This is a genomic window from Paenibacillus sp. 2TAF8 (assembly GCF_052114825.1).
Taxonomy (GTDB): Bacteria; Bacillota; Bacilli; order Paenibacillales; family Paenibacillaceae; genus Paenibacillus.
In genome coordinates, this window is the sequence record NZ_JBFRFN010000025.1 from 1 (window position 1) to 57671 (window position 57671).

The 57671-nt window shown below is 45.7% G+C and carries 46 protein-coding genes and 1 pseudogene (1 of these 47 running past the window's edge); 28 read left to right on the forward strand and 19 right to left on the reverse strand.

Annotated features, from left to right (window positions below; genetic code table 11):
• Positions 1 to 912 (reverse strand): discoidin domain-containing protein (locus AB4Z30_RS25385; protein ID WP_441930215.1); only part of this gene is annotated, 912 nt, incomplete at its 3' end.
• Between the two features lie 35 nt (positions 913 to 947).
• Between AB4Z30_RS25385 and AB4Z30_RS25390 the strand changes: the two genes are divergently transcribed.
• Together AB4Z30_RS25390 and AB4Z30_RS25395 are read left to right on the forward strand one after the other, a co-directional pair.
• Positions 948 to 1538 carry a site-specific integrase gene (locus tag AB4Z30_RS25390; RefSeq protein ID WP_441930216.1) on the forward strand — a complete coding sequence of 197 codons (591 nt, stop codon included), beginning with the start codon at positions 948 to 950 and terminating at the stop codon, positions 1536 to 1538.
• Between the two features lie 128 nt (positions 1539 to 1666).
• A complete protein-coding gene (locus AB4Z30_RS25395) occupies positions 1667 to 2941 on the forward strand; it encodes an S-layer homology domain-containing protein (protein WP_441930218.1) in 1275 nt (424 codons plus the stop codon).
• Between the two features lie 135 nt (positions 2942 to 3076).
• Here the strand turns inward: AB4Z30_RS25395 and AB4Z30_RS25400 are convergent, their stop codons facing one another.
• From AB4Z30_RS25400 to AB4Z30_RS25415, 4 genes and pseudogenes are all read right to left on the reverse strand, one after another.
• Positions 3077 to 3226, reverse strand: a complete 150-nt coding sequence (locus AB4Z30_RS25400; protein ID WP_441930219.1) for a sigma factor-like helix-turn-helix DNA-binding protein — start codon at positions 3224 to 3226, stop codon at positions 3077 to 3079.
• Positions 3227 to 3324: 98 nt separating this feature from the next.
• On the reverse strand, positions 3325 to 4029 hold the full coding sequence (locus AB4Z30_RS25405) for a hypothetical protein (RefSeq protein WP_441930220.1): 705 nt from the start codon (positions 4027 to 4029) through the stop codon (positions 3325 to 3327).
• Positions 4030 to 4396: 367 nt separating this feature from the next.
• Positions 4397 to 4535, reverse strand: a pseudogene (locus tag AB4Z30_RS25410) (sulfurtransferase); the annotation flags it as partial.
• A gap of 86 nt (positions 4536 to 4621) precedes the next feature.
• The gene (locus AB4Z30_RS25415; RefSeq protein ID WP_441930221.1) at positions 4622 to 6625 is read right to left on the reverse strand and encodes a hypothetical protein; all 2004 of its coding nucleotides are present in this window, start codon (positions 6623 to 6625) and stop codon (positions 4622 to 4624) included.
• Positions 6626 to 7326: 701 nt separating this feature from the next.
• Here AB4Z30_RS25415 and AB4Z30_RS25420 point away from each other — a divergent pair.
• Complete coding sequence (locus AB4Z30_RS25420) at positions 7327 to 9213, forward strand: helix-turn-helix domain-containing protein (RefSeq protein WP_441930222.1); 1887 nt, start codon at positions 7327 to 7329, stop codon at positions 9211 to 9213.
• 85 nt (positions 9214 to 9298) lie between these two features.
• Here AB4Z30_RS25420 and AB4Z30_RS25425 read toward each other — a convergent pair whose 3' ends face one another.
• The 3 genes from AB4Z30_RS25425 to AB4Z30_RS25435 all read right to left on the reverse strand — a co-directional run bounded on the left by AB4Z30_RS25425 (position 9299) and on the right by AB4Z30_RS25435 (position 12421).
• The gene (locus tag AB4Z30_RS25425; RefSeq protein WP_441930223.1) at positions 9299 to 10402 is read right to left on the reverse strand and encodes a hypothetical protein; all 1104 of its coding nucleotides are present in this window, start codon (positions 10400 to 10402) and stop codon (positions 9299 to 9301) included.
• A 95-nt stretch (positions 10403 to 10497) separates the two neighbouring features.
• On the reverse strand, positions 10498 to 11337 hold the full coding sequence (locus tag AB4Z30_RS25430) for a sulfurtransferase (RefSeq protein WP_441930224.1): 840 nt from the start codon (positions 11335 to 11337) through the stop codon (positions 10498 to 10500).
• Positions 11338 to 11476: 139 nt separating this feature from the next.
• The gene (locus tag AB4Z30_RS25435) at positions 11477 to 12421 is read right to left on the reverse strand and encodes a DMT family transporter (protein ID WP_441930225.1); all 945 of its coding nucleotides are present in this window, start codon (positions 12419 to 12421) and stop codon (positions 11477 to 11479) included.
• A gap of 393 nt (positions 12422 to 12814) precedes the next feature.
• On the opposite strand from AB4Z30_RS25435, the gene AB4Z30_RS25440 reads away from it, so the two are divergent.
• The 3 genes from AB4Z30_RS25440 (at position 12815) to AB4Z30_RS25450 (ending at position 15651) form a co-directional block, all read left to right on the forward strand.
• Positions 12815 to 13717, forward strand: a complete 903-nt coding sequence (locus tag AB4Z30_RS25440) for a polysaccharide deacetylase family protein (protein ID WP_441930226.1) — start codon at positions 12815 to 12817, stop codon at positions 13715 to 13717.
• A gap of 85 nt (positions 13718 to 13802) precedes the next feature.
• On the forward strand, positions 13803 to 14501 hold the full coding sequence (locus AB4Z30_RS25445) for a YkyA family protein (protein WP_441930227.1): 699 nt from the start codon (positions 13803 to 13805) through the stop codon (positions 14499 to 14501).
• Between the two features lie 256 nt (positions 14502 to 14757).
• Positions 14758 to 15651 (forward strand): hypothetical protein, encoded by an 894-nt coding sequence (locus AB4Z30_RS25450; protein ID WP_441930228.1) that lies wholly within the window; start codon positions 14758 to 14760, stop codon positions 15649 to 15651.
• A 223-nt stretch (positions 15652 to 15874) separates the two neighbouring features.
• Here AB4Z30_RS25450 and AB4Z30_RS25455 read toward each other — a convergent pair whose 3' ends face one another.
• Both AB4Z30_RS25455 and AB4Z30_RS25460 read right to left on the reverse strand, forming a co-directional pair.
• Positions 15875 to 17047, reverse strand: coding sequence for a mannitol-1-phosphate 5-dehydrogenase (locus AB4Z30_RS25455; protein ID WP_441930229.1), 1173 nt, complete (start codon positions 17045 to 17047; stop codon positions 15875 to 15877).
• A 46-nt stretch (positions 17048 to 17093) separates the two neighbouring features.
• Positions 17094 to 17762 carry an HAD family hydrolase gene (locus AB4Z30_RS25460; RefSeq protein WP_441930230.1) on the reverse strand — a complete coding sequence of 223 codons (669 nt, stop codon included), beginning with the start codon at positions 17760 to 17762 and terminating at the stop codon, positions 17094 to 17096.
• Positions 17763 to 18320: 558 nt separating this feature from the next.
• On the opposite strand from AB4Z30_RS25460, the gene AB4Z30_RS25465 reads away from it, so the two are divergent.
• Entirely contained in the window at positions 18321 to 19292 is a 972-nt protein-coding gene (locus AB4Z30_RS25465) for an ADP-ribosylglycohydrolase family protein (RefSeq protein ID WP_441930231.1), read from the forward strand.
• A 171-nt stretch (positions 19293 to 19463) separates the two neighbouring features.
• On the forward strand, positions 19464 to 20747 hold the full coding sequence (locus tag AB4Z30_RS25470) for an MFS transporter (protein ID WP_441930232.1): 1284 nt from the start codon (positions 19464 to 19466) through the stop codon (positions 20745 to 20747).
• 84 nt (positions 20748 to 20831) lie between these two features.
• Here the strand turns inward: AB4Z30_RS25470 and AB4Z30_RS25475 are convergent, their stop codons facing one another.
• Positions 20832 to 23312: a galactose-binding domain-containing protein gene (locus AB4Z30_RS25475; protein WP_441930233.1), complete on the reverse strand. Its 2481-nt coding sequence runs from the start codon at positions 23310 to 23312 to the stop codon at positions 20832 to 20834.
• A gap of 466 nt (positions 23313 to 23778) precedes the next feature.
• Here AB4Z30_RS25475 and AB4Z30_RS25480 point away from each other — a divergent pair, with 466 nt between their 5' ends.
• The 7 genes from AB4Z30_RS25480 to AB4Z30_RS25510 all read left to right on the forward strand — a co-directional run bounded on the left by AB4Z30_RS25480 (position 23779) and on the right by AB4Z30_RS25510 (position 33896).
• A complete protein-coding gene (locus tag AB4Z30_RS25480; RefSeq protein WP_441930234.1) occupies positions 23779 to 24711 on the forward strand; it encodes an alpha/beta hydrolase in 933 nt (310 codons plus the stop codon).
• Positions 24712 to 24947: 236 nt separating this feature from the next.
• The gene (locus AB4Z30_RS25485; RefSeq protein WP_123062654.1) at positions 24948 to 25127 is read left to right on the forward strand and encodes a hypothetical protein; all 180 of its coding nucleotides are present in this window, start codon (positions 24948 to 24950) and stop codon (positions 25125 to 25127) included.
• Between the two features lie 126 nt (positions 25128 to 25253).
• Complete coding sequence (gene sigK, locus AB4Z30_RS25490) at positions 25254 to 25952, forward strand: RNA polymerase sporulation sigma factor SigK (protein ID WP_090915017.1); 699 nt, start codon at positions 25254 to 25256, stop codon at positions 25950 to 25952.
• Positions 25953 to 26155: 203 nt separating this feature from the next.
• Entirely contained in the window at positions 26156 to 27208 is a 1053-nt protein-coding gene (locus AB4Z30_RS25495) for a Wadjet anti-phage system protein JetD domain-containing protein (RefSeq protein ID WP_441930235.1), read from the forward strand.
• A complete protein-coding gene (locus tag AB4Z30_RS25500) occupies positions 27181 to 28710 on the forward strand; it encodes a replicative DNA helicase (protein ID WP_441930236.1) in 1530 nt (509 codons plus the stop codon). The genes AB4Z30_RS25495 and AB4Z30_RS25500 overlap by 28 nt, the downstream gene beginning before the upstream one ends.
• Positions 28700 to 29470: a DUF6063 family protein gene (locus AB4Z30_RS25505; RefSeq protein ID WP_441930237.1), complete on the forward strand. Its 771-nt coding sequence runs from the start codon at positions 28700 to 28702 to the stop codon at positions 29468 to 29470. Before AB4Z30_RS25500 ends, AB4Z30_RS25505 begins: the two co-directional genes overlap by 11 nt.
• Positions 29454 to 33896, forward strand: coding sequence for a chromosome segregation ATPase (locus AB4Z30_RS25510; RefSeq protein ID WP_441930239.1), 4443 nt, complete (start codon positions 29454 to 29456; stop codon positions 33894 to 33896). Before AB4Z30_RS25505 ends, AB4Z30_RS25510 begins: the two co-directional genes overlap by 17 nt.
• A 239-nt stretch (positions 33897 to 34135) precedes the next feature.
• Here the strand turns inward: AB4Z30_RS25510 and AB4Z30_RS25515 are convergent, their stop codons facing one another.
• Positions 34136 to 34741, reverse strand: coding sequence for a TetR/AcrR family transcriptional regulator (locus AB4Z30_RS25515; RefSeq protein WP_441930240.1), 606 nt, complete (start codon positions 34739 to 34741; stop codon positions 34136 to 34138).
• A 284-nt stretch (positions 34742 to 35025) separates the two neighbouring features.
• On the opposite strand from AB4Z30_RS25515, the gene AB4Z30_RS25520 reads away from it, so the two are divergent.
• The 5 genes from AB4Z30_RS25520 to AB4Z30_RS25540 all read left to right on the forward strand — a co-directional run bounded on the left by AB4Z30_RS25520 (position 35026) and on the right by AB4Z30_RS25540 (position 41841).
• On the forward strand, positions 35026 to 36459 hold the full coding sequence (locus AB4Z30_RS25520) for a 4-hydroxyphenylacetate 3-hydroxylase family protein (RefSeq protein ID WP_441930241.1): 1434 nt from the start codon (positions 35026 to 35028) through the stop codon (positions 36457 to 36459).
• Between the two features lie 38 nt (positions 36460 to 36497).
• Positions 36498 to 37655, forward strand: coding sequence for an FMNH2-dependent alkanesulfonate monooxygenase (gene ssuD / locus AB4Z30_RS25525; RefSeq protein WP_441930242.1), 1158 nt, complete (start codon positions 36498 to 36500; stop codon positions 37653 to 37655).
• 173 nt (positions 37656 to 37828) lie between these two features.
• The gene (sfnG, locus tag AB4Z30_RS25530; protein ID WP_441930243.1) at positions 37829 to 38905 is read left to right on the forward strand and encodes a dimethylsulfone monooxygenase SfnG; all 1077 of its coding nucleotides are present in this window, start codon (positions 37829 to 37831) and stop codon (positions 38903 to 38905) included.
• Between the two features lie 113 nt (positions 38906 to 39018).
• A complete protein-coding gene (locus AB4Z30_RS25535) occupies positions 39019 to 40224 on the forward strand; it encodes an acyl-CoA dehydrogenase family protein (RefSeq protein WP_441930244.1) in 1206 nt (401 codons plus the stop codon).
• Positions 40225 to 40482: 258 nt separating this feature from the next.
• A complete protein-coding gene (locus AB4Z30_RS25540) occupies positions 40483 to 41841 on the forward strand; it encodes an amino acid permease (RefSeq protein WP_441930245.1) in 1359 nt (452 codons plus the stop codon).
• Between the two features lie 63 nt (positions 41842 to 41904).
• On the opposite strand, the gene AB4Z30_RS25545 is transcribed toward AB4Z30_RS25540, so the two are convergent.
• The 5 genes from AB4Z30_RS25545 to AB4Z30_RS25565 all read right to left on the reverse strand — a co-directional run bounded on the left by AB4Z30_RS25545 (position 41905) and on the right by AB4Z30_RS25565 (position 45818).
• Positions 41905 to 42744: a serine hydrolase domain-containing protein gene (locus AB4Z30_RS25545; protein ID WP_441930246.1), complete on the reverse strand. Its 840-nt coding sequence runs from the start codon at positions 42742 to 42744 to the stop codon at positions 41905 to 41907.
• Complete coding sequence (locus tag AB4Z30_RS25550) at positions 42744 to 43088, reverse strand: serine hydrolase domain-containing protein (protein ID WP_441930247.1); 345 nt, start codon at positions 43086 to 43088, stop codon at positions 42744 to 42746. Before AB4Z30_RS25550 ends, AB4Z30_RS25545 begins: the two co-directional genes overlap by 1 nt.
• Positions 43089 to 43311: 223 nt before the next feature.
• Positions 43312 to 44145, reverse strand: a complete 834-nt coding sequence (locus AB4Z30_RS25555; protein ID WP_441930248.1) for an alpha/beta hydrolase — start codon at positions 44143 to 44145, stop codon at positions 43312 to 43314.
• A 53-nt stretch (positions 44146 to 44198) separates the two neighbouring features.
• Positions 44199 to 44621, reverse strand: coding sequence for a MarR family winged helix-turn-helix transcriptional regulator (locus AB4Z30_RS25560; RefSeq protein ID WP_441930250.1), 423 nt, complete (start codon positions 44619 to 44621; stop codon positions 44199 to 44201).
• A 126-nt stretch (positions 44622 to 44747) separates the two neighbouring features.
• Positions 44748 to 45818, reverse strand: a complete 1071-nt coding sequence (locus AB4Z30_RS25565; RefSeq protein WP_441930251.1) for an ABC transporter substrate-binding protein — start codon at positions 45816 to 45818, stop codon at positions 44748 to 44750.
• Positions 45819 to 45947: 129 nt separating this feature from the next.
• Between AB4Z30_RS25565 and AB4Z30_RS25570 the strand changes: the two genes are divergently transcribed.
• Both AB4Z30_RS25570 and AB4Z30_RS25575 read left to right on the forward strand, forming a co-directional pair.
• Positions 45948 to 47057, forward strand: coding sequence for a FecCD family ABC transporter permease (locus AB4Z30_RS25570; protein ID WP_441930252.1), 1110 nt, complete (start codon positions 45948 to 45950; stop codon positions 47055 to 47057).
• Between the two features lies 1 nt (position 47058).
• Positions 47059 to 47826, forward strand: coding sequence for an ABC transporter ATP-binding protein (locus AB4Z30_RS25575; RefSeq protein ID WP_145413820.1), 768 nt, complete (start codon positions 47059 to 47061; stop codon positions 47824 to 47826).
• A gap of 25 nt (positions 47827 to 47851) precedes the next feature.
• On the opposite strand, the gene AB4Z30_RS25580 is transcribed toward AB4Z30_RS25575, so the two are convergent.
• Positions 47852 to 48502, reverse strand: coding sequence for a DUF421 domain-containing protein (locus AB4Z30_RS25580; RefSeq protein ID WP_441930253.1), 651 nt, complete (start codon positions 48500 to 48502; stop codon positions 47852 to 47854).
• A gap of 197 nt (positions 48503 to 48699) precedes the next feature.
• Between AB4Z30_RS25580 and AB4Z30_RS25585 the strand changes: the two genes are divergently transcribed.
• From AB4Z30_RS25585 to AB4Z30_RS25605, 5 genes are all read left to right on the forward strand, one after another.
• Positions 48700 to 49077, forward strand: coding sequence for a hypothetical protein (locus tag AB4Z30_RS25585; RefSeq protein WP_441930254.1), 378 nt, complete (start codon positions 48700 to 48702; stop codon positions 49075 to 49077).
• Between the two features lie 12 nt (positions 49078 to 49089).
• Positions 49090 to 49965, forward strand: coding sequence for a hypothetical protein (locus AB4Z30_RS25590; RefSeq protein WP_441930255.1), 876 nt, complete (start codon positions 49090 to 49092; stop codon positions 49963 to 49965).
• 71 nt (positions 49966 to 50036) lie between these two features.
• Positions 50037 to 50696 carry a ribonuclease H gene (rnhA, locus tag AB4Z30_RS25595; protein ID WP_441930256.1) on the forward strand — a complete coding sequence of 220 codons (660 nt, stop codon included), beginning with the start codon at positions 50037 to 50039 and terminating at the stop codon, positions 50694 to 50696.
• Between the two features lie 215 nt (positions 50697 to 50911).
• Positions 50912 to 51781: an alpha/beta fold hydrolase gene (locus tag AB4Z30_RS25600; protein ID WP_441930257.1), complete on the forward strand. Its 870-nt coding sequence runs from the start codon at positions 50912 to 50914 to the stop codon at positions 51779 to 51781.
• Positions 51782 to 52153: 372 nt separating this feature from the next.
• Positions 52154 to 53143 carry a serine/threonine protein kinase gene (locus tag AB4Z30_RS25605; RefSeq protein WP_441930258.1) on the forward strand — a complete coding sequence of 330 codons (990 nt, stop codon included), beginning with the start codon at positions 52154 to 52156 and terminating at the stop codon, positions 53141 to 53143.
• A 180-nt stretch (positions 53144 to 53323) separates the two neighbouring features.
• Here the strand turns inward: AB4Z30_RS25605 and AB4Z30_RS25610 are convergent, their stop codons facing one another.
• Positions 53324 to 55246, reverse strand: a complete 1923-nt coding sequence (locus tag AB4Z30_RS25610; RefSeq protein WP_441930259.1) for a vWA domain-containing protein — start codon at positions 55244 to 55246, stop codon at positions 53324 to 53326.
• Between the two features lie 701 nt (positions 55247 to 55947).
• On the opposite strand from AB4Z30_RS25610, the gene AB4Z30_RS25615 reads away from it, so the two are divergent.
• Positions 55948 to 57671, forward strand: the 5' portion of a protein-coding gene (locus AB4Z30_RS25615) for a transcriptional regulator (RefSeq protein WP_441930260.1). 445 nt of this gene lie beyond the right edge of the window; 1724 of the gene's 2169 nt are visible here — the first part of the coding sequence; it begins with the start codon at positions 55948 to 55950; its stop codon lies off the right edge, out of view.

The window sequence follows — 57671 nt, forward strand, 5'->3', positions numbered from 1 at the left end:
CCATGGTGTCTGATCGGCAGTATAAACTGCGATTTCAGCTACAGACCACCAGTGAGAATCCGTTCCGGTCTGGACGATTTTGATATAGCGGGCCTCATGAGCAGGGAATGAAATGAAGAGCAAGGCATTTTTCCCTTCACCCGTAGCCACAGCTTTACCCCAATCCATGCCATCCAGAGAGGTGTATACTTCATAACCGCGAGCATAATCCTCACTGTTGTGTGCACTATCCAATACAATCCGGTTCACTGTCTCTGAATTGCCCAGATCCAGTTGAAGCCACTCACCGCCTGTTTGTGCCTGACCGGAAGTCCAGCGTGTTTGGTTCGAGTCATCCAGTATCGCCGTTGCAGCTTCCTCATYGGAAGACGCTGTGACGGACCATGCATCTGAAAGCAGACGTTTTTGTTTTCCTGTTCCATAGTGATTAACATATAGCTCGGAGACCGACCACCATTGATCGGATTCACCCATCTGCATGATCTTCACATAACGAGCCTGCTGCTCAGGAAAGGTGATGGAGAGACGTCCTGACACGCCTTCGCCTCCGGCAATAGATGTTCCCCAGTTTTGCCCGTCATCGGAAACGAAAATGCGATATTGCCGGGGATAGTCATCCTTGGCGTTCCCAGGGTCCAGCTCTACTGCGTCAAAAGCACTCGTTTCCCCAAGATCAATCGTAATCCACTGTCCGCTCGTTTGCTTTCGTCCATTCGTCCATAATGTGTCTTGTTTTCCATCAAGCATGTGAGCCGTGACATCCGTTCCTTGCGTGGAGGAAGCGGTCACGATCCAAGTCGACCGATCGGGCAGCGGGGCTGGCTTTGGATGTTCAGGTGCTTGGGCCAATTTTCCAAAACGGGCGAGCTTGAGTTCCGAGATGGACCACCAGCTGTCTGCGGGAGCATTCAATACAATTTTAATATAACGTACAGCTTACGCAGTTTTTGCAATACACCGAGCCGTATCGTTATCATATGATTATTTTGCTTGCTTCCACTTGCGGATTACGTCGTGGAGAGGCTATCGCTCTGAGATGGGAAGGTGTTGAATTGAAAGCCAGAACACTCACCGTAAAGCAATCCTACACCAGGGGAGAAAAGGGGCATATATTTCAGGAACCAAAGACTGCGGCCGGAATTCGAACCATGGCTATACCTGATGTAACTATGACTGCCTTGAAAAAGCAAAAAGTATTGCAGGCAGAGGACAAGCTGGCTTCTGGTCCTAAATACAATGATCATGGGCTCATTTCTCAGACCAAACATGGTTTGCCAATCAGTCCTTATTATTTTGAAGCACGTTGGCTTGATTTGCTTAGGAGGTCAGGACTTCCCAAAATCAGGTTCCACGATCTGCGTCACACCCATGCTTCATTATTATTGAAGCAAAACGTACATCCGAAGATTGTATCGGAGCGAATGGGGCATTCGTCGGTGGGAATTACTTTGGATCGTTACTCGCATACGTATGGTGTAGATTACGGAGCAGCAGAGCGCTTAGATGACTTATTAGCATATGAAAAGAAATCGTTGTGATGCGAAAGGCTTGTTCGAACGAATGTTTGTGATCAATGCTACACATTAGATGTTGTGGTGGTTACTGCTTGGTGAGGAAATGTAACTCATAATGATCTATGTATAGACGATCAAACGGGGGTGAAGAGGTGAGCAAGCGAAATTACGGTGCTGGAAAACTCTTGTTGGCGCTGTTTACAGCGACTACACTATCGAGTGTATCCTATCCAGCAGTGCCTGTTGTGGCAGAAGTGGCACAGGCAAGCACCAACTTTACGGATATTAAAGGCCATTGGGCAGAAACTTCTATTAAAAAAGCGGCTGAGCTTGGACTTGTTGAAGGATACACTGATGGCACATATAAGCCAAGTGCGAATGTTACACGGGCCGAGTTTGCGGCAATGCTTAGTAGAGCTACGAAATACAAACCAAACAAGGTGAGCCAAGCATTTAACGATGTACCGGCATCCAATTGGGCGGCAGAAGCAGTGAACAAAGTAACTGCGCTTGGATTTGTAAATCGTGTAGATTATCCAAACGGATTTGTAGGCAACAAAGCTATGACGCGGATTGAACTTGCTAAGTGGATGGCTAACGGACTGGCGGCGGCAGATTCTGAGTACAACAAAGCTCAGGGTGATGCTAAGGGTGATAAAGCCTTAATCCCAGTAGCTGAGTTCTTCAAGGGTACACTGAAAAAGTCTGACTACCCATTCGTCACGATTGCAATGGGCACGGGGATCATGACGGGGGATGCGGCAGGAAAGTTCAACGTAGACGCTCCGACTACACGGGCTGAGGTAGCCACGATTTTGCTTCGTTACATGGAAGCAGAAGGCAAGAAAGCCACAGACTTTTACGGGCTGAACGAACTCCGTGAAGTAGCCAAAACCGGCACTAACTTCAATACATTTGGGAAAATGAAACTGTTGCATCCAATGAGCAACAAATATCAGAACGTGTACGACRCATTTGGTAAGGCACTGAAACTTAGAAGTGATGTAGCTACAGTTACAATGTCGAAGATGATCTTCGTGGACCCATACCCAGCCGATGGTAAAAAGAGCGTGTACGCTCCGATGTTCCATTCGGATGCTGATCCAATAGCAAAAACTATCTACCCAGACCGATATCGTGTATTTACAGAATACTCGTTCACGTCAAAAGCAGATAAGCTAGTACGTCTCGGGGTATTATCCGACCAAGGGTTGCCGATCCAGATTGGTAGACCCATCTTTGATACAAACATCGATAAATACGGTGCCAACTATTACAAACGTGATGGTACATCAGCTTCATCCTACAAAAAGGGACAAGGTGAAATAGACATGTGGGCAGAAGCTTACGCCACAAAGGTATCTGGGAATGATATGGTGCCTATGGAAACAGAAGATGGGCGTAGACTGCTGGTACAAGTTAACTGACATGAGAGAAGCCCCTACAGAGATGTGGGGGCCTTTTGCTATATACATATGTATTCTCTGATGTTACCTGTGATGCTGTGAAAGTAGAGAAGAACCACGTGGTTAGACGTAGTCTTTTAGAACAACAGCATGGAGTTATGGTTTATATTTTTTAGCCATTGCAGAGTTTCTAAGCTGTCTGATTCTAGTTTCACTTAGGTTTAGTTGTCTAGCGACTTGAGCCATAGTACAACCTTGAAGTACAACTCTGTTCCATACTTGTTGCTCTCTGTGTGTTAAAGTCATTATAATTCCTCCATAAGAAGATTATTTACACTCCTTAACACAAATGCATCATAACACATAACAACCATTAAGATCCATATAGAATAAGTTTGAAGTTTTTATTGGCTTGAATTAGTTACAGATAAGTCCAATAGATAATTGTTGATGTCTGCATCATTATCTAACTTACTTATCAAATACAAGAGACTTTCCTCAAGAAGAAGAATCTGTATTGATTCCTGAGCATCATATTGCTCGTCAAATCTAGTACAAACCACATTATCAAGCTTTAAATTATTCTTTGCAAGTCTATCTTTACATGAAGACACAGTCTGATATTTAAAATCAATTACATTATAATAATAACCGTTATCATAGCCCCAATACCAGTTGTGAGAATTGTGCTGAAGCATTCGATTGAAAAAGAATCTTAAAATATCGTTGCTAATCGCATTGTCCGCACTAATCACAACTTGATCAATTGATTTTTTTAACATTGAGTATAAAGTTACAGAGACACAATTGTAAGAGTACTCCATTGGTGACCCTCGACGAAGGGAATAACCCTTTGCAACTGATTCGAAGTCCACAAATTTTTTGTACTTCTGTGGTTCTATCGTGACACGTCCTACAGTAGAATCAAGTAATTTTTTAGTGTACATTGCGTTGAAAATTTCTATTTCACTATTGCGTAGTTGTTCTGCCACTTCTTTTTGGGCAACTTGGTAAGAACTAATTGTCTTAATGCAATTTCCAAAAATGCGTACACAAGCAGGTACATAAAATTTGTAATAATTAGATTCCTTAGCTTTAGGTAAATCCAAATAATTCAAACTACACACAGAGTATATCATATCAATTTACTTTGTAGGTATAAAAAATAAAAACTTACATTTTTCTCCTTGTAAAATCACATTTGTTTTTTATCATTAATATTATGCGTTTTAAGTTGGTTTTTAGTTGACTCTTATGAAGTTGTTGACTGAAGACCCACTACTGGTTCACAGTTCCTATCCCATTCTACGCGTCCCGCGTCTGGGGCGCGTATTCATCATTCTGCGCAGAGAATGCTTTCTACGTCTTCTGGTTGACTTTCTGTTGACTTCGTCAGATCCTTGCTCAACGCAAAAGAGTACATCGCCCAGGTAGGGATGTACTCCAAAATACATACTGTATATGCGCTTAAACCTTTTATTCTTCCCCCGTCGCCACTGGGTTCTCCTCATAACTAATCCAGTCGCCCCAGCTTTCGGAGTACAGCTTCACATTCGAGAAACCCCGCTTCCTCCAGCGCAATCACATTCAGGCAGGCGGAGACACCCGAGCCGCAGGACTCGGGTGTCTTTCAGCCTGAATAAAAAAAAGCCCGTGTCCTTATTTGGAAACGGGCTTGAAGCACAGAAAATCACCTCGTGTTTATCGTGAAATATAATAAGCACCCTTCAAATCAGAGCTACCTTCGAATACCAGCACGTTACCTTCCACCTCGTACCAGCGTACCATTTGTCCTCCGGTCATGGTTGCATTCGGCGTTCCATAGACGGCAATGACATGCTTCAGTTTATTGATATCGAAGAGAATATTTCGCAACGTACGGCCACCCGCATTGTAAATAGAAGCTACATTTACGAGTAATCCATCTTTGAAGATGAGATTAGTTCCATCATAATAATACCTGTTGGCTTCCGACAAAGGCCTTGCGGCAGGTTTGCCATTTTCCATTGAATAATAATTCCCTGAATCATTTTTGATGGCCTCGTACAGATCAGGGCGAGCGATCACATCTGCTTCTTTCAGATCCTTGGAAAAAACATGGAGCACTTTGTATTCGTAGCCATTTCCTAAAAGGGAATTCAAGAAACCTCCAGCCATGCCCAATTTTTCGTTCAGTGTCTCCAACGGTACGAAGGTCTGCCCAGCCCAGGTTAATACTGTTTTATCGGTTTTGGAGACGGTCATTTTATAATTACCACGATTGATCGTCAATCCACTGGAAGTTTTGGACACTGTAGCATCCGCTGCCTTTGCAAAATCATTCACTTCAACGTACCAGCGGTTATCCTTGGTCAGGAAGGGGCCTTGGCCGGCATAACGTATCGGTTTGCCGTTTACGAGCATTTGTGGTGGAGCCTGCATGGAGATCAGTTTCGATTGGTCGCCCGTGTATCCACCTGTATCGGCTTGTACCAATTGAGAATTCTCCATATTACGGGTAATAATTCCTGTTGGCAAGTGCAGGTAGTAATCTTTCTTTTCGACTTGGAATAAAACAATTGAATCGCCAACTTCCTTATATACTCCACCGCCGATATCCAGAATTTCGGATACAACTTTTGCCGTTTTTGTATCAACTATTCTTATTGTTTTTTCTTTGGCAGTTTGCTGACGAATCAGAACGTAACGCTTGTACTCAGTGAACCACATCGAACTTGAAGCATCTACGCGGGATAGTGGCTTGATTGCTGCACTTGCAGAAGTTCGATAACCTACCATGCGATTTTCGCTTTTTGGATTTTTATAGGATACATAAGTTATTGAACCAATTTTATCTTCATAAAAAATATGGTTTGGTAGTGCGGCGGGAATCTTGCTTTTGGTTCGGGTTCCGTCTGAATTCAAAATGATTGTTTCTCCTATGTAATTATTATTCCTATGTGTTACATAATTTCCAATTTTAGCGAGAACTTTTGGGTCATTGGATATTTTTGTGTACTCGGAGTATCTTAAGGTTTTGTCAATTACCTGTGGATATTCAGCAATACGCGCCAGCAATTTGTTACTGAGCAGTGAATAGACTCGGATATTTCGTTCTTCATAATTTATTTCTCCGTTACCTTTCTGCAAGGTATAGCCTCCAAAGTCATAATAGATTCGGAACGGAGGCCGGCTTTCCCCGAATGTTTGTACTTGATTCAACACGCTTAGAAGATTGCGTTCGAGATCATATTTATAGATAACATGATTGCTTACGGACTTCTTTTCACCTTTTGCATCTGGTTGTTTGTCTGTCGTTGAATCACAATAAATCGTAAAAGCTAGCGGACCTTTCTCTGTATTCATCACATGTGTGCCAAAGCCCCAACCGCAGCCTGGATAAAATGTTTGCTTCAGCGCTGGATCATCTTTTTTGCGAGCGCTCTCCGAATATTGAGCGTCTTTCGATACAGCCCGTGCCTGCTTTGGAAATTCATGAAGGTCAGTCTCTACACGACCGTCATCAAAATAAAACTTCGTTACACGAACCTGAGGTATAACTCTGGATGCTTCTTCCTCATATTTGAATTCAAATTTGAATTCGGATTTGTACCGCTCTTGTGCTGCTTCTGCTTTTCCACCTGTAATCGGTAGCAACCCACTACATAAAATCATAGCTACTACGATCAGAAACTTTGTGGCAAAGCGTACCTTACTCTCTTTCATACTCCATCTCCTTAAAATTGTATATTGGTCGCTAAATTATTCATTATAAGAGAATAAGGGGATAATACCAAGAAGGAAAAGTTAGGACGGTCTCTTTCTCAGATTGGTGCTCAACGTGGGACCTGGTCGTAACAAGCATTATCGCCTCAATATCGTGCGCGAAAAATTCTACTATTCGTTTATAGTAATGCCGATGGTCTTCTGCAGAAACAGATCAGACCCATGACGCTATCAAAGCAATCTTTCATTAACGTTTCTCAAAATCGACAGCTTTCCCTCACTTTTTAATCCCTACCAAAACCGTGCTCCTCGTATTAAATAGGAAAAAAACACGATAAAAATGAAAATGCCGACACGAGTCCTTAGACCCAGGCGGCATTTTCGCTTAGTTATTTCAAATCATCTACAATGTATCGGAAACCTAAACTTCTTCCCCCGTCGCCACGGCATTCCCCTCATAACTGATCCAGTCGCTCCACTTATTTGCCAATCTCATGCTGTGTAAGTTGAGAGTTATAGTTATAATAAGGAGAAGCGCAAATAGAAAAAACGGGTTGATATGAAAGACGTATGAATTATTGTACATATTGCATACCTTCACTTCACTAGATTATATATGACCAATGATTTTAAGGAGCTGGGAAGCCATCTTACATTTCAATGAACATCTTTTACTATGGAACAAGGCGTCTATTAAAATAATGGATATTCGCCATATAACGATGCAGATGAAGGAGGGACTTCACTCCTATCGATTCCCTGCGAGCTGTTTCTTATACACGGTGCGTGGCAATGCTGTTATGCAGATGGATGGAAAAGACCATCAGATATCACGATTCCATATTTTGCACGGTGGGAAGGGCTGTTGCCTGAACATTTTGCCTGTTGAAGAGGTCCTTGAATATTATATGATTTATTACAAAGCCATACTTTCGCTACCTGAACGTCAGGATATTCTGGTCTTAATGGAGCAACGTAATCCCTTCATGCTTCAATATGGCTTTGCACCTGAACATCCTGTTTCCTTGTTAGGCAAAGTAAAATATATGATGACAGCTTGGGAAGAGCAAGAGGCACTGGAACAGTTCCATGTGAAGTCATTATTTTATCAATTTGTTTACGAGTTGTTATGGCAAATTCACAATCGACGCTTGCCTACAACAAAGCCAGACCTGGTTGCACAAATGAAATACTATATGCAGGAACACTATGCTGAACCCATTACAATGGACCTGTTAGCAGAGCTTATGGACAGCAGTCCACGACACTTATCAAGATTATTCAAAAGCCAGACTGGTCATAGTCCAATTGATTTTGTCATTCAAATCCGCATGAACAAAGCGAAGGAACTGCTACTTGCTACAGATGCTACTTTACAGGAAATTGCCAGGGCAGTTGGTTATCCGGATGGTTATTATCTTGCAAAAATATTTAAAAAATATATGGGTATTGCACCCATTCGTTATCGAAAGCAACATGAAAGTCCTAATGTACCATCGACTTTGGCACGATTAGGCATTGTACAGGATCTAACTTCCTTATATATTGATAATGATTATCATAATCAACATATGTTTAAGGAGGAATTATTGATGTACAGAAGTAAAAAGACACCCTTGGCTATCACATTATTACTTTGTTTAACCCTATTGCTCAGCGCTTGTTCAACTGGTGGTACAGGAAGTCCTTCAGCCAATGAAAGTTCTCAGAAGCCAACGAATCAGGTAGCGGCCAATAACGCTAACAATACAGATACACGATCTCAAATGAAGACCGTAACCACCATAAAAGGGAATATTGAAGTACCGGTTAATCCAAAACGAGTAGTTGTCCTGTATTTAATGGGTGATTTGCTTGCTTTAGGCGTAAATCCTGTAGGGATCTCTTCTATAGAAGAGGGAGCGGCTTTTGCGAGTGAGTTGGAAGGTGCGACTTCATTAGGGGCATTTAAACCGGACCCTGAAGCAGTAACTGCCCTTAATCCCGATCTAATCATTGTTACAAACGAAGAAATATATGAAGGACTTAAAATGATTGCCCCTACAGTATATATTCCTTATGACCTTCCAGTAGAAGAACGTATGAATCTGCTAGGAGAAATTCTGGGTAAAGAGGGAGAAGCTCAGGAAATGTTAGATAACCTTCACAAAAAGGTTGAGAAAAGTAAGGAAAAACTTGAAAAATCAGGTGTTTTGGATAAAACCGTCACAATTATGGAAAGCAACAAAGGTTCTATGGCTGTAATGACAGGCTTGGGTTATGGCCGAGGTTCTCAGATTATTTATCAATATTTGGGAATGAAAGCACCTGAAGTCTTGCAGCGTGAAATTGAAAACGCAAGTAATGATGCGACAAGCAAGGACGTTTCTTATGAAGTATTACCTGAATATGTGGGGGATTATATACTCCGTTCTTCCTTTGAGGGAATGGTTGATCTGTCAAACAATTCAATTTGGAATAACCTCCCCGCAGTCAAAGAGGGACGTCTGATTGATATGAGTTTTGGTTTATTTTTCTACAATGATATTTATTCGTTAGACAAACAGCTGGATTTTATTATGGATAACTTGCTTAAAACCGCGGAATAATTGGAGGGGCCACAGTGCGGCAGGAATATAGGCAAGCTGAACAGCACGTTTCTTTTTTGTTTGAACAAAGAAACGTGCTGGAGCTCTACAAACAGCGCCACGCTTCAAGTCCTCTCTCACCTATACGCAGGAACAGATTAGCTTGCCTGTGATACAAGTCTGGTTGAACCGGAAATTCATAAATCTGCGTCTGCATATCCGGCAGGTTCCAGCAATGTAGGGGCAGGCCGGTTCCCCAGGCAAACAGTCTCCCAGAATTTGAAGCGGCCAACTGTGCTTGTGCATGTATAAATACCTCACTCGTACCAGAACTCATGACATAAGCTGGCAGGTCTGTAAGGACCATCTCTCTGCTCTTTTTGGCCGCATTGTAGACCAGAATGGCTGGACGAGTTCCTTCTTCTTGCCAGTCTTCTTCATCCACCATTTCCCCATCAATCTGCCCCCATACCGCCAGTCGTTCGTTATCCAGCCATACCATGGGCAGATCCCAATCCGTCAGTGGGGTCCAGATTGCGCTCAACTCTTCGTCTCGCCCCATTGCCGGCTTATTCTGAGCCCCATTCGAGAGATTCCATACTCGGGTGATGCCGGTTGGCGACCATGCCCATCCAGTTTCAGCGATGTAGGTATGATTCGGAGATACATGAAGCTGCCCGTGAAAATAGTCCAAATCGTCTGCCTGCGAAGCAGAGCTTGCTTCAGCATGGATTGTACTGGCAGCAACCGGTCCAGCCTCGGGCAGAAAAACCGTAAGCTCTAGCCTGTTCCAATCTACGCCGTGAATAAGAACCAACTCCTGTTCGCGTTCAGCAAAAGCCAGCGGATAGGTTGATTTGTCAAAATAATAGGTTCCCCGGCTTAGTTCCAGCAGCGTATGACCGGTCTTCAGAGAGACCACGGTGGCATGACGCCCGAAACGGTTGCATACAGCTGCCGCTTGTCCGCACGGGCTAATGACTAGCTGCACCGGATGCTCCGGACGAAAGTCTGGCAGGTGAAAATCCGCCAAAGCAATGGTACAGCCGGATATGAGATCAATTTGCCATAGCTGCAGGTGCTCGTTCAGAGCGATTAACCGGGGCTGTGAGTTCTCCCGGATTCTTGGTGGTTGCGGCAGTTCGCGAATCACAAGTAGCTTGCCGGGATCGGGTTGAAGCGGAGGATAGGTATAGCGCTGAATTTCCATAGTCTAGCTCCTTTACATACCAAAATACACTGCGTAGCCAGAGTCTGCCTCCCAGGTTCAGCATTTCTTGCTGCCAGGGCAGCGGTCTCCAAGCCTTAGATTTCTTCCCCCGTTGCCACGGCATTCCCCTCATAACTGATCCAGTCGCTCCAGCTTCCTGAATACAGCTTCACATTCGAGAATCCAGCTTCTTCTAGTGCAATCACGTTCGGGCAGGCGGAGACACCTGAGCCGCAGTAGACGATTATGGCATCATCTCTCCCCAGCTTCGCGAACCGCCCCTCCAATGCCTCAACGCCAGACCAGCGACCATCCGCACCAAGTACGTCTTTCCAAAAATAGTTCAACGCCCCCGGAATATGTCCGGCCTTCGCATCGATCGGTTCCTCCAGACCCGCATAGCGGCGGGCATCGCGTGAGTCGATCAGCACGGCGCTGCCGCTTGCCGATGCCAGTTGCACATCTTCAACACCAGCCAGCATCTGTGGCTGCAGGTTCACGTCAAATGAAGATGGAATCTGTACCGGAACATCCGCTGTTACCGGGAAATTGGCGTTCTGCCAAGCCGAGAAACTCTCATCCATAACATAAATTTGCTCATGTCCCAAGTAGCGAAGCAGCCACCACAGACGCGATGCATTCATACCGCCTTGGTCATCATAGGCAATGATGCGGCTATTGGAGCCGATGCCTGCTTTGGCAAGGCGGCTTGCGAGTGCAGCGGGATCAGGGAGCGGATGGCGTCCGCCATGCTCGGTGACCGGAGCGGAGAGATCCTTTTCCAGATCAAGGTAGACAGCCCCCGGAATATGTCCGGCTTCGTAAGCTTCACGCCCTGCATCGGGTTGCCCCAGCAGGAAACGGCAATCTACGATGGCAACATCGGGTTCGTACATTCTGGCGAGCAACCAGCGCATGGATACAATATTTTTCATAACAACACACCGCCTTTATATGTAATGGTTCAAGTTATATAGTCGAGGGCTGCGATTGGCAGACCCCGCCCGGTACTTTCATTTTCAACGGTACAAGTTTCATAGGGAACAGGGTTAAGTCATTAAGCCATTAAAACTTCTACACCGTCTTCGGTTCAACCGGAACCGTAGCGGCGATGGGCGCATCAGCCGGAATAGGCTCAGGTTTGGTTTTTCCATACCGAATGAAGATCCATACCCCGAACAGGATCAAGATACCTGCCGACATCTGGAGTGTACTCAATGCTTCACCCAGAAGCACCCAGGCCAGCAAGGATGAGAATACAGGTTCTCCAAGAACACCCATAGATACCGTGGTCGCGTTCATATATTGCAGCAACCAGTTGAAGAGGTAATGTCCAAAGATGGTAGGCACGATGGCCAGCAATAGGAAGATTCCCCACTCTGAAGCCGCATAACCGCCGAACGGATGCCCCATGAACAGATTGTACACCGCAAACGTACAGGCCGCGACAAGAAACACCCAGAAATTATATGAGAATGCACTGAGACCTGTTCGCAAAAATTGACCCAGCAACATATGCACAGCCACTGCCATCGTGCCAAGTAATGATAAAATATCTCCCTGTAGCGCAGTGCCTGCCACCTGAAAATCCCCTGCACCAATAATGATCGACCCAACCAGCGCAATTCCCATACCAATGAGCATCATGCGGTTGATTTTGGCTTTGAACAGCCACACCGAGCCGGCCAGAATTAAAATCGGCTCCAGAGCAAGGATGACGGTGGAACTGGCGACACTGGTTAATCTCAATGATCCCATCCAGAGCAGGAAGTGCAGCGCAAGCATTACACCGGAAGCAAGTAACAAGACCCACTGCCGAGAATTCATGCGTAACATCTCATGCCTGTGCGACCAAACGAAAGGCAACATGAGCAGATTGGTTAAAAACAGACGATACATGGCAATGACCGCAACATCTGCGTCTGACCAGCGTACAAAAATAGAAGAGAAAGAAATGGCAATAATGCCGACAACAAATAACAAATAGATGGATCTGCCGGCACGGCTCATGCTTGTCATAGGTGTAGCTCCTTCTTATAAATAGATAACCTAAATCACCTCATTATACAGGAGAAGATCAGCGCGGGGAAGATCAATAGCAGGTAAAGGTGCTTCACCTCTCCGTAGTTATCTTGTTATGAATAAATTATAAATAAATAATGTATAGACGCTAGAAAAAATGGAAGAAAGCTTCACGGCTATGAAGTACGTTTTACTTTTAACAACGCATGAATTCAGTGGTACATCTGAAGTTAGAGAAACATGGAAAAGAGATAAGCAGATTGTAACCGAGCTTGTAACTATTCTGTCATTCACAGGGTCCAGTTTTCTATTAATCTTCTATATAGAGACATGAATCGATATAATATTCCATTCATCGGGAAAAAATGAAAGTTAGGAAGTGGCCAGGACGTGAGAGTACAACAAGAAACAACGCGAGACTATGGAAATGCGATTCGCAGTGTCAGTCGAAAACAAACTCATAAAAAAAGGAAAATCCGCTACGGCAGATTAAGCGTGGCGATCATGCTCTTGCTTATGTTTGTTGCGGGCTTGACATATGTGTTTATCGGTATGACTCATTGGATGAAAACGGTATTAGCACCAACTCCCATTGCTGTCATTGAGCAACCTGCCAAACTGGGGATGATTCAGGCCACACCGGAGGCGAAAGAGGAGCCGGCACGATTTATGGGTCAGGTTCGAAAAGTGGTGTACATAACATTTGACGATGGGCCAAGTCAATATACAGATCAATTGCTGGATATTTTAAAGCAACATGAAGCGAAGGCGACGTTTTTCATGATTGGACGGCAGTTGAATGAGCATCCGGATGCGGTGAAACGTTTGGTAAAGGAAGGTAGTTATGCAGGGTTACACAGCATGACACATAACTATAACAAGCTCTATAAGAGCGGTAGCTCGGCGAACTTTGTGAATGAGTTCAAAAGGGAACAGAAAATGGTTGAGAAACTGATCGGATACACACCGCATCTCATCCGCGCCCCCTACGGAAGCAGTCCGCAGATTGGCGAAGCATTCAGGGGAGACATTGCAGCGGCAGGTTTCAAAATGTGGGACTGGACGACAGATTCCCTAGACTGGAACCTTCCAGGTCAGCCGGATAAAATCGTAGCCCGAGTGAGCGACAGTGTGCATAGAGATAAGGAAGTTATTTTGATGCACGAACGGGAACAGACTGTGCAGGCGCTGCCGCGCATTATGAAGTTGCTTGAAGAACGGGGCTATGAATTCGAAGTGTATGATCCGAGCGCACACTGGGTCGCCAATTTTAGCGGGGATACCCGTCTGTAAAAGATAAATGGTGCGATTGTAACTGTTGTATGTTACAAGGTGCCGTTGGGTTTAGCATGTATAGCGTGTATATGAGAGCAACATAATGATTGAACCTTTGATGGTTATGGCAAGAAAGGGAGAACGCATGGGGATTATTCGTAAAAAAATTATTTTTGCAGCATGCAGCATAGGACTGGTGCTTCTACTCAGCGGGTGTGGAGAACCGCAGGAGCCTGCGGCTAACCAGATTAATCATTTGGTGCAGGGCGGTCAGGAGATCGACCAAAGTTTGAAGGCTTTAACACGTTATGAAGAAGAGGATATGGATTTATACAAGTCGATTTTAAGTAAAGGGAAGAAAAAAAATAGTGATATTGAAGCACTACTGGATCAAGCTGATGCTCATATTCAGGAACGACGGGCGTTGCTTGAACATACGGGCAAGGTGATGCAAAACACGGGAGAGAAAACAGAAGCGCTGCGCCACTCATTAAAGGAACTTACGATTGAGAAGGAAGAAACCCTTGTTCACGCAGGGAAAGTGCTAGATCAGTATGAGGCAAGAGCCAAAACATTTGAACTCTTTGTTGTCTCTTATGGGCACAGTCTGGATGCTGAGGCTGAACTGTATGGACTTATGAGAGAAAGCGCCAAGCCGAACCTGGTCAAAATAAAACGCGCTATCCGCACACGCAATGAAGAATATGCAAAGCTCGTGAATGTACGGAAACAATTTAACCTGCAGACGCAAGCGTTCAACGCTGCACACGCGCAACTGGTCAAGCTGGATCAGCAAGGCTAAGCTTAGGAGCCGACCGAGGAATACCGTTTTTACGTGATTGAGGTGCCTGACTCCCGTGTAAGTAATATTATAAGGAAGCTATATAGATAGAACGAATAGTCTTTACACAAAAACGAAGAGGACAGAGGAAATCCGGGAATCACAGCGATTCAACAATTCCTCTGCCACTTGGAGTATTCGTGTGAAGCATCGTTGGTTCAATTGATGTAGCAACATGGACAAGCAGCATTGCGTATAAGCTAACGGAGGTGTTCATATGCGAAATGGGAATAGGGCAAGGGTCAGCACCACCGTATTGGTTCTGCTCATGGGATTCTCGCTTGTGGCTTGCGGGAGTAGCGCGCCTACACTTCAACCATCTGTGAACAATACGAAGGAAACGTCACCAGCGCCGGAACAGAAGCCTGAGGAAAGGGATGTCATCGAAGAAGAGGGCATTTTGACGGGGTGGGCGGATCCGCACACAGTTGAGATTCGTGTGAAAGACAAAGCAATGTCCTTCCAGGTGGGCGAGGATATGCAGAAATTACTGGACGATATCGATGATGAGGATTCGGTTCGTTTCAAATATGTAGAAGAAACGGTGGATGCATCAACCAAACAACTGATACTCACCGGGATTACTAAAATTGGATCTGCAGATGGCGATCAAACGGGTAATGGACCGGGAGACATCGTTACATCCGAACGTCCACAATCGTCAGAGCTGGAAGTGACGGTGGAAGGAATTACGGAGAAGCGGCCAGTAACTCTGGCGCAGGCTAAAGGGTATTCGTTGTATATCTTTGAGCCGATGGCTTTTGATGCAGAAGACCATGAGTTAACGATGAAGATTGATCCTGAGTACAAGGTAGAGATCGAAAAGCTTCCTTCGGACTTTAATCTGGATTATTTGAAGATGGACGCGAAGGAAGAATTGTCCGAGGTGGGAGAAGCCAAAGAATTAACGTCCGAGCAGCTCAGCAAGGGGCCAATGAAAGATGCAAGACTGTTTATGATGTCTCAGAATGGAAAGAAAACGCAATATTTCATCGTCAAAGAACTGGACGGCAATGGTTTTATTTTCCACATTGATGCGCCAGTTGGTGAACCTTCCGAAGGTTTCCTGCCTATGGTGTATGCATCGGTGAACTCCATCATGAATGAATAGAGTGGTTTCTGTAAGCAGCGTGTTCCCTGACAAGAGGGAATCCGCTGTTTTTGTTTTGAGGAGACCAAGGGCGACGTAGAGATAAAGCTTCCAAAATATTAGGAAAAGAAACAGGAAAGAGCCGGAAGGATCAGAATGTGCACAGGTTCCTTCCGGCGTCTTCGCCATGGTCGTGATATTACTAGTCTGTTAAGATGGTCGATTCACAGCTTGAACGGTAAATTCAGGTGAGTACGCTCGGTACCTTGTGCCCTTGAAGTTCGCGATAACGGGTAATCACTTGCTGATGAACGGGGTGGCCTTCGGGGATGCCCATGCGTTCGCGGATGAAAGCAGAAGGGCCATCTTCACGAAGCAAACGTTGCAGCTTCATGGCTTCCTCATCGCGTTGGTCATCAAATAGCATCGCAGCCGCCATCGCAGAGGTTAAATGTGGAATAGCCATTCCGAATTCACTGGCCTGCATCGCCGGGCGAACAAGCCGGTCATGAAGCGAAAGCTTGCGAAGCGGGGAACGTGCAACCCGGGTAACCTGATCGGTGAGATTTGGGTTAGCGAACCGTCCTAAGATGGTATCGATGTATTTCTGATGTTTTTCGGCATTAAAACCGTGTTTACGGATCAGCATGGCACCTGTTTCTTCCATGACGTGACGTACCTTGGTGCGAAGAGCCGCGTTGCTCATAACCTGCCGAATCGTCTGGAAGCCTGCGAGATAACCGAAGTACGCGGCGACACAGTGACCTGTGTTGACCGTAAACATTTTGCGCTCAATATATGGTTCCAGTGAATCAACGTAGTGTACGCCTTCGATTTCTTTAAAACCATCCAGTAGTGCTGGGCGATGAACGACCCATTCATAAAAAGGTTCAACGGTGACCTGCAGCGGGTCTTCGTGGTTTTGAGCCGGAACAATCCGGTCTACGGCTGCATTGGGGAATGAAACATAACGTTCGGCTTTGGCCCGGGTGGACTCATCCAGAAAAGGATAAATGCGCTTTTTCAGCCGGGTGCTGCCGCCAATCGCATTTTCACATGCGATAATGTGCAGAGGATTATAATTATTGGCTCTCATACGCAGATAGATGCCTTTTGCAATCGGTTCGGCGATATCCCCAAGAGCAGATACACCTACCGCCGTAGTGATGAGATCAGCGGATGCAATCTCTTCTGCGACAAGGTGCTGCTCGTTTATGTTAATCGCGGTTACATTGTTAACAATGGTTGTATCCTGTTCGTTATTGGCGAGGGTAATCGGGTACTCCTGCCTCTTTTGAAGCATCGATATTTTCTTTGGGTTACGTGCGACAAAGCAGACATCATAGTCTGAAGCGGACAACATATGACCGATAAACCCGCGACCTATATTGCCCGCACCAAAATGTACAGCTTTCATGTGAGAACTCCCCCTTTAAGATTGGATGACGAATTTCGTTCAGACCTTAGGCGGTAGTGACGAGTGGCTTCGAGATCAAATCGTTAAATTGGAGGTCGGTCAGGCAGGATAGCCGCTGGTGAGGCATGTCGAATTCCAACGTTCCAGTGATGGTATTCGAGATGACTACGCAATGCATACCAGCTGCAGCAGCTGCACGCGCGCCGTTAGGTGAATCCTCAATGGCTACGGCTTCGTCTGCAGTCACCCCAAGGGCTTCAAGTGCTTGATTGTATAGTTCCGGATCGGGCTTCACATTGGCAACATCATCTGCTGTACGGATCACTTCGAAATAGTCTTTTAATTTCAGTTGCTCCAGGTGCTGCTCTACCCAGTCACGTTTGGAGCTGGAAGCTACAGCAAGTTTGATACCGGCTGCACGCGCTTGCTCCAAGTATTCCTGAATACCTGGTCGAATTTTTTCTTTGTTCATTAGTGCAGCGTGCTGCAATTGAACCGATTCCCTGAACTCATCCCGATCAATCGGAAGATTCAAATCTGTGATCAGGTACTCGTATGGATTAAAGGTTTTGAGACTGGTGCCGATGCACCCGGAGTACATGTCAAGTGTCAGATCAACACCGTGTTCTTTGTACGCGTCCCGAAATGCAATAAACCACGCTGTCTCTGTGTCAATAATCGTTCCATCGAAGTCAAAAATCAGTGCCTTAATCATAAATCTGTTCCTCCTGTTTTCAGAATTTGTTGTTGGGTTGAAAATGAAACATTTGAATTTTGAAAGTTTTCTGCAAATTAATCCCCATACATTTACTAACCTGCGGTACATTAGTTGACGCGAAAACGGAATGAGGATATTAATCTGGGAAAAAATATGCGTTGAATCTAATAAAACCGTAACACAGGACGAAGAATAGGGTCAAGAGTGTGATGATTGTTAACATTGAAAATTTTCACATATATGACTTGTTTTCAGAAAGTGAGAATTCTCGCAAACCGTTAAGCCCTTTGCATGTAAGCGGTGTACTGGATGAACTGTTTTTTCAATACGAAAAAAATAATAAAAATTGTTGAAAAAAGGATCTTATTTGACCATTCAACAGCTTTCGACACGTTTATAATGGAAGAAATGAATCAGCATACTTTGTTTAATTTGCTTTACGTCAGATCAGCGCATGTGGGAAAATAAAAGAATAAGCTTGTAAAGCTGGTAGGAGAGAATAGGGTTCGTAAATTTAATTGAGGAAGTACAATAAGGCTAGGAGTTGCCTGTTGGATGAGTGACGTGAAGGAGGAAGAGAACATGCTGCAAAGAGATCGTTTTGAGGGCTGTTTGGTCGGGCTTGCAGTGGGTGATGCACTGGGAACAACGGTTGAATTCAGCAGTCCGGGCACATTTGAACCTGTTACGGACATGGTCGGCGGCGGAGTGTTTGGATTAAAAGCGGGAGAGTGGACAGACGATACATCCATGGCCCTTTGTCTGGCGGAGAGTCTGGTACGTCAGCCAGACTTTGATCCGGGTGATCAGATGCGCAGGTATACGAACTGGTACAAAGTAGGATATATGAGCAGTACAGGGAACTGCTTTGATATTGGCGGAGCAACGCGAAGTGCACTGGAACGATTTGCTCGAACTGGGGAGCCTTACAGTGGATCAACTGACCCGATGACAGCAGGCAATGGCTCCATCATGAGACTGGCTCCAGTTGCCATGGCTTACGCATCTCAACCGGAGGAGGCCGTTTATTACGCAGGGCTGAGTTCACGGACAACACATGCCGCAACGGAAAGTGTAGAGGCTTGTGAAGTGCTGGCGGCTCTTCTTGTGGCAGGAATTTATGGAATGGACAAGGCCGCGATGTTATCTCCAAAGACGATGAAGCGCTGGCGTGCGGAGAGTAGGGCATCTTTTTCACCTGCTATTGAAGATGTGGTTATGGGATCATATCAACGCAAAGAACCGCCGGAGATTCAAGGAAGTGGATATGTGGTACGTTCTCTGGAAGCCGCGCTTTGGGCGTTTAACAAGTCATCCAGCTTCGCGGAGGGTGCACTGCTCGCGGTTAATCTGGGAGATGATGCGGATACAACCGGCGCGATCTATGGACAGATTGCAGGTGCGTATTACGGACGTAGTGCGATTCCCTCACATTGGCAGGATAAGCTGGCGATGAGAGATACGTTTGATCAATTAAATGAGGCATTATGGTTAAAAGCGGCAGGAGATACCATGAGAGAGAATTAGGGAGTTCAATAAGAAAAAGCAAGGGAATTTCACGCAGGGGTACCGGGGCACGTTAAGGGAACTTGACGTAGCAGGGGGCGAAAAAGTGTTAAAAGATGCGCTTCAGTAAGTTTCAAGACACGCCTTAGATAAAAATATAGACATATGAAGGATAGGAGCAGAGAACACATCATGAGCAGGACAGAACATTCACGAAACGATTCAACAGATGAACGGAATGAATCCGCGAGTACATCACAGGCACCGGCATCTGGTAAAAGAAAACCATTCCCCTTATCGCTGTTATGTTTGACGATTGGGGCATTTGCTATTGGCATGACTGAATTTATCATTATGGGTTTGCTGCCTAATGTGGCAATGGACCTAAACGTAAGCATTCCGCAGGCGGGACAATTAATTACCGGGTATGCACTAGGCGTAGCCGTGGGTGCACCCATTCTAACGGTATTCACACATAAGATTCCGCAGAAAAAACTGCTGGTGCTGCTGATGTGCATTTTCATAGTAGGTAATGCCCTGTCTGTCATCGCGCCTACGTATGGGCTGCTCATCTCGGCACGTATTCTGACGGCATTTGCACATGGTACGTTCCTCGGTGTAGGTTCAATTATGGCTACCAAGCTTGTCACACCAGATCGACGGGCTGGCGCGGTGTCGGTCGTACTTGCCGGACTAACCATCGCCAATATTATTGGTGTACCCTTTGGTACGTTTATCGGTCAGCAGCTTGGCTGGCGATCTTCTTTTGGCGCGATTACGATTCTGGGTATCGTTTCACTGCTCGGAATTATTCGTTTCATCCCGGTTATTCTGCAAGGTACACCAGCTAACCTGGGACAACAGTTCCGCAATCTGATCCGCCCACAGGTATTGCTTGTGCTGCTTATCGGAGCAATGGGTTGCGGAAGTTTGTTTGCAGTTTTCACCTACATTACGCCGATGCTGGTTGATATTAGTGGCTTTGCGGAGAAGAGCGTAACCTGGATTCTGGTGCTCTTTGGCTTCGGTGTCACACTGGGGAATATGGTTGGTGGTCGTCTGGCGGACTGGAAGCTTATGCCTTCACTGATTGTGAACTTCGGTATTCTTGCTGTGCTACTCGCTGCATTAACGCTGACACTGCACAATCCGGTGTTGGCGGTAATCACGATCTTCTTCTGGGGTGTCGCAGCCTTTGGCATTATGCCGGGACTCCAGCTCCGCATTATGAATATGACGCGTGAAGCTCCGCTGCTGGCGACGACATCCAGTCACTCTGCGTTTAATCTGGGGAATGCGGCCGGGGCTTATCTCGGCGGATTTGCCATTACACATACAGGACTGATATCAGTGCCAATCTATGCCGCAGTAATTGCAGCCCTTGGCTTGCTTGGATTGTTACTCAGCTTGTTTAAGCAGGATAAGGAATCTTCACCGGAAGGTGCAGATGGTATTCATCCCGTATCGGTGCATTAAATTACAAATTATAGACTAATGATAATGAAGAAAACCTCAGCCTCTTGTTATAAACAAGAAAACTGAGGTTTTTTCTACTGTATTTTAATAGATTTCAAGCTCGTTAATTCGAACATAGGTTGACTGATGTGAAGGTCCCCTGTTAGCGACGACACGTACCTTAGAGGTGTTTACTGCTGCAAAAGTATGTGATCGAGTCGTCTCCTGGTTGCCTGTGACTTGAACGAGGTTTACCCAGCTTGAACCATTCCAGTATTGCAGGTCGTAGTTGGCAAGGACATAACCTGTGGTTGTATATAGATCGATCCGCTGAATGGAACTGGATGCAGGCAGATCAAGAGTGACATATTGCGGTAATGATGAATTACGATTATTTGCCCAACTATAACTTTCCCCAAGTGCCGTGTTACGGTCGCCGTCATTGATTCGGGCTGTTGAGTACCCCGGATAGGTGGAGGATGCGGTTATGGTGGCATTTCTCGCAAGGTTCTGCCCGGTTCCCGGATTGGTAGGGTTTTTCACCAATCTTACGAGATTCCAGCGTAGCTCAAAGAGTTTGAAAGATTTATTAAATACAGCGCCTTCCCCTTTCACGAGCGCATCAATGGTAAGGGACATGGTGCTTGGCACACTGTTGCTACTTGTCCACTTTCCTGTGGCCTCAATGCCTGCGAACACACTGACCTCTAATATTTTCTTGCCTGCAATTTTCAAACTCACTTCAGCTTTGGCTCCTGCCCAAGCCGTGACTTGTCCTTCAATTTTATGTGTGACGGTAAGATAACGGCTCACATTGCTATAAGGCTTGATTTGTACAGGAATATAGGCCCGTGTTTTACCTTTTACACCTAGAGTGACGGTATACCCCTGATCCACTTGGAATTCAAATGTGACATTGCCATCGATACCGATGACAAGGAATACCCCAACGGATACGGAGCCCAGACTGCCTGCACCGATATTGAAGCCCATAATCGGCACTTTAACTTCTTTTTTGAATTTGGCATCGCCTTTAATGTAGACGTTCGCTTTCTCGCCTGCAGTGAACTTCAGATCATATTTTCCCCAGAAACCGTATTTTCCCGTTACTTTGGGTGCGATCAATGTAAGTTTGCCGCCTGCTTCAACGTAAACTTTGTTGCCGTTTGAATTTTGTTGATTCACCAGCACTTTTTTGAAGTCGCAGACAAACTCGTTGCCTGACTTTTTGCAAGTTGCAAAATCACCTGCTCCAGCGGTGCGAATAAGCTCATTCATATCGATGGCGTTTGCATCAGTGATGTCTGCGGAATTTGCTTGATTCAAGTCTGTGGTAGCTTCTTCCCCCTCAAGGATCGAAGTTTCGTCGTTTTGATGGATTGAAGCTTCGTCTCCCTGATTATTTAAGGTTTCGTTATTCTCATGAATCGAAGTTTCATCGCTCTGCTCGGATGTAATGTCACCGACTTCTATAGGATCGATAGCTGAGAAGGCATCATCGGCAAGAATATCTGGATTCGAGAGGTTTGTATCTTGTTGAATTGTGTTGTCGATGTTGAAATGTTTGATCTCTTGGTCTACATTGATCTGCTCATCGGACACAGATAAAGCACCAAGCCGCTCATTGCTTTCCAGCACCATGTCCAGGTCAGGCATGACAATATTTCGCTCTTCCAAAGAGACTTCCTGCTCAGGAATATCATAATAATCAAACAGTTCATCTACACCAGGCGTGGTGTAATCTACCAGTAATCCATCTCTACTTTTGCTGGTGCTCGCGACTTTGATTGCCCGGGCAGAGGACTCATCCAGGAAAATCTGACCCGGAGAAAGCTGGCCGCCAAGTTGAGCAACTTCTCGGGAAGTCAGCTCAATAGAGCCCTTATCTTCCACTGTTTCGAAGACAGAATTGACTAGAGGAAGTTTTTTTACGATGGAAGATGGCATAGGTTGCGTTGGCTTTAATTGATAATCTACCTGTTCAAACTGGCCTGAGGATGTAATTGGATTACTGACACCCAGGCCGTCTTCCGAAATGGTAAATGTAATGCGGAAATAAGCTTCCGCAATGGGGGCATCCACATTTGTTTTACCTGCCCAGATCCAACGTGCACTGGTTTCTTCCGGCATACCTTGGATTTGTTTCCAAGGGTCAATTCCATAACGTCCAAAGTCTGAGGCGCGTGCCCAGGATGTATCATCGAATCTTGGTTGTTCCCAGCCCTCAACGTATCGGTCAGATACTTTCCAGTTGAAGTCAGTAACCAGATTTTCATCTTCATAACTGAGATCTGCCAGCAGTCCGGCATACGAACCCCAGTCCTTGGCTTGAACCGCAATAACATTTGTACCCGGTTGGATGGGGACAGGGAACGTATAGGCTTTGGTCCAATCATCCCCTTTACCTGCTTGTTTGCCGTTTACAAAAAGTGAAAATTCATTGTCGGCTGTTATGTATAGTTTTCCCTCGTTGTTAGAAGCAGAATAGGCATTGGTAGGCCAAAGACCGACAAGTAAAGGCAGCAATAACGTGAAAACCAAAAATGAGGCCCATGTTTTTTGAATAGATGAGCGAAGTTTGTTCACAATCATTTCCCTCCCAAGAAATAGTTGATTTGCAGAACGATCAATCATGCCGCCTGACTTGGTGAAATAAATGCCTGTAGAGCAGAAAAAACGAGAAAATATTGTAATTTGGTATAGACACCTCCTTGTTTGAGATTATAATAAGGTAAAATATTCAATTTAACAACAGTATTTTACATTTTTCATAGAGTAGTTTTGTTCGAAATGAGAAGCTGAATTCTTTACTTGATATAAAGATAGATTACGTGTAGATACAATATGTCGAATATAGTTGCAAAAAATGGATAAATAAGTTTAAATATACTATATAAGTAATTATCCGAAACGTAAGTCAAGTCAATTCTACAATGTTCAACGTAATCTAACCTCAGGATTTATGACGGAAGGGAGGTGGTGGATTTATTTGTAAGGGCTTTCATGACAGAGGTATTGCTTGTGATTAACCCAATTGAGAGGAGAAAAGTGAATGAAGAAACGTAGTTCTATCCTTTTAAGTCTTTCTATGGTTGTTGCTATGCTTGCTCCAACGATGGCGTCTGCCACGGAATCTAGCGAAATTTCTGCTCAGAACACTGCATATGAATCCACCAATGCTTCCAACAATGAGGTGAACAATACTCTGAATTCTACGCCGGTTGTACCGGCACCAGCGGGGTATGATAGCTATCGGAATAACATTCCGCACGGGAATATGAACCTCATTACCTATAATTCTACGACGGTTGGCAATGCACGGAAAGCGATGGTGTACACGCCGCCTGGATATTCACCTAATAAAAAGTATAGCGTGCTATACCTTCTGCATGGTATTGGCGGGGACGAGCACGAGTGGGCTAACGCGATGAAACCGAAGAACATTCTGGACAACCTGTATTCGGAAGGAAAACTGTCCCAGATGATCGTCGTTATGCCGAATGGCCGTGCGATGAAGGATGACCGCCCGGTAGGTGATATTTATGCACCGGATAAGGTCGCCGCGTTTGAACGGTTCGAGCAAGATTTGCTCAAGGATCTCATCCCTCACATTGAGAGAAACTATCCCGTGTATAAGGATAAGAACAATCGTGCACTTGCCGGTCTGTCCATGGGTGGCGGACAATCTCTCAACTTTGGATTGAAGAATCTGGATACGTTCGCTTATGTAGGTGCCTTCTCGGCAGCTCCGAATACGAAGCCTGTGAACCAATTGATCACGAATCCTGGACAGGCAGCCAGCAAACTGAAATTGCTCTGGATTTCCTGCGGAGGAAGTGATGGCCTGCTGTGGGTGAGCCAGAACTTTAAAAATGGTCTCAGCAGCATGAACGTTCCACACATTTGGTATCAAGATGTAGGCGGACATGAGCCAAAAGTTTGGAACAGTGGCCTTTATCAGTTCTCGCAACGCATTTTTAAATAGTACACCAGCTTCCATCCAAAAGTAATCATCTGAACGTTCCGTCCACACGATTCTTTAATAAGAGTGTAGCGTTAAGGGGAGCGTTCGGATGAGCGTAAGCCTCAGGCATGTCTTGTACATGGCCTGAGGCTTTATGTATTTTTTGGGTGTAACAGATTCAGATCGGAAGGGTAAATAGTATAGTATTGGATGAGACGTACATAGGTAGTTTCGTGAAAGAGGAGGAGCCGATTACTATGTTTTATTATAAAGGTGCATTTCGGGAAACGGATAACGTTATTTATTTTAAAAGCGAAGTTCCGCTGGTGCAGCATGATGTGATTTTGTTTGGGGAGAGAACATATTTTATTGAAAGTGTGGAGAAAGAGTTTTTGCTACTGGAGAGAGTTGGTTCAGTTGTAACGGTGAGCGTGTAACGTGTTAATTTTGGTGCGGATTTAATGGTACGTGCACTTCTAGGCCTCTGCCCACATACAATAAATCGACCCTGTTCCCTTATGTGCTCAGGCCAGATCGTTGTAAAACTGCAGGAGGTGTCATCTGTGCCCGGATTGTTTACCGCAATAGCCCTGTTCATCAAAGAATTAACGTTACTCGTTTCATATGTCAAAAACAATGCGTTTCCTCAGCCGCTCGCTGAGGATGACGAAGCCAAACATCTGCGCCTCATGGCTGAAGGCAACGCCCACTCGCGTAATTTGCTCATTGAACACAATCTGCGCCTTGTGGCGCATATCGTCAAGAAGTTTGATAATACTGGCGAAGATCAGGAGGACCTGATTTCCATTGGAACGATTGGTTTGATTAAAGCCATTGAAAGTTTTCAGCAAGGAAAAGGCACAAAGCTGGCTACATTTGCGGCGAGATGTATTGAAAACGAAATCCTGATGCATCTGCGTTCCCTGAAAAAGACACGCAAAGACGTATCCCTGCATGACCCTATTGGGACGGATAAAGAAGGAAATGAAATCACACTCATTGATATCCTCGGCACCGAAGCGGATGATGTGGTAGATCGTGTACAATTAAAGATTGAAAAAAGTAAAATTTATCGCAATCTCGACATTTTGGATGATCGGGAGAAAGAAGTGGTCATTGGCCGCTTTGGCCTAGAGGCTGGCGGAGAAGAGCGCACGCAGCGCGAGATTGCCAAGGAGCTTGGCATTTCACGCAGTTATGTTTCCCGGATTGAGAAACGCGCACTGATGAAGCTGTACCATGAGTTCTATAAGCAAAAATAGATGTGAATTGCAGAAGTACAAAATAAATAGAAGGGCGGCCTTTCGTGATGAAGGAGGGCGGTCCTTTTTCGTATTTGCATGCTTTGTAATCGACTAGACAATGGTTCCGGTTTGTTACAATAAGGTTTGAACTCTGGCATGGAGACAAAGGTTTGTTATACTTAAAGGATTATTACAGACTCATCACGTCAGGAGCTTTTCCCATGAATATCAAGCAAGCGATAAAAGAGCATCTTAGCCGTATGAAAAAAGCGACAATCACTCTTGAAGAATTGGAAATGCTGTTTGTCAGCATGAAAGCCGATGCTCACAGATTTGCTGAGGTGGTCGTTGAACTGGAGAAGGAAGAAGTGATGAAATCGGTGAAATCTGCAGGTCGCACCATAAAACAGCCGTCACTCTCCTACCGTTATCGTGTAAATAGACCGGTTATTATGAAGCAGCATAATCGTCAACTGCAACAGTATCGATTGAATATTCATTCGGCGATTCAACTGGATAGTTATTTTGGCTTGCCGGAGCAGCAATTTGAGGCAGATCGACCGTGGATTGATCGTATCGATCAATTTCTCAAAACTGAGGGTTTGCCGTTATCGACAGTTCCAGCGCCAGAACGGAGTTATCAGCTTACAGGAAATGAAAAGTGGATTACAGATCTTGGTGGAGCTGCACTGTTAAAGCGACTTGGTCTGTGGGACTTGCTCTGCATTCATCCGGTATCCGATCCATTAATGCTGGCAGTCAATCCCTCTATGTTAACGGAAGCTCTACCTTTGCGATGCATACATCTGGTTGTGGAAAATAAAACGACATTTCAGGCGTTGCTTCCTCTGTTACCATCCAGTGTATTCAACACATTGATTTACGGCTGCGGCAACAAAATTACTGGCAATCTTGACATGTTCCGGCTGCAATATCCTGTCCCCCATCGTGAGCATCGCTTTTTTTATTTTGGTGATCTTGATTATGAGGGAATCCGCATCTGGTATGAAGCAAACAAGCAACAGGTGATGATTCCGGCACTTCCCTTCTATGAAGCTTGCCTGGAGCAACCCTATGTACTGGGAAAAAACAATCAGCGAAGAGTGGATCAGGCCATAGAGGCATTTGTCTCATTTTTTAACCCGCAAAAGCAGGCTCAGATCAAATACTGCCTTCAAGCAGGAGGATATTATCCGCAGGAAACGTTATCATCGCAACAATTGCAATACATATGGAGGAGTGAAGCATGGAAGCAATGGATCGATTCGAAATAGATGACACGTTGTCTGACTTTCAGGAACGTATGTCGAAGGTGGCTTTGTTTGATCCTTTATTTGAGTTGCAACGAAAGAAACAGTCTGATGAAAATGGACAGCCCATTGAGATGATGGAGCTTGGTTTACTAACCTTGTTATTTTTCTTTGAACATAAGCTGATGAGGAACACGAAGGTGGGCGTGAAGGACTTGGCTCAATATTTAATGCGTGTTTCGGAAGGGCTGCTAAAGGTAGACATTTCGCAATGGGAGTATTTGGCGCGTGATATTATTCAGGTTTTTCGTCCGGCTTCAGGTAAGAAGCGCGAATTCTCGTTTTTTAATTGGGAATCCGGGGAGCGGCAGACAATATACACGTCTATTTTGAGAGCGAATGCTTTTGATTCAAAAAGTAACACCCAATTTTATGCGCTGGATGAGGATGGGTTGGAACTGGTGTTTGCTACAAAGGAGTTCTATTCGGAATTCCAGCTTTCCATTCACCAGCTAGTCCTGCGCAAGCAGCTTGAAAAAGGTGAGTTTCAGGGAGCGTTGCGACAAATTAATGAAATGCGGGTAGACGTTGAGTCTTTGCAGGAGCGGATGGTAAAACTTGAGCATGAAATCAAGCGCAGTATCGTATCAGAAGAGACATTGAAGCGGTACAGCAGGCTTCTGGAGGACATCTATGCGCGTTTGCAACGGGAAAATGAAGAGTTTGATGAGCTGAGACAATTTGTAAAAGAAACACTGACACGTCTTTATGCAGATACAAACCTGGAGAAGCAGGAGCGCGCTTATGAGCTGATTTTGCGCATATCCAATCAGTTGGAACGAGTTCATGCCGAGCACTCAGGCTTGCTGCAGCAGTGCATGAATCTCAAGAATCACGCTCTGTATTCCGCGAAGGAGTCACTGTATTATACGGGACTGAACTCTTTCAATTTTGAACAGGATGTTGCAGGGCTGGTGTTTGGGCTGCCGTTGCCGCTGGAGTCGATGAAAGGGGTGATAGCCCCTTTTATGAAGCTGGGGCGGATGCGAAGCTGGTCGCTGTTGACACTGTTTGCGGAACAAAACATGATCGGTGGTATGGGGGAGCAGACGCCGCGGGAAGATAGCTTCCTTGAGGCTGCCGATGAAGAAAGCGATCTCCAGTTCGCATTGCGTCGAGGAGCCTTTTTTATGGAAATTATGAACTTGCTTATTCAGGAGCTCCATGAAAAAACGGAAATCGAACTGCAGCAGTTTATCGCACGGATGGGTGAGTATGGACGAGGACATTGGCTGGATCGGCGCAGTTTTTATGATTTTTGGTTGATTTTGCATCAGCGAAGTCCTGTTCGGGTGTTGTCGATGGAGCAAAAGCAAGATAACAATACCGGGTTGGAGGACGTCTTTGGTTTACTTGGCCATAGAGTGCTGGTTGTTTGTGAGTGCTCAGGTATAGTTGAGACGGGGACACGCTACCAAATCCAGAATATGAAGCTGAAATGGGGGGACGAGCAAGGTGAACTATAGCTACAAGAATGAAACGGTAATGCAGGCGTTCCGACTGTATTCACAGTTGGCACTGAATGGGTCCGTAGATAAGGAGCGTTTGCAGGATTATATAGCGGATGATGAAGTCCGGGGACTTGTCGATCAGTTTGCCGCAGAGGTTGATTGCGCTGTGATTGTAACGAGTGATGAGTTATTTCTGATTCCGCTCGTTCGTTTGTCGCCGTTTCATATGAGCAATGATTACATGAAGAAAACCTACCTGCGTTCCTCTGCGGTTAATGCAGACCTGTATCTAATGTACATGGCCATCATTGTATTTATCGGGGCTTTCTATGACAGTTATCAAAGTTTGGAGCCTACGAGGAACTTTATACCTCTGGATGAGTGGTCTGTGCTGATGCAGGAAAGAATTGAATTGCTCAAGGAGTTTGAAGAGGAGCAGCTTAAAAGCTACGAGGTTGAGTTTTCTTATCATTGGTCCGCTGTCATTGAAAAATGGGATACGATGGATGATATTAAAGAAACGGTTAAACGCCAAACGGGAAATACGATCAGTCGTCTCAGCTTTCTTGATACGGTAAAGCGTTTTCTGCTGGAGCAGCAGCTGGCTGAAGAGGTTGGTGCAGGCGAACTGGCCTTGACTGAAAAAACCAAGATGATTGTGCAGCGGTATTTCATGGAACTGGAATATAATCGGGGGATTTTGAATTTTCTTTACAATCTGGATGAACGGAAAAAAGCTGAGGGGGAGGATGAGGGGCATGCCGTCGATCGCTAAAATCAGGTTTACTCATGTGCTCTATGAAGGTGGAAACAAAAGATATAATGATGAGATATTTTGGTTTGACGGTCATAATGGTGCTATTCTGCTGGAGAATGGCGGCGGCAAAACGGTGTTTATTCAGACAGCACTGCAAGCGATGCTGCCGCATACGGAACTGGCAGGGCGCAAGCTCAAGGATACGCTTCTTCTGGAAAATGGCCCGGCTCATGTCGCCATCGAGTGGATTCTGAATGACAAGCCGCGCCGCAGATATGCGATTACGTGCGTCAGCCTGTTCCTCAACGCGAACGGGGTTGACTCTTATCGTTACGCCTACGAATACGGTGAGCATGATGCGCACGGGCTGGAGCATGTTCCGTTCGTCAGGGAGTACATGGGTAAGACCAGGCCAGCGGACAAAGGGGAAATGCAGGAGTATTATTCCTCGATGGCACAGCGATTTCCGCTGACGGCTCAAACCTTTGGCACGCTCAAGGAGTATAAAGCCTATCTTGAGGAGAATTTCCATATCATTGCCTCAGAGTGGGAGGCTGTTGCCAAAATTAATAGCACGGAGGGCGGGATTGAGAACTTTTTCGATGATTGCAAATCGACCTCTCAGCTGTTTGACAGATTACTGATTCCAACGGTTGAAGAAGCGATGGAAGGTTTCGAGCAGGGCAGCTACGTAGACATTTTCAATTCACATCGTGAAGGCTTCAAGCGCTACAAGGAATTAAAAGAACAAATCGAGGAAAATAAGCTGATTTTACAGGAGTTAAGCCAGTATGTGCGGTTATATGAGGGGCTGCATCAGGCTGAGGAAGAATATGATGAAGCCCGCGCAGAGGCAAAGGCGTATCAGAGCTTGGCATGGCAGCAGCGAGAGGAGAAGCATAAAGAGCAAACCGGGCTTGCCGAGCGTTTGCAGCTTTGGACGATACAGCAGGAGGAGCTGCAGATGCAGCTAAAATCTTTTGATCTTGCGGAAGCCGAACAGGAGCAGTTTGAACTGGTGAGCAGTTTGGCTCAGCTTCAGGAAGAGACGGATATGCTGAACAAGCGGCTCCAGCAGGCTGCGAGAACTTTTTATTCACTGAAATATGCAGAACATCGCGTGAGCCAGGAAAGGGCGGAGGCGCGTCTGCAACAGGTGGAGCAGCAGCTTGCAAGGCTGGAACAAAGTGAGGACGAGCAGCAGCTTCAAGAAAGGTGGGAACATACTGGAGGAGAACTACGGACAGCTTTTGCCCGGGAGGACGAGGACATATCTGCGTTTTTGAAGGAGCACGATTCTATGCTCAACAGTCTGCAGAGTGAAGAGGAGGAAACAAAGAAGACCATGGAGCGGCTTAGTGCTGAAACCCGGAAATGGGAGCTGAAGCTGCTTGAGAAGCAGACCCAATTGGATGAAAAAAAAGAACAACAGCAAAAAATTGCTCGCGCGATCCTGGCCAACCCTTCACTGGAGAAGGTGGAAGAGCAAATACCAATCTGGTCTGCACGTCAGCAGCAACTGGAGACCAAGCGGATCGAGCATATACAGCAGATCAAGCAGATCACTGAAGAACAGGGAATCATTCGGGATAAACGTCAGGTACTGGAAGGGAGACTCCGCGAGACGGAGCGCGAGAAAGCCAGACTTGAGCAGCAACAGGAGCAGCGGAATGAGGAACATAATGCTGTTGTTCGTGAACTGGGTGTACTGCGTCCGAATTGGGAAATGCTGAACTCTGTATACGATAAGGAAGCCTCGATCACGGAGCGGCTTCAAGAAGGGATACGAAAGCGTCAGGAACAGAAGACGGTTTCGCTTCACAAAGAAAGACTTGCGTACCGTTATGTAGATGATTACAACGAGCAGGACGTATTTTTCGCAGATCCTGTCATTGAACGATTTGTGAAGGCCTGGAGCAGACAGCTAAGCTTGCTGCAAACGGGCACGGAATATGTGCGTGGGCTGAACGTTGGAGATGGGATTTGGGAACAGGTGGGGGATCGTCTGTGGTCGGTAACCCTGGTGACAACTCAAGGGGAGAAGCTGCAGCTTATGCAGAAGCTTGTGGCTGCAAAAGATGAATTTGCTTATCCGATTCGTGTGCTCAGCACGGGTGAAGCGGCGGCATTGATGCAAGGAAGTGGGGGGCAACGCTCCGAAGAGCAGTGGGTTGTTCCTACTCATTGGCAGGACAATGAAGAGGAGGCCGCCTTCCAGCAGTGGAAGACAAGTCTGTTGGAACGGGCTGAGCAAACAAGACAGGAACGGGAGAACAGGGAAGAGGAACTGATGAAATGGCAGCATGTTGAGCAGCATTTCAAGCAGTTTCTACGTAAGTACCCGCTCTCAGAATCCCAGGCTCTGGAGCAGCAGCTTCATGCGAGCCGCCAACAATTGATTCGTTATTCACAAGAACTCCAGCAGTGTGAACAGCGATCCAGGCACTTGGAAGAGTCAATAGACAAATACCGTACAGAGCTTAGTGAAATGCAGGATGTGATTCATCAGCTGGGAGTTTGGCTGAAGGAGGGGCACAGTTATATCATTCTTGGTGTGGATAGAAACAAGCTGGAGAAGGAGCTTGAGCCAATCAGGCAGCAGCTGTACAGCCTGCAAAAACAGCTTAGGACGAAAAAATATGGATTGACCCGAATCCACGAGGAACAGACGGCTGTGCAGCATGCATACCATGATGCCAATACGCGGCTGCAATTGTTGCGCAATGATCATTTATACCGGAAAGCGCAGGAATTCGCTTATGCTGATTCAAGCCGCTCAATGACAGAGCTGAAGGAAGAGTATAGCGTGTTGGAGCTGCAGCGCTCCGGTATCATGAAGGAACGCAATCATTTGGAAATGGAGCAGAGCCATGAGCGAGAAAAGCGGTCCTTGGCGCAAAAGGGCATGCTTGATTTGCTCCGTGAGCATTCGGATCTGGAATTGGATACGGCGTTATCTCTGCCTGTTGAACTGGAGAAACATAAGCAGGCTGCCTGGCTGCAAATCGAACGATATCGCGATGAATCTGTACATCTTATAGAACAACTGCAAAAGATGAAGCACGAGATACAAAATATTGAAGGGCGTATAACGATTTTAAGGCAGCAATTCAGCATACAATTTCCCGAGAAGCAACCCGTCCGGTTTGACAATGACTTGAAGACAGTTCAGTCGCGTCTGCAACAGGAAAATGAGAAGCTGAAGCAGGAGAAGAAGGAATGGCAGCAGCGAAGGGACGCCGTGGAACGTCAGATTCATGAATTGGATCGTGTGCTGCAGCTATGGGATAAGCATACCCTTGTGCACCGACTTCATGATGAACGTATACCTTCTGCTCATTTGGAAGAGCGTCGTGTGCTGGACTTTACCTATGCTCGATTGGAGCTTAGTGAACGTGCTGTTACGGGGCTTCAATCCTGCTTGCAAAGGATGGAGCGAGAGCAAGGCATCGTTCACAAAGGCAAGGACAGTTTTAAAAATTTTTGTATTTCCCGGATCAAGGATGTAAAGCTGCGGCAAATGGCCATCCAGGGGATTGAACTGAAGCTGTTGTATAGTGAGGTTACTGAATTCAGAGAGACGATGGAGACGAGAATCCAGAAGGCGATTCACATCATGGAAGAAACGATCCAGACCTATGACCGTGATCTGCAAGAGTTTATTCAGCGGATTCACACCCATATGAAGCGAATTGTACAGGAATTGAAGGAATTGCCCAAGAAAACTCGGATCAAGTCTGCTGATGGGTGGAGGGAGATTTTCAGCTTTTCCATCCCGGAATGGGAGGAGCAGGATGGCAAGGATCGCATCCGCAGCTATATGGAATGGATTCTTTCTCAGTTGGAGAGTAGTCCATTTAACGCGGAGTCCGTGCATTCACAGGATGGTGATGTACGCAAAAGATTGGAAAAATGGCTCGATTCAAGACAGCTGCTTCAGGTTGTATTGAAGGGTGAGGCGATGAAGGTCAGCTGCCGCAAAGTGACAAATGACCATCAGATCACGAAAGCGTCATACTCATGGGAACAATCCAACCGGTGGTCAGGCGGAGAAAAGTGGAGTAAAAATATGACGTTATTCCTCGGGCTATTGAACTACGTTGCTGAGCGTCGTCAATATATCAAGGCTAACATGAAGCTGCACCGCACAGTCATTCTGGACAACCCATTTGGCAAGGCGTCCAGCGATCATGTGCTCAGTCCTGTATTCTTTATTGCCGAGCAGCTGGGATTTCAGATTATTGCCTTGACCGCACATGCAGAGGGAAAGTTTTTGCAGGACTATTTTCCCATTGTATACAGCTGCCGTCTTCGAAGCACGATGGATGCCTCCAAACAAATTATTGAACCAACCAAGCGGGTTCAGCATGCCTATTTCCGGGACCAAGCCCCTGAGACGCTGGAGCGGATTGATGCACAGGTAAATCAGATGGAGCTGTTTTGATATATCGGGTCATGGATCTGCTTTAAAAAGAACGAAGATGTAACAGGAATATGCACGTACGTTTACGCGATATAACGCAAGGAGGAAAAAGTCCAATCTCTGAATCTCTGATACACTCTCATTATAGTAGACAGTAGAAAAAACACTACGTTTACTCATGATGGGGGTTTTTCCCATGTCCAAAAGAAGTCCATTTTTTGTTTGTAGTCAGGCAGGGTCAGGAATGGGGAACGTGTCTCCTAAGCCTGAGCGCCCATGGCCGTGTACACACCTAGTCGGGCAAGACGGGTAAGCTGCAAAGCCATATGATGGGGAGAGTAAATTTTGTTGTTTTCAAGCCATTTATGAATGATTCCGCTGGTGGAGAAGCTGAGATGATCCAGTAAAATGTCAAGCGGTACCTGAACCTTTTGATTTAGTCCGATTCGAGTTATCCGTTGAAAAAAATGGGCTTTAATCATCTCATTCAACCTTGTACTGAAATTGCCAACAGGATTGATCAGCAGCATGACCCGGTAGAACTCATCATGCTCAAAGATGTGTTCAAACAAGACCGCAAAGATCGGGTCAGGCTCGGCAAAGGAGGGAACCACGTCCATGTCAACACAACGTTTGTTGAGCACATCGTCCAGCAACTGGAATTTCTCATTTACAATGGTATCCAGCAAATCTTCCTTGTCTATAAAGTGGGCATAGAACGTTGAACGGTTGATGTTGGCTTGTTCTGCGATGTCTACCACACTGATGTCTGAGTATTTTTGCTTGGCCATAATGGTCAAAAAGGCTTCGGAGATCATGACACGAGTTCTGTGAATTCTTCGGTCCATACTTCGGGATTCATTCACTTATATCACCTCAAATACAACAAAATGGGATGGAGTGTTGGTTAAGCAACATCGTCTAGATCCGTATTTAAAGCATCCATGGGAATGAGCTTACAATTCAGTCACCTCCAGATAAAGCCAAATTGTAGTTTATTTTGACGTTTCCCAACAGATCCAGGATTTATGTTTGGTAACCGTCAAAACTCGGATGATTGATTGTTGCGCTCCAATGGATATTAGCTATGATAAACAATAAAACATAGCAAATCAATCGGAAAAATAAAATTTGATTAAGAGGTGACATTTTGAGGGGAGACACTTTCATATCCAGTCTGGAGGATGGGCGACGTGTCTGGCTCGAAGGGCAGCAGGTCAGGAATATTTCCGAGCATGCGGCTTTTAAAGGCACACTGTCTACCATAAGGCAGCTATTTAACATGCTGGATGATCCTCTTCAACGGGAGCAAGTAGGCTATGCTCCCGATGGACAGGAGCGATATGCACACAGCTCATTTCTCGTTCCGTACACAGCAGCCGAGCTGAACAAGCGCAGTCAGTCCTTTGCAGTTTGGTCTTCCAGTACCAGCGGCATGATGAGCCGGTTATCTGACTATGCCCGTTCCCTAGTCACCGGGTGGTATGCTGCCCGGCATGAATTATCCGAACTGGACCCGCGATTCGTAGACAAAATCAGTACCTATTACCACGAGGCCAGAGACCGCGACCTCTTTCTGACGACAGCCATTATTGATCCCCAGATTGATCGTTCCAGCGGGCTGGATGATCAGCGGATCGCAGAGCGATTTCTCCATGTGGTGAAGGAAACTTCCGAAGGCATTGTGGTCAGGGGAGCCAAGATGATTGCGACAGGTGCACCGTATACGCATGATTTTCTCATCTTTTCGTTCCTGCAATTTCAGACCCGGCATCAGAAACATGCTCATGTCTTGATCGTACCCGCGAATTCACCAGGACTGCATATTGTGTGCAGGGAGTCGTTTGCTGATGCCAGAGAACGTAACCATCCACTCAGTGCACGATACGATGAGATGGATGCCGTCCTTTTTTTCGATGATGTCCTGATTCCGTGGGAAAGGGTGCTTCTCTATGGAGATTCGGACAAAGTCCTGAAACTTCGCGGGAACCGCACAGCCAATGGACTGGCCTTCCACCAAAATGTTGTGCGCTTTGTAGCCAAGCTGGAATTTGTCACAGGGGTGGCGTTTGCAGTAGCCGAGTCCATTGGCGTCACCGGATTTCTGCATATTCAAGAGAAACTGGGGGAGCTGCTGACACAGATTGACGTGATCAAGGCACTGATTATTGCAGCGGAGGCGAAAGCTGTGCCTGATGCGGCAGGTGTGCTCGTTCCTGATCTGACGTATGTGGAGACGGCGCGAAATTTGGGGACCAAATATTATCCACGGGCTGTCGAGATACTTCAACAAGTTGGTGCAGGGGGCTTTGTTCAGACCCCTTCCGGAATTGAGGACTTCTACGGTCCGATTTCCGAACTTATGCATTTGTACTTTGAAGGGGCTGCGGTGAGTGCCGAGAAAAAAGTGGAATTGTTCAAACTGGCCTGGGATCTCATCGGTAGTCCGCTCGGTGCAAGACATCTGTTGTATGAAAAATTTTATGCAGGTGATCCGATCCGTGGGCTTGCATCCCATTACGTTCGGCATGACAAATTGTCGTTAACAGCTCCTGTCTGGAAGCTGATTCAAGAGAAAAGCTAGAGCAGAGTAGCCATCATATGAACAGGAGGAGAGAAAAAATGGAATTGTTTTGGTTTATCCCGACACATGGGGATGGAAGATTTCTGGGCACAAGAGAAGGCGCCAGAGCAGTGACCTATCACTATTGCAAGCAGGTAGCACAAGCCGCCGATGAACTTGGGTTTGCAGGCGTGCTGCTGCCTACGGGAAAATCCTGTGAAGACGCCTGGATCGTTGCTTCCTCGCTGGTATCGGTAACGGACAAGCTGAAATTCCTGGTCGCTGCGCGTCCGGGGCTGATGCTGCCTACCACGGCGGCACGAATGGCAAGTACATTGGATCGCTTTTCCAAAGGAAGACTGCTGATCAATGTTGTAGCCGGAGGTGACCCGATCGAGCTTGAGGGGGACGGGGTATTCTTGGATCATGATGAGCGCTACGCATTGACAGATGAATTTCTAACCATATGGCGCAAGGAACTGGCTGGCGAAGAAGTCGATTTTGACGGCAAATATTTAAAGGTCCACGGCGGAGCGGTTCTGTATCCAACCATTCAGAAGCCTTATCCTCCGCTTTATTTTGGGGGCTCCTCTGATGCTGCCATGGAGGTGGCAGCCGAGCATGTGGATGTATACCTGACTTGGGGTGAACCGCCTGACCAGGTAGAGGCCAAGATCAACCGAATGCGAGAGCTTGCTGCCAAAAAGGGAAGAAGTTTGCGCTTCGGCATCCGGCTTCATGTGATCGTTCGTTCAACCGCAGAAGAGGCCTGGCAGGCCGCGAATGACCTGATCTCTCATCTGGATGAAGAGACCATTGCTTCCGCCCAGAAGATCTATGCTCGCATGGATTCCGTCGGTCAACAGCGGATGGCAAGTCTGCATAACGGGGATCGTTCCAATCTGGAGATCAGCCCGAATCTGTGGGCAGGCATTGGGCTGGTCAGAGGCGGTGCCGGTACAGCGCTTGTAGGCGATCCCGACCAGGTTGCAGAGCGAATGAGGGAGTACGAGGCATTGGGTATTGAAACCTTCATCATGTCTGGGTACCCGCATTTGGAAGAAGCCTACCGTACTGCCGAGCTGTTGTTTCCGAAGCTGAATTATGCACAATACGGGAACAACGGCGAACGGTCATTTATCAGTCCTTTTGGCGAGATGATTGCCAATAATACCCTTCCTGATCATGTGGTAAAAGCGCCTGCGGCTTCCAAATGATGCTGTCTGCTCTTTACGATATCTCTATTTGAAAACATCATATTCTGGCCGATTAGACGAACTAAAGGCACCTCACATGTATAGGTTGAAGGTGTCTTTTTGTTGTATTCCGCTCTGGTAGAGAGGGCCTTGGTCCTTACCTATAATTCATTCCATTGAAGAGGTGATTGAACATGTCTATGCAATTTGCGTATTGGGTTCCTAATGTAAGTGGCGGTCTGGTTATCTCCAGCATCCCGCAAAAAACAGGCTGGTCATTTGAGGATAACGCAAGGTATGCCAGGATCGCAGAAGAAGCGGGCTTTGATTATGCGTTATTGCAAACCAGATTTATGGCCAGCTACGGGGCTGAAAATCAACTGGAAGCCATTGCACTGGCCTCTGCACTCGCTGTGGTTACAGATCGTTTGAAGCTGATAGCAGCTATATTGCCAGGGTTATGGCATCCCGGTCCGGTAGCCAAAGCGATCACGACGATCGATCATATCAGCCAGGGACGGGTTGCTGTAAATATTGTCAGCGGCTGGTTCAAGGGAGAGTTTCATGGATTCGGAGAACCGTGGCTGGACCATAACGAGCGTTATCGTCGCTCCGAAGAGTTCATCCGTGTGCTTAAGGAGCTGTGGACGCAAGACAATGCCAATCACCAGGGTGACTTTTACCGTATTCATGAAGCGCCACACAAACCCAAACCGACTGTAATTCCCCCTGTGTTTCAAGGAGGAAATTCAGCGGCTGCACGCGACATGGCTGCACGAGTCTCGGATTGGTATTTCATGAACGGGAATACCATCGATGGTTTCCGTACCCAGATCGAAGATGTGACTGAGCGGGCTGCGTCTTATAACCGCAAGCTGCGATTCGGAGTCAATGCATTTGCCATCGTGCGGGATACGGAAGAAGAAGCGGTGGAGGTACTGCGTCAAATTATTCGATATGCTGACCCCGAGGCGGTGGAGGGCTTCCGCAGTCAGGTCCAATTTGCAGGCAAAGCATCCCCTGAACAGGAGGGAATGTGGGCGAATTCCAATTTTGACGACCTGGTGCAATATAATGACGGGTTCAAAACAGGTTTGATTGGTACCCCGGAGCAGGTGGCAGACCGCATCATTGCGTTGAAAAAGATTGGAGTAGACCTCGTCCTGATCGGCTTTCTTCATTACGATGAGGATATTCAGGCTTTCGGTGAGAAGGTCATCCCGCTGGTTAAAGAGAAGGAGGCTGCGCTGAGCCGGGTTACGGCTACATGAGCAGACCATCGATTTTTGATAGACGTAATGCAATGAAGTAAATTGAATTGGCACATCTGTATCCGTGTTATTGAGGGATGAATTTTTATTTTAATTAGAGGAGAGATGACGCAATGAGTATTCAATCAAACACGATTCACACCCTGCCTGACTATGAGCAATTGAGAGCTGAAATTCGGGGCATTGTCGACGAAGCCATTAAACCACGTGCAGAGCTGATTGACCGTGAGGGACGGTTCCCGCGTGAGAATCTGGCCGTGCTTGCCGAGAACGGGTGGAATGGCGTGCTGATTCCCGAGCGCTTTGATGGACGGGGACTGGATCATGTTGCCTTTGCGATTGCGGCAGAAGAAATTGCCAAGGGATGCCCTTCAACCTCACTGGTGTATGTCATGCATGTCGGAGCCGTTCAGACGATAGCCCTCTATGGAAATGAGGATCAGAAGGAGCGCTGGCTAAAGCCGGTGCGCAATGGGGCGATTGGTACGTACTCTACTAGCGAACGCGCTTCGGGAGGTCACTGGTGGTTTAATTTCAGCGAGGCTTCCCGGGACGGAGAGGATTACATTCTGAATGCCGAAAAGTCGTTCACGACAAGCTCGGGACAAGCTGATTTTTATGTGACCCAGACCCGCACGCCAGGAGCACAAACGCCGACAGATGTGAGCTTTTTCCTTGTCGATGGACAACTGGAAGGCATTACTTCGGGGGTCTGGGATGCACTCGGGGTTCGGGGGAACCATAGTGGCCCGATCACATACGAAGGCGTCCGGATTGCAGCCCAGGATAAGCTCGGTACGGAGGGACAGGGACGCGAAATTCTGGAAAGTGGTGTATCCCCCGTATATCTGATCGGTCTGGGCTCCACCTGGCTTGGAGTTGCCGAGGCAGCACTTGAGGCTGCGTCCGAATATGTGAAGGGCATGGTTCATCGCGACTTTAACAAGCGTTTGGCTGATTACCAGATCATCCGCCAGCAGTTGGCTGAAGTGAAGGTGCTGATCTCCAGCCTGAAGCCGTGGCAGTTATCTCTTGCGAAGCAGCTGGATGAACTTCAGGCACAGGGAAGACCGCAAGTTGAGCTGTTCCTGCCGCTGGTTGAGTTCAAAATTCATGCTGCGGAAGTTGCTAACAAAGCGACCAAAGCAGCGCTGGATGTTACCGGAGGTTATGGTTATAAAAAAGGCGTGTTTGAACGCCTCTTCCGTGATGCACGTGCAGGAATCGCCATGGGTCCCTCCAACAACATTGCCAGAGAGTGGATTGGAAAATCCCTGGTCGGTTTGCCGCTGGAGCTGTGGTACGAGGGAGGGGATTGATTCCCGCAACAAACTGAATAAGGTTAAGCAACTTCAAGCTGCTGTCTGTATCATACAGGCGGTAGCTTGTTTACATTCCACTGACCTCGATAAAAATTGAAGTCATATACGCTTCGAAATCTGATTCATTATAGAAATAATCAAAATAAAAATAATCAAAAAGAATGATAGGTATTCAGGGAAGATTATTATATATTAGATGGTATATTATTTTGCATCAGAGAGAGAGAAAGCACAGAAAGAGAGTGGTGGTGTACCATGCAGCAAGAAACATTAACAAGGGGTCTGAAAAACAGACATGTACAGCTGATGGCAATTGGAGGGGCGATTGGAACGGGGTTGTTTCTCGGGGCGGGCAAAACAATCCAGCTAACCGGTCCATCCATTCTGCTGGCGTACATCATTACAGGCATTGTCTTATTCCTGATCATGAGGGCGCTTGGAGAGCTGCTGCTGAGCAATTTGCAATATCATTCCTTTGTGGATTTCGTGCGTGATTACCTGGGAAATATGGCGGCGTTTATTACGGGCTGGACCTATTGGTTCTGCTGGATATCCATCGCGATGGCTGATATTACGGCTGTTGGTTTATACACGCAGTTCTGGTTTCCGAACGTACCTCAATGGATGCCGGGACTAATTGCCTTGGTCATTTTGCTGGTGATGAATTTGGCTACGGTCAAGCTGTTTGGGGAGATGGAGTTTTGGTTTGCCTTGATTAAAGTTATCGCTATTTTGGCACTTATTGTAGTTGGTTTGTATATGATCTTTACAGGTTTTACAACCAATCAGGGCTCAGCAAGCTTTACTAACCTGTGGAGTCACGGGGGCTGGTTTCCGAATGGAATGCATGGCTTCATTATCTCGTTTCAGATGGTCGTTTTTGCATTTGTGGGGATGGAACTCGTCGGATTGACCGCAGGAGAGACGGAAAATCCCGAAAAGGTCATTCCAAAAGCTATTAATCAGATTCCGATTCGGGTACTGCTTTTCTACGTGGGTGCTTTGTTCATTATTATGAGCATCTATCCTTGGAGTGCGATTTTGCCAACCGAAAGCCCGTTTGTGCAGGTATTTGCCGCAGTGGGGATTGCGGCGGCTGCTGGTGTGGTGAATTTCGTAGTGTTGACCTCCGCGGCATCCGCATGTAACAGTGCGATTTTCAGTACAAGCCGGATGATCTACTCCATGGCGAAAGATCAGAACGCCCCTGATTCGTTTGCGCGTGTAAATAAAAGGAAGGTTCCAGCCAATGCGCTATTTTTCTCCACGATTGTCATCTTTATTGCGATTGTGCTGAACTACATCATGCCGGAAGGGGTATTCACACTGATTACCAGTGTATCAACGGTATGTTTTATATTTGTCTGGGGAATCATGGTGATCTGTCATTTCAAATATCGTCGTACGCAGCCCGAACTGGCAACTCGCAGCCGCTTCAAACTGCCGCTTTATCCGTTTTCAAACGTTTTGATTTTAGCTTTTCTCGCGTTTGTGCTGGTGGTATTGGCACTGGCTGAGGATACACGGATGGCGTTATTTGTCACGCCAGTTTGGTTTATCCTGGTTGCCGGGATTTATCTTTTTAAGAGGAGAAACTTGGGTAGTAACAACTAGCAGAACCTAGCTTCGTTAATGAATAGACCCGCCCAATGCTGATTGGGCGGGTATTTACGCTCTTTATATTTTTGCAGTCTTTTTGCTCTCACGAATGCCTGCATAGATCGCATCACAGATATCGGTAGTGAATTGGCCTGACATTCCTTCAAGTGCCGTATTGGTGAATGCTGCAACACTAAGTTCTTCTTTGGGATCAACAAACCAGGAATGACCGTAGGTTCCACCCATCCGCCACGTCCCCGGGGATTCGGGTGTACCAGCTACAACGGGAACTTTCAGTATCGTAAATCCAAGCCCAAAGCCTCTTCCTGGCCAATACGGCATCTCAAGTTCACCGATTTGATTCGCAGCCATCTCGGTGGCAACAGCATTCGTTAGAATAGGATGTCCCCCTTGTCGCAATGTCTCAAGTAAAGTAAGAAAATCTCCGGCACTCCCAACCATACCCGCTCCGCCTGATGCATAGACAGAAGTGTTATTCGCACGGTTGGGGGCAAGCTGGAAACCGGCAGTACCTTCAATAAAAGGAACCTGCTCTAACTCATTATGGAGAAGACGAGGCTCATCAGAACCATCTGCATATGCAGCGGTCAACCGATTCGAATCGACGGCAACAAAATCAGTGTCGGTCATGTGAAGAGGATGAGTAACCAACAATTGGACAGCTTCTCTTAATGACATTCCGGTTACCTTTTCAATAACGGCTCCGAGTACATCTGTCGCGATGGAATATCTCCACATGTTTCCTGGCTCATACAAAAGAGGAACAGAAGCAAGCCTTTGGAGATTCTCCTCCAGACTAATTTCAGATAAATCCATACCATCCGAGACCCCTGCACGTTCATAAGTGCCTTGGTCTTCCTGGAAGAAGCGATAGGTCAAACCTGCGGTGTGTGTCATCAACTGCTGAATTGTGATTTGAGCTTCCTGACCATGAGGAAGCTTGGGCCGGATGCAGGTAGCCAGTGAGTCACCGGATCAGGCAGATTCAGCTTTCCCTGGGATACCAATGCCAGAGCCGCTGTCGACACAATGGGTTTAGTTACGGAAGCAAGTCGAAACAAGGAATTTTCTTCCATGGTACGCTTTTGCTCCCTGTCTGCATAACCAGCAGCCCGGCTGTAGATAACTTCTCCTCCGAATGCAACCTGTACAACCGTTCCTACGATTCTTTTTTCGATGATGGCGCGGTCAATGGCCTGATCCACATAAGTTTGAAATTTTGTTGCGTGTATTTTCCCCATTTCTATTTTCCTTTCCTCTACTTTAGTAATTGATTATTGCGACTGTGCTTATTATATAAATAATGAATGTTGTATTACATAACTTACTAAAGGTATTGAGGGGAGTTTTCAAATAGATTTAAGGTTATTATTAGATAAATCTTAACTATTCAAAGATGTGATTTACATGAACGAAATAGACCGGCATATTCGGTTTCAGTTCAATCTTGTGGGAGTAGAGAATTTACTGGTGTTGTCTGTTTAACCACTTGAGTATTAAATTGACGGCTTCCTTATATCGCTGACCCACAAGCAAGCCCGTATGTGTTGTATCCCAAAGCCCGGCATAACTGGCTCCTAGCTGCTTCGCGGTTAATTGTCCTCTTTGATGCTCGTCCTCTGACAACACAGCTTTAATCACCAGACCGGGACAAGTAATCAGACTCCCGTCAATAGATATCCCTTTTGCCCCGCAGAGGGCGGAAAAGGTTCGAAATGCTTTTGCCGACTCCATTTGCAAATAGTGCCGTTGAAAGTCGATATCCTCTGCGGTTTCATCGATCGTTTCGTTCTCCTCACGTAATGGTGCTGGCATGATTATTCCTGGTTCAATTCGATCCGTTTCAGGGTAGGGCAGGGCATCATGAACTTCTTTGCTAATACTGGTGTCGATGATAATTAAACCTGCCAAGTCAGCGGTCTCTGCAATCTTTTGGCTGAGTATACCGCCCATGCTGAAGCCCACCAATATAGGAGGTTCATCAAGCAGGGACAGCACCTCACGAATGTCATCCAAATAATCCTCCACCGAAATTTGAGTCATGTCCATCACCCGGCTTCTAAAGTGGCTTCTGAGATTCATTGCATAACAAGTCCATCCATGCTCGACAAAGTGGGGGAGGTACTTACTCCACATCCAGCTGCCTGTGTATGCCCCGTGAACAAATAAAAGCGGAGGAGATGTGCTCATCATTTTTGTGGTTAATGCTTGATTTCCCTTATAAACTTCAACGTAAAGCTCGTATTTTCCAATGTGATGCACCTCATGTTCAGGTAAAAATTGGGTGTAATCTGTCATATAAAATCCTCCTTGATAATTAGTTTGATATCAAACTATAAATCCAAAAAAAATTAAAAGTTATCGTGAATTTTGATCAATATGCGAAGCAGTTCTTTTTTCTCATCGTCTGTAACATTTGCATAAAAGGTGTCCAGCAATCGCTGCGAGATATCCTCAAAGATGGGTTGTAATGCTTCGCCTTTGGTAGTCAAAGCTACATGAACGATGCGTGAATCGGTTGCATCTCGCTCTTTGGCGACGTATCCGGTTCGTACCAATTTGTCCACAAGCGCGGTTACCGTGGATTTATCTTTACGAATGTTCTTTGCAATCTCCGCCATGGTCATATGCTGATGATTATAGAGGGCGTAGATGATATCTCCATGGGATGTAGCCAGATCGTGGATGCCTTGTTCGGCCATTTCGGTCAAAATAAAACGACTGGTTTTCTCTTTAATTTTGGATATAAGTGAAATAGTATCTCTAGTTTTCATCTTTGTAATATAATTTGATATCAAACTAATGTCAAGCATAGACCCGGGAACGTGGGAAAAGTCTCCTCTTGTTCCCGGGTTTATCCATGCATTAATTCAATTCATTTGTACATTACAGATACCGAACTATTGGATCGGATTAGCTTTCATTTCTTTTTCCATTTTTTCAACACCGTCAATAATTTGATATCCGTATCCCCAGAACTGGCTGAAATCGGTCACGTAGATTTGTTTGTTCTGAATAGCCTTCATGCTTTGCAACGCAGGGTTGGCATACAGATTCTGAATCAGCTTGTTAATATCGGGTGATCCGCTGTAAGCCGAGAGTAGCAGGTAATCCGGATTCGCTGTAATCAACTGTTCTACGCTGACGTCGCCTTGTACGCCATCAAATACATTGTTTAGCTTCAACAGGCTGAGCGCATCAAGCTGATACGTATCGTTCTGCATGCTGCTTACGGTAATGCTGTCTTCTGTAGCGGGTACGATATATGCAAAGCTGTGCTCCGGTTGATCAGCGACACTGGCTTTGATCGCCTCCGTCCGTGTTTTCAGGCTGTCGATAAATTGTGTGGCTTTTTCCTGTACATCAAAGATAAGACCAAGCTGCGTAATATCGCTGTAGAGGTTTTCGAGCGTTCCCTTGTGATTGGTCGTTTGCATGAAGGTACGGATGTTCATCTCATTTAGTCCGTCTACGCTTCCCACACCCCAGTCAGCGTCTGCAAACAGATCACCTCGTCCAAAGACCAGATCCGGGCTGGCGCCAACAACAAGCTCCTTGCCCACGTAATTCTCGGACAACACTGGAATTTTGGCGAATTCGTCAGCTACATCGGGTGTTACCGCGCCATAAAGTGCAGCAACCCCGACCATTTTATCCGTCAGGCCCAGCTTGATCAGCATTTCGGCAGCGGATTGAGTATTGGCAACAACACGCTCGGGTGCCTTATCAAACACCTGTGCTTTGGGTTTCCATTCTCCGCCTTCACCAGACATAGAGAAGTTTTCGACGGTAAGCGGATAGGTCGTTTGATTAGCCGTTCCCGCAGGTGCAGCAGCTTCGGTTGTCCCTGTTTGGGAAGCCTTATTTTCGGCTGTGGATGGTGTGGACGTATTGGATGAGCATGCCGACAGCAGCAGTAATAACAGAGTTAGCGCAGCAAATAAAGTGGTTCTGGACGAGCATTTCAACATGGTAATAACCCCTTTTTGTTTGTATATTAATTGACAAAGATAATCATTCTCAATTATAATCCGGGAAAATACTTTGTAAATAGCTAATTTAAGTTTTGCACAATTTTAATAGAATTCATGGGGGAAGAAATGGCACAGACGATTCAGGCTGGCACACAGCACTTGGGGAAAAAAGAATCCCTGATTCACAGCAAAACAGGTTTTACCCTACTTATTGCAGCATTAATCGTGATGGTACTGATTTCCGCAGGGTTTGCCGTCTCTATTGGACAAGTTCGTATTCCGCTCGGAGAGTCCTACCGTATTCTTTTAGCCAAAATAACGGGAATGGAGTGGGGAGGCAAGCCGCTTGCAGCAGGCTCCTTCACGGATATTATCTGGCAGATTCGCTTCCCGCGTGTATTAATGGCGATGTTTATCGGTGCGGGTCTCGCCTTATGTGGTGCCGTTATGCAGGCGGCTGTGCAGAATCCACTGGCGGACCCTTACATCCTTGGCATTTCCTCAGGAGCCTCGCTCGGGGCTACCTTTGCGATTCTCATCGGTTTTGGTGCAATTAGCTGGCTAGGACAGACTGGCGTTGCCTTTTGGGCGTTTTCCGGAGCTATGGGTGCATCTTTGCTTGTTCTGACACTGGCCGGAATCCGGGGCAAAATGACGTCAGTCAAGCTGGTGCTTGCGGGTATGGTTATTAATGCACTATGCAGTGCGTTTTCCAACTTCATTATCTATTTTGCGAATAATGCAGAGGGCATCAAAACAGTCACATTCTGGACGATGGGCAGTCTTGCCGCTTCCGGGTGGAACAAGCTGCCCCTGATAGGCATAGTCGTGCTCACCGCCATATTGTTTTTCCTACTGCAGTCCCGTGTGTTAAACACGATGTTACTGGGCGATGAAGCTGCAGTTACTTTGGGGATTAACCTGAGTTTATATCGCAGACTGTACATGATATTAACTGCACTCGTAACGGGTGTGATGGTTGCTAGCTGCGGCATGATCGGTTTTGTCGGATTAATCATTCCTCATATCGTGAGAGGGATCGTCGGTTCGGACCATCGTAAAGTGATGCCTGTTTCGGTATTGTTCGGCGCGATATTCCTGATTTGGACAGACGTCATTGCGAGATCGCTAATCTCCAGCGTTGAACTGCCCATCGGCATTATTACAGCGATGATTGGTGCACCGATGTTTATGTACATGCTTGTCAAAAAAGGCTATGGCTTTGGAGGGAAATAACATGCAATTAACGGTTGATAACATATTTTTTTCCGTGCAGGATACGGATATCGTGCGTGATATTTCACTTCAGGTGAGAGAGAAACAATTCGTCGGGTTAATTGGACCGAACGGCTGCGGCAAATCGACATTGCTCAAAAGCATTTATAAAGTCATTAAACCGAAGCAGGGCAGCGTTATGCTGGGAGATACTGATATTCTGAAATCGAGTCCCAAAGTCACGGCCAGGCAGATGGGGGTTGTAGGTCAGTTTAACGAATTAAGCTTTGATTTTACCGTTCGTGAGATGGTTATGATGGGGCGTACACCGCATAAGAAGCTGCTGGAGACCGATAATGCAAAGGACGAGCAGATTGTGGAGATGGCACTGGAAAAAGTGCAGCTGACCGGACATGCAGGTCGCAATTATACGTCTCTGTCCGGCGGGGAGAAGCAACGTGTCATTCTGGCTCGTGTACTTGCGCAGCAACCGGAATTTCTGATTCTGGACGAGCCGACCAATCATCTGGATATCAAGTACCAGCTACAAATATTGAATATTGTTCGCGGACTGGACATCGGAATTTTGGCAGCACTGCATGATCTTGAACTTGCGGCAGCCTACTGTGATTATCTCTATGTGGTCAAGCAAGGGCAAGTTGTTGTTCATGGCACTCCTGCCGATATTTTGACTCGTGAGATCATTGGCGAGGTATTTGAGGTGGAATGTGAGATTTACCAGAATCCGGTCACCGGAGGTTTGGGAATTGCCTATTTGAGCACACGATAATCCGGAATTCGGAGGTTTATAACATCTATTCCAGCCTGGAGTCTACTCGATGTGAATGCTTCCCGCTGCTGACCTCTTCAAAAATATTAGCCGAATCTTCATCTTCACTTCCACGGTTTGCTGAAGCATTACTCTGCTTCTCTTCGGGCCGTTGTTCAAACTGGGGCATCCCGCCACTGGATCGAGCCAAGCCATAGCTTTGCAATAATTGCTCCAGATCTTTTACAGTGACGGGGCGCGCTTCCGGCTTCAGAACATAGCCAAGCTGGCCATTCGGTTCCACGGTTGCCGTTTCCAGGTCATTTACACTTCGGATACCCGCCTGTCTTAGGTGCATCTCGAGCTGATCTATCGTATACCGCATTCGTCTCAGATTCGGAATGATAACTTTACCATCCTCCACAACCACTTTGGAGCGTCCGCTCATTAATCGTTCAAACATGTTAAATTTCATCTGTAATTGCTCCACAACGAGCAAAGTTACAATAAATACGGCAGCGGAGCCAATCGCTTTACCCAGTTCATGATTGGCAATCGGCTGTACGATGGTTGTCCCGATCGAGATCATAATAACGGTTGTTGCCACACTCATCTGTGAGATAGATTTACGCCCTGCGATGCGCAGCAGAATCATGCCAACGAGAACAAGCAAGACGGATTTCCAGATCCAATCCATGCAAGACATCCTTTCTTTTCCTAATTGAACGCTGATTATTAGACTGTTCCGGGATGGGAGGGAATATGCGATACAACATGCTTATAAAAATTTAAAAAGGATATAAAGGGATATATTGTAACTTTCCTCACAGGATAACTCATTCAGGTTCGCTATACTCATACGATCTTCCACTTGATGGATGGCACGCATGTGCTATGAAAGGAGAACTTGATGAATCAAGCGTTACGATATATTTGCGGGTAAAGGTCGCTTGCAGTATGCTGTGTATCTTGATGCTATTGAGCGCATGCAGTAATGCAACCAACGATTTAACAATGAACTGGAGGCCTGATCTCGAATTAATCCTAGAGCAGTTTCCTGAAAAAGAGATTGGGCTCAGCAACGACTCACACCGTGCTGAACATTTTAAGAAGCAGATGAGTTCTATTGTATCCAACTTGAACAGTTACAGAAGTGATGATGAAGTCAAAATGGAGCTTTTTAAAGCGATATCGTCCATTCATCAGTTACATACGCATATTGATCTGGATGAAAGGGAGCAGGTGCTGCCATTTCATTTTTTTTATCAGTAAGGGAACATATATGTGAACGGCGTTCACCCTCAGTACAAGGATGTCATATACGGGAAGCTGATCAAAGTGCAGGATACGAGTATAGAGGATGTAATGAAAGCGTTAGAGCAAGTCATTGCCTATGAAAATGTGTATGGGCTTCAACACAACCTGCCTCTTTATCTACTATATCCCTCTGTTCTTCATGGTGTGGGTATCCTTGATAACAAGGATGAGATCAAGCTGACGTTTCATAAGAAAGATTCAACGATCATTGAATATGATGTCACTCCTGTCGAGCCGCAAAATTATTTACCACAGATGCTTGCCCGAAGAACGTTTTCGTTTAATCAAACTAATCTGAATCTGAACTATGATGTTCAATATCTTCCATCGGATCGAGCGTTATATCTACCTTACAGAATGTGTGCGGAAGATAAATCATATCCAATCACTGATTTTGAGCAAAATGTATTTAAGACCTTACATAGTAATAAAGTGGAGAAGCTAATAATTGATCTAAGAAACAATCCCGGCGGAGCCTCGTGGGTGCTTGATCCGTTGATTGAAAAGTTGGAAGAGGTTCCGGCACTAACGGGTAAGACTTTTGTATTAATCAACCAAGGCACGGCTTCTTCAGCCTTAATCAACGCGTATAGCATGAAGTACAAGCTGCAGGCCACATTGGTTGGCTCGCCAACTCAGAGTAGTCCGAACAAGCCTGGAGAAGTGAAAGTGTTTAAACTTCCCGAATCGGGACTAAACATTTCTTATAGTACAAGGGAATTTCATTTGGTAGAGGAGGAAACAGATTCACTTTACCCTGATATTCCGGTTGATCTGAACATAACCGACTATGAAGAGGATGTGGACAGGGTGGTGCAAACGGTACTACTGCTTAACCCGTAATAAACTTTCATTTTACCTGCTCCATCGTTTACAATAGGATATTGATGCAGTAAACAAAGGAGCGGTTACGCATGGCGAAACAGAAATATTACGTGGTATGGGAAGGAAAGAAACCGGGCGTATACAGCACTTGGGCGGAATGTAAGGCTCAGACGGATCAATATGCCGGAGCCAAATATAAATCATATGAATCCAGGGAAGCCGCTGAAGCAGCGTATCGTGCTGGCTGGAAAGGGAACTGGGGTTCAAGTGCAGGTGGCGCTTCCAAGTCCAAGTCGAAGTCAGGCAGTAGCGGCAGAAGTGCCGGGATGGAGACATCCGAGGAAATTGACTATGACAGCATCTCTGTAGATGTGGGAACACGCGGCAATCCGGGGCCTGTTGAGTATAAAGGAGTCGACACACGCACAGGCGAGGTGCTTTTTTCCGTGGGGCCGATCTCGAAAGGTACGAACAATCTGGGTGAATTTCTCGCCATCGTGCATGCTCTGGCTTATCTCCAAAAAGAAGGCAGCAACAAAACGGTCTATACCGATTCCGTAAATGCGATGAAGTGGCTTAAGCAAAAAAAGGTTGCAACAACCCTGCCGCGTGACCATTCGACTGAAGAAATCTGGTTGATGATTGATCGGGCAGAGCAGTGGCTTCGCACGAATACGTACACCAATAAAGTACTGAAATGGCAAACGAAACAGTGGGGCGAGATCAAGGCGGATTATGGGAGAAAGTGATTTATTTCAACTCCAAAATGAAAGCTTTGAGCTTGTCTATTAGAATCGATATTTACAATTTCCATTTTCCATTCTATAATCATCAGCATATGATAAGTCGCACATATGGAGGAGCCTGTCATCCAACAGGCCCTCCTTATATATTTTTGGGCCGGGAATGTCCCGGTCTTGATCACTGTAATAGGTGAGATGAGTATACATTGCAGGAGGCAGACATGAGTTCCATTTATAGAAGTGAAGAAGGAAAGAGCAGTATTCTGGAAGAGTACGAAATTTATTTGAGTGAGCTGGGTGAAGGGTTTACAAGAGAGTATGTGGAGACACGTTTTGGAAAAACACATGTGTTGTTGACTGGGCCTGAAGACGGCAAGCCATTATTTATTCTTCAGGGTGGAAATTGTGTGAATCCGATGACACTGTCCTGGTTCTCGTCGTTATTTCAATCCTATCGCATCATTGCACCGGATACGATCGGGCATCCCGGTTATAGCGAGGAAACGAGCATTTCGGCACGTTTTGACAGCTTGGCCTTGTGGGTATCCGATCTGCTGGATCATTACAACATTGAACAAAGTGCATTCATCGGTCCTTCTTTTGGCGGTGGTATTATTCTCAGACTGGCTACTTATATTCCGGAACGCATTGCGTGYTCGGTGTTGGTGGCTCCTGCGGGTCTTGCTGTCAATTCCAAAATGAAAACTGCTCACGATATTACACTTCCACTCGTCAAGTATCGGATGACTTCTTCGCCAGCTTCTTTGCAAAAGATAACGGATAACCTGTCATGCCATTGTATGAAGGAAGCAGATAAAAACTTGATCGGCAAAATATTCAAATATGTCAGTCTGGAGCAGGATTTGCCCAAACTCGCAGAGCGGGAAGAACTTGAAAATTATACCTCGCCTACATTACTTCTAGTGGGTGAGAAGGATGTCTTTTTCCCAGGAGATAAGTGTATTGACCGTGCTCAGAAAATTATTCCGAATGTACAAGCGATCAAATATGATACGGGACATTTCCCTTCTCAGGATGTGCTTAGTGAGATGAATGAGGAAATTCAGCAGTTTTTAAGCAAGCATTATTAGCGGTAATACCATTTTGAAGGCAATATGATTGAAGGTAATACAACGACAGAAATAGTTTGGGAACGTGGGGCAGTTCGCATTTTGACGAATGGATTAACGAAACTGCCCCTTCTGTCGATACTATGTATAGAAGAGCATGTACACATCTATGTATAGAAAACGGAAGCTTGAACAAAAATGCACTTTCCGCAAACAAATGTTTCAAAAGGTAGTGTTTGGTTTATATAGATGGTTAGCGATGAACTGCTATCTAATTGGACTCTTTTCGGAGGAGTCTGAGGATCAATTACACAATTACACAACTACACAATTACACAACTACACAATTATGCGGCAAGTCTTCCGATCGACAAGGTTGAAAAGAGGTTTGGTATGAGAAAAGATAACTGGAATATGACATTGCAGCGCAATGTCATTTTGAACGATACATATCAGATAAGACAGGTTCTGACCAGCAGTGAATTGGCTATTGTATATGTTGGACGGAATCGTCAGACGGGTGCCAAAGTAGCCATAAAGGAATTTTTCCCACATCGGATTGCTGCACGTCAGACGGACAAGCGCAGTGTATTTTGTGCATCCAAAGGGTACGGTGGACAATTTCACGATTTGCTCTCTGCATTTCTTCAGGAGGGCGAGCTGTTGTCTTCTCTCAAACACCCACACATCATTACATATGTGGATCACTTTGAGGCCAATGGTACTGGGTATCTGGTCACTGAATATTGTACAGGTATGATTCTTACCGATTACTTACAAGAGCGTAACCACGCATTGCAGGCCGATTTTATCACTGATACTCTGTTGCCACTGGTGGATACGCTCGATTATATACATAAACAAGGTATTCTTCACCGGGATGTCAAACCTTCCAATGTGATGGTGATGGAGGATGGCACGCCCAAATTGATTGACTTCGGTTCAGCAATGCGCTGGCCGATGCCGTCCGGGGCAAAGCCGACTATATTTACCTCCAAGGGATATTCACCGCTTGAATTCTATTCGGAAAAATCCGAGCAGGGGCCGATGTCGGATATCTATAGTTTGTCTGCCTTGCTTCATTATTGGACCTGTGGTCAGCCGCCTATGGATGTGAAGCAGCGTTTATTCATTGATGAGCTGCCGTCGGTACGCAAGCATAATGAATATGTGACTCCATGGCTGGCAAGGGTTATTCACTGGGGCTTAATGGTTCGTTCAGAGAAACGATGTACCTCCCTGACCTGGGTGAGAACATCCCTGCGTGTCCAGGCTTTGGTGTGGAAGGTGCGCAAACCAGGCAAGATGGAATGGAAATTTGAGGATAACGAGCATACTCAGATATTCGAGCCAGAGCCGAAGAAGCAGCACGAAACGGCCTGAGCACTCATATCGTATGTCATTAAAGCAGAGGCACAAGGATATCTCAATTGTTATCAATTAAATAAACCAACAACATAAATAGGCCAGTTCTTGCCCTTGGGTGGGTTGAACTGGCTTCTTTATTTTTATTTTCAGGGGGAGTTAGAGCATATTTCAATGGAACACTGGTTAATCTTTCGTTTACTGTGGATCTTTCTTCTGCCCCACATAGATATTGGTACTCGGTTTGATAGCTTTATAACGAATTTCGATCTCCGTAATACCATCCTCAAACGTAATATACATCTTTTCATTGTATTCTATTGCTACCGTATGTCTGCGTTTTACTGGTGTTCGACCTCGAACGACTGTACAGTTCGTATCGTGTCGAAGCAATAACGTTTCTTTTTTTCCTGCTTCCAGCCAGATGCGTTCTGACTCGGGCACTTTGATTCCGATGTCCATGCGATCAAACAACTCACTTAGACTAACCTTTCGGCGATCGAGGGATGTGAGTGGCCAATTTGTCACTGGTATATCCTCGCCGTTCGCAGTAGCTAGAAAATAGCCTTCCAGTCTTCCGCGGAATGTGGGTTTTGGTTTCAGCACGAACCAATACAGTGCGAAAATACCTCCAGCAAGAAGGAGGCCGAGTCCCGAATATAACAGGATCGTTTCACGTAAAGAATGAATTCGCAACGATATCTCTGTAGTTACACTTGCCCCTTCGGTATCCGTTGCTGTCACCCTGATCGTTGAACTTCCTGTATGAAGAGAAGAAAACTTCAGCAGTTTATCTTCAATGTAGGCATCTCCGAGTTTGCGCTCATTTTCATCTTCAGCGAGGACATAAGTTAACGGATCATTATTAGCATCCTTGAAATAGTTGCTCAGGTCTACATCTGTATTTCTCTCGTCTTTGGATAACACGATAGATTCACCGGTGGCTGTGGGGGCTTGATTTGTAATCTCTACTTCAACCGGAGTGATTTCCCGATAGAAGTCTGGGCCGTCGATCCGTAGTCCCCATGTATACAGATCCGACTTGGAAAAATTATATTTTCCTGTAAACCCGCTACCTGTATTGTTCAAAGGGATACGTTCCGTCTTCCCGTCAGATGGAGTTACAAGGAGTTCCGCTTCCAGTCCCTTATACACATCCAAATCCTTAACGGGTTTAGGGTCCTCAGTCTGATCATAGAGAGAGGCCTCAAAGGTTATACTTTTTCCCTTTACTGGCTTCGTCGTTGCCATATTTGCAACGGCAGACAGATTGTAATTGCCGAGCAGGTTGATCTTGACCAGATCGCCGCTACGACCTTTAAACTTCAGTTGGAACTTTYCTTTATCCGGACGAATGATCTTCATTAGGGCATATTTATCAGACCGAATGAAGCTGACATTACTCGATTGATAATAGAGCTGCGCTTCTGAGACAGCATGATCAGAGAGCATGATAATGTTTGCATCCGCCATGCTGGAGTTGGGAATATCTACGCTTACCTCCTGCATGGCCCCGGTTGCGGTTACAGCCGCGACAGATACGAGAACGGATTGAAGCTGATCTGCAAAAATACGATTGAAAATCTCAGGCAGGTCGTCTGCACTTCCGGTGATAAATGAAGTGCCGCCCGTCTCCTTCGCAATGCGCTCCAGTTCTGCAGGGTTAACTGTTCCATCACGATTAAGTCCCACAGTATAGATGGGATAACCGACTTGTTGCGCCATCTGAATAACCTTGTCCACATCCTTGGATGAATCAGCTGATGTTCTGCTCGTCGATCCTCGCAAATCCGTTTCTCCGTCAGAGAGCAAGATCATAAATGGTTTACGTTTACCCGGATGAGATTGTTCAAGCAGATTGGCACCTCGGCGTAAACCAAGTCCCAGATCTGTATATCCTGAACGTTTTAAGCCATCAATACGACTCCGAAGATTATTGCGAGCCCCAGAGGATGAAATATCCATCAGTGGTATGGATGAGGTGATCTTGTCATTATAAGCTACGAAGCCTAAACGGGTCTTAGGTCCACTACTCATATCCATAAACATATGTATAACTTCTTCTGCAATGCGATCTTTGTCGGTCTCATTCATGGAATAACTCACGTCCAGAACAAACATGGCATCTAGACCTTCATATGCATGGGTCTTGACAGATGCTTCTGCGTGGATTTCCCCACTATCCCATGGTGGAGTTATAAAACTGATTAGCAAGAGAGTGAATATTATTTTTTTGAATTTTAGCGGTATCATTTTGAGGCATTGAATCTCCTTCCTGTTTTGAATACTGTTGCCAGAAATTAAACTTGTTTTGTTAAGTTGCTTTTTGGTGCACGATAAAGCTCCGTTATGCGTAGTTTTGACAAATGAATAATACTGCAACATTGCATAATTTAAGGTGCTTATCTCTTGATCAGGGGTAAAACTCCATTAGTTTTAAATCATTCAATATCATCCAAATTATAGGATATTCTTTATACATCGGCATGCTCTGAAGGGAAGTGAAGTGAATTATGGAAATTAGTTCTATAGGTGTATCTAAGTTTCAAAAATGATCTTTTAGACCTATATATAGGAATATTGACAAAACATATTGCTGATGATTAAGATTGATTCCATAAATCTCCAAAGCAAACGGCATAATCTGGTACATAAGTTCCAGTCGTATGTTGACAGCTCGTTCTATTGGACCGTATATCGCCTGAAAAGGTGAGTCTACTTCATCGTGTCTAAAGGCTGATAGAGTGTGCGGAGTGTCAAAAAATGATGGAGGGGGGAAAACATTCGCCCGAATGAACTAACAATCGGGGGATGTTGCCTGAATGGATATTATTAATCAAACGAACCGAACGATGCTTTTTGAAGAGATCAATCCTGAGAAAATGGATTTGATTACGATAGTCGGTGATGTAAAAGGGATCGACAGCTTGAATGATGACAAGATCAAGGAGATTAACGAGCACTTGCTTGTGCGAAGCTTCGATGAGTTTTTGGACAAGTTTTCTCCTAGTGTGTATTCCTTCTTCAATGCAGTAAACCAGAAGGTCATGTATACGCTCACAAAGCCGGAGGGTATTCCGGATGAAGCCATCTCCGAGATCAAAGTTGATCATAGCAATGACTTTTTGCGAATGCTGTTTACTTTGATTGATACTAAACGAAGTCAAGGTATTACGAATGTAGATTTCAAGTTTGAAAATTTACTGGATATGATCTCACCGAAAAAGGTTATGGATGATATTCGGCAGGTGCGGAAAGAAATTCATTACATGTACAACCAGTATGAGAAGCTGGATGACGGAGACCCTAAGAAATTGGACGTCGGGGATAAACTTAATGTCATGTTTGAAGATGCCAGCCGGAACTATAACAACGTGATGGCGATGCTGCCACTAGCTATCGAAGATATCAAAACTCGCTTGTTGTTAGGCCGCGCTCAAGAAGAAACTTCTTCTGAAGCGATTCAGGTAGGACAACTTACGATTGGTGAGAGCGGAGAATTGAAAATTATCGAAGCTCCAAAGGGTGATAACAACGAGTTAATGCTACTTGATGAATCGACAAGTACGGAGCTGACTCAGGTGTTTGCCGAAGATTATAACTCACTCTCAGAGGCGCCTTCACCATATGTACAGGATCTGGTGGTTCGTACATTCTGCCCACTGCCTGCAGTTCAGACGGATGTGGATACGGCAGTTGAGGTACAGAATTACAATACATACCTTGAATTTTACAAGAACGCCAAGGATGACTTTGTAAAAACTGTAAAACCGCTGGTTGAGAAAATTTTGGGTGTCAAAATGTTCTTTGATCAATATGCAACCAAGAACAAAGGGATGCTGCCTTCCATGCTGATTGCAAATGCCAAGCTGGATATGCTTGTCAAGAGCAGCAACATTCCGCGGCTGGAGACCTATCTCAACACAGTCAATGCGAAGAATGATTTTACAGACACCATTTGGTTTGGTATTGTGCCTTCTGTTGAATTGGAGAAAACGGGACAAGTTCAAGTCAGCCGATCCCGTTTCCGTGGTAACGAGAAAGTCGTTAAACAAGACGGAAACAGCATGGAATCTCTATCTATGCTCCTGCAAGTTGTTAAGGATTACAAAGTGCAGGTATTCTTCAGCTTTGAATCTGGAGAAGAAACTACATTTAGCAGTATGGCTACCGCAGGTATCGATAAATATATCGATAAATGCGCGGTATTGACTCGAAAGGACTACAGCGAATTCGCCATTCCAAGTGCTCCTAATTTCACCATTATTCCGAAAGAAAAGTCCGGTGTCGTTATCGATAGTCGTATGCTCCAGACAGAGAATGGTGTGGAACTATCCAAGGAGAAAGAAGACATTTTGAAGCTATGGATTGAAGGAGTATACGTTGGTGCGTCTTATGTAGCTGCCGGGATTGTGGCTGCATATCAGTGCCCAGAGTATCTGCGCGGAGCATTCAAAACCGTGAACAGGGATTATCCAGGTGTTCGTTTCGATATTGAAGCTGGCGATAATAGTCTGCGTGTAGTTACCACGATGACCAAAGAAAT

Excerpts from the sequence above, each read along its gene's own strand:
- AB4Z30_RS25400 (WP_441930219.1), bottom strand. The coding sequence starts at position 3,226 with ATGACTTTAACACACAGAGAGCAACAAGTATGGAACAGAGTTGTACTT.
- AB4Z30_RS25415 (WP_441930221.1), bottom strand. The coding sequence starts at position 6,625 with ATGAAAGAGAGTAAGGTACGCTTTGCCACAAAGTTTCTGATCGTAGTA.
- AB4Z30_RS25420 (WP_441930222.1), top strand. The coding sequence starts at position 7,327 with ATGGATATTCGCCATATAACGATGCAGATGAAGGAGGGACTTCACTCC.
- AB4Z30_RS25425 (WP_441930223.1), bottom strand. The coding sequence starts at position 10,402 with ATGGAAATTCAGCGCTATACCTATCCTCCGCTTCAACCCGATCCCGGC.
- AB4Z30_RS25430 (WP_441930224.1), bottom strand. The coding sequence starts at position 11,337 with ATGAAAAATATTGTATCCATGCGCTGGTTGCTCGCCAGAATGTACGAA.
- AB4Z30_RS25435 (WP_441930225.1), bottom strand. The coding sequence starts at position 12,421 with ATGACAAGCATGAGCCGTGCCGGCAGATCCATCTATTTGTTATTTGTT.
- AB4Z30_RS25445 (WP_441930227.1), top strand. The coding sequence starts at position 13,803 with ATGATTGAACCTTTGATGGTTATGGCAAGAAAGGGAGAACGCATGGGG.
- AB4Z30_RS25450 (WP_441930228.1), top strand. The coding sequence starts at position 14,758 with ATGCGAAATGGGAATAGGGCAAGGGTCAGCACCACCGTATTGGTTCTG.
- AB4Z30_RS25455 (WP_441930229.1), bottom strand. The coding sequence starts at position 17,047 with ATGAAAGCTGTACATTTTGGTGCGGGCAATATAGGTCGCGGGTTTATC.
- AB4Z30_RS25460 (WP_441930230.1), bottom strand. The coding sequence starts at position 17,762 with ATGATTAAGGCACTGATTTTTGACTTCGATGGAACGATTATTGACACA.
- AB4Z30_RS25465 (WP_441930231.1), top strand. The coding sequence starts at position 18,321 with ATGAGTGACGTGAAGGAGGAAGAGAACATGCTGCAAAGAGATCGTTTT.
- AB4Z30_RS25470 (WP_441930232.1), top strand. The coding sequence starts at position 19,464 with ATGAGCAGGACAGAACATTCACGAAACGATTCAACAGATGAACGGAAT.
- AB4Z30_RS25480 (WP_441930234.1), top strand. The coding sequence starts at position 23,779 with ATGAAGAAACGTAGTTCTATCCTTTTAAGTCTTTCTATGGTTGTTGCT.
- AB4Z30_RS25485 (WP_123062654.1), top strand. The coding sequence starts at position 24,948 with ATGTTTTATTATAAAGGTGCATTTCGGGAAACGGATAACGTTATTTAT.
- AB4Z30_RS25495 (WP_441930235.1), top strand. The coding sequence starts at position 26,156 with ATGAATATCAAGCAAGCGATAAAAGAGCATCTTAGCCGTATGAAAAAA.
- AB4Z30_RS25500 (WP_441930236.1), top strand. The coding sequence starts at position 27,181 with ATGGAAGCAATGGATCGATTCGAAATAGATGACACGTTGTCTGACTTT.
- AB4Z30_RS25510 (WP_441930239.1), top strand. The coding sequence starts at position 29,454 with ATGCCGTCGATCGCTAAAATCAGGTTTACTCATGTGCTCTATGAAGGT.
- ssuD (WP_441930242.1), top strand. The coding sequence starts at position 36,498 with ATGGAATTGTTTTGGTTTATCCCGACACATGGGGATGGAAGATTTCTG.
- sfnG (WP_441930243.1), top strand. The coding sequence starts at position 37,829 with ATGTCTATGCAATTTGCGTATTGGGTTCCTAATGTAAGTGGCGGTCTG.
- AB4Z30_RS25535 (WP_441930244.1), top strand. The coding sequence starts at position 39,019 with ATGAGTATTCAATCAAACACGATTCACACCCTGCCTGACTATGAGCAA.
- AB4Z30_RS25540 (WP_441930245.1), top strand. The coding sequence starts at position 40,483 with ATGCAGCAAGAAACATTAACAAGGGGTCTGAAAAACAGACATGTACAG.
- AB4Z30_RS25545 (WP_441930246.1), bottom strand. The coding sequence starts at position 42,744 with ATGACACACACCGCAGGTTTGACCTATCGCTTCTTCCAGGAAGACCAA.
- AB4Z30_RS25550 (WP_441930247.1), bottom strand. The coding sequence starts at position 43,088 with ATGGGGAAAATACACGCAACAAAATTTCAAACTTATGTGGATCAGGCC.
- AB4Z30_RS25555 (WP_441930248.1), bottom strand. The coding sequence starts at position 44,145 with ATGACAGATTACACCCAATTTTTACCTGAACATGAGGTGCATCACATT.
- AB4Z30_RS25560 (WP_441930250.1), bottom strand. The coding sequence starts at position 44,621 with ATGAAAACTAGAGATACTATTTCACTTATATCCAAAATTAAAGAGAAA.
- AB4Z30_RS25565 (WP_441930251.1), bottom strand. The coding sequence starts at position 45,818 with ATGTTGAAATGCTCGTCCAGAACCACTTTATTTGCTGCGCTAACTCTG.
- AB4Z30_RS25570 (WP_441930252.1), top strand. The coding sequence starts at position 45,948 with ATGGCACAGACGATTCAGGCTGGCACACAGCACTTGGGGAAAAAAGAA.
- AB4Z30_RS25575 (WP_145413820.1), top strand. The coding sequence starts at position 47,059 with ATGCAATTAACGGTTGATAACATATTTTTTTCCGTGCAGGATACGGAT.
- AB4Z30_RS25580 (WP_441930253.1), bottom strand. The coding sequence starts at position 48,502 with ATGGATTGGATCTGGAAATCCGTCTTGCTTGTTCTCGTTGGCATGATT.
- AB4Z30_RS25585 (WP_441930254.1), top strand. The coding sequence starts at position 48,700 with ATGAAAGGAGAACTTGATGAATCAAGCGTTACGATATATTTGCGGGTA.
- rnhA (WP_441930256.1), top strand. The coding sequence starts at position 50,037 with ATGGCGAAACAGAAATATTACGTGGTATGGGAAGGAAAGAAACCGGGC.
- AB4Z30_RS25605 (WP_441930258.1), top strand. The coding sequence starts at position 52,154 with ATGAGAAAAGATAACTGGAATATGACATTGCAGCGCAATGTCATTTTG.